The organism is Citrobacter sp. Cpo089 (assembly GCF_030332695.1).
Taxonomy (GTDB): Bacteria; Pseudomonadota; Gammaproteobacteria; order Enterobacterales; family Enterobacteriaceae; genus Citrobacter; species Citrobacter portucalensis.
Genome location: NZ_JAOWHJ010000066.1, coordinates 1 through 57538 on the forward strand (window position 1 = coordinate 1; position 57538 = coordinate 57538).

Annotated in this window: 56 protein-coding genes and 5 tRNA genes (1 of these 61 cut by a window edge); 30 read left to right on the forward strand and 31 right to left on the reverse strand. The window is 51.0% G+C overall.

The window, feature by feature from the left end:
- The first annotated feature begins 215 nt into the window (after positions 1–215).
- The gene (locus OGX92_RS15255) at positions 216–1154 is read left to right on the forward strand and encodes a glucosamine inositolphosphorylceramide transferase family protein (protein WP_286586787.1); all 939 of its coding nucleotides are present in this window, start codon (positions 216–218) and stop codon (positions 1152–1154) included.
- Between the two features lie 52 nt (positions 1155–1206).
- On the forward strand, positions 1207–2223 hold the full coding sequence (gene galE / locus OGX92_RS15260) for a UDP-glucose 4-epimerase GalE (RefSeq protein WP_149385068.1): 1017 nt from the start codon (positions 1207–1209) through the stop codon (positions 2221–2223).
- 46 nt (positions 2224–2269) lie between these two features.
- Here the strand turns inward: galE and OGX92_RS15265 are convergent, their stop codons facing one another.
- The 13 genes from OGX92_RS15265 to tctD all read right to left on the reverse strand — a co-directional run bounded on the left by OGX92_RS15265 (position 2270) and on the right by tctD (position 17922).
- The gene (locus OGX92_RS15265; RefSeq protein ID WP_191222242.1) at positions 2270–3661 is read right to left on the reverse strand and encodes a DUF4832 domain-containing protein; all 1392 of its coding nucleotides are present in this window, start codon (positions 3659–3661) and stop codon (positions 2270–2272) included.
- A 31-nt stretch (positions 3662–3692) separates the two neighbouring features.
- Positions 3693–4100: a hypothetical protein gene (locus tag OGX92_RS15270; RefSeq protein WP_003826052.1), complete on the reverse strand. Its 408-nt coding sequence runs from the start codon at positions 4098–4100 to the stop codon at positions 3693–3695.
- A 2-nt stretch (positions 4101–4102) separates the two neighbouring features.
- The gene (locus OGX92_RS15275) at positions 4103–5215 is read right to left on the reverse strand and encodes a glycosyltransferase family 4 protein (RefSeq protein ID WP_063940998.1); all 1113 of its coding nucleotides are present in this window, start codon (positions 5213–5215) and stop codon (positions 4103–4105) included.
- A 1-nt stretch (position 5216) separates the two neighbouring features.
- Entirely contained in the window at positions 5217–6428 is a 1212-nt protein-coding gene (locus OGX92_RS15280) for a glycosyltransferase family 4 protein (RefSeq protein ID WP_063940997.1), read from the reverse strand.
- A 14-nt stretch (positions 6429–6442) separates the two neighbouring features.
- Positions 6443–7432, reverse strand: coding sequence for a glycosyltransferase family 2 protein (locus tag OGX92_RS15285; RefSeq protein WP_063940996.1), 990 nt, complete (start codon positions 7430–7432; stop codon positions 6443–6445).
- Between the two features lie 4 nt (positions 7433–7436).
- Positions 7437–8807, reverse strand: coding sequence for a hypothetical protein (locus tag OGX92_RS15290; RefSeq protein ID WP_003826045.1), 1371 nt, complete (start codon positions 8805–8807; stop codon positions 7437–7439).
- A complete protein-coding gene (locus OGX92_RS15295) occupies positions 8804–10015 on the reverse strand; it encodes a lipopolysaccharide biosynthesis protein (RefSeq protein ID WP_003826042.1) in 1212 nt (403 codons plus the stop codon). The genes OGX92_RS15290 and OGX92_RS15295 overlap by 4 nt, the downstream gene beginning before the upstream one ends.
- Positions 10012–12141, reverse strand: a complete 2130-nt coding sequence (locus tag OGX92_RS15300; protein ID WP_286586747.1) for a GumC family protein — start codon at positions 12139–12141, stop codon at positions 10012–10014. The genes OGX92_RS15295 and OGX92_RS15300 overlap by 4 nt, the downstream gene beginning before the upstream one ends.
- A 2-nt stretch (positions 12142–12143) precedes the next feature.
- Positions 12144–12701: a polysaccharide biosynthesis/export family protein gene (locus OGX92_RS15305; RefSeq protein ID WP_003826038.1), complete on the reverse strand. Its 558-nt coding sequence runs from the start codon at positions 12699–12701 to the stop codon at positions 12144–12146.
- 1 nt (position 12702) lies between these two features.
- Entirely contained in the window at positions 12703–13989 is a 1287-nt protein-coding gene (locus tag OGX92_RS15310; protein WP_003826036.1) for an outer membrane beta-barrel protein, read from the reverse strand.
- On the reverse strand, positions 13979–15394 hold the full coding sequence (locus OGX92_RS15315) for an undecaprenyl-phosphate glucose phosphotransferase (protein WP_003826035.1): 1416 nt from the start codon (positions 15392–15394) through the stop codon (positions 13979–13981). The genes OGX92_RS15310 and OGX92_RS15315 overlap by 11 nt, the downstream gene beginning before the upstream one ends.
- Before the next feature lie 454 nt (positions 15395–15848).
- A complete protein-coding gene (locus OGX92_RS15320; RefSeq protein ID WP_286586748.1) occupies positions 15849–17261 on the reverse strand; it encodes a sensor histidine kinase in 1413 nt (470 codons plus the stop codon).
- Complete coding sequence (tctD, locus tag OGX92_RS15325) at positions 17248–17922, reverse strand: transcriptional regulator TctD (protein ID WP_003826032.1); 675 nt, start codon at positions 17920–17922, stop codon at positions 17248–17250. The genes OGX92_RS15320 and tctD overlap by 14 nt, the downstream gene beginning before the upstream one ends.
- A gap of 153 nt (positions 17923–18075) precedes the next feature.
- On the opposite strand from tctD, the gene OGX92_RS15330 reads away from it, so the two are divergent.
- Genes OGX92_RS15330 through OGX92_RS15340 form a run of 3 tightly spaced genes read left to right on the forward strand, consistent with a single transcriptional unit; the run spans position 18076 to position 21027 of the window.
- On the forward strand, positions 18076–19053 hold the full coding sequence (locus tag OGX92_RS15330; RefSeq protein WP_003826029.1) for a Bug family tripartite tricarboxylate transporter substrate binding protein: 978 nt from the start codon (positions 18076–18078) through the stop codon (positions 19051–19053).
- A 14-nt stretch (positions 19054–19067) separates the two neighbouring features.
- Positions 19068–19502 carry a tripartite tricarboxylate transporter TctB family protein gene (locus OGX92_RS15335; protein WP_100247225.1) on the forward strand — a complete coding sequence of 145 codons (435 nt, stop codon included), beginning with the start codon at positions 19068–19070 and terminating at the stop codon, positions 19500–19502.
- Between the two features lie 10 nt (positions 19503–19512).
- Entirely contained in the window at positions 19513–21027 is a 1515-nt protein-coding gene (locus OGX92_RS15340) for a tripartite tricarboxylate transporter permease (RefSeq protein ID WP_003826025.1), read from the forward strand.
- A 97-nt stretch (positions 21028–21124) separates the two neighbouring features.
- Here the strand turns inward: OGX92_RS15340 and OGX92_RS15345 are convergent, their stop codons facing one another.
- Complete coding sequence (locus OGX92_RS15345; RefSeq protein WP_286586750.1) at positions 21125–22015, reverse strand: LysR substrate-binding domain-containing protein; 891 nt, start codon at positions 22013–22015, stop codon at positions 21125–21127.
- A gap of 98 nt (positions 22016–22113) precedes the next feature.
- Here OGX92_RS15345 and OGX92_RS15350 point away from each other — a divergent pair, with 98 nt between their 5' ends.
- The 7 genes from OGX92_RS15350 (at position 22114) to csiR (ending at position 30289) form a co-directional block, all read left to right on the forward strand.
- Positions 22114–22716 (forward strand): short chain dehydrogenase, encoded by a 603-nt coding sequence (locus OGX92_RS15350; protein ID WP_003826021.1) that lies wholly within the window; start codon positions 22114–22116, stop codon positions 22714–22716.
- Positions 22717–22964: 248 nt separating this feature from the next.
- Positions 22965–23942, forward strand: a complete 978-nt coding sequence (gene glaH, locus OGX92_RS15355; protein ID WP_003826020.1) for a glutarate dioxygenase GlaH — start codon at positions 22965–22967, stop codon at positions 23940–23942.
- A gap of 17 nt (positions 23943–23959) precedes the next feature.
- The gene (gene lhgD / locus OGX92_RS15360) at positions 23960–25228 is read left to right on the forward strand and encodes an L-2-hydroxyglutarate dehydrogenase (RefSeq protein ID WP_003826017.1); all 1269 of its coding nucleotides are present in this window, start codon (positions 23960–23962) and stop codon (positions 25226–25228) included.
- A gap of 23 nt (positions 25229–25251) precedes the next feature.
- Positions 25252–26700 carry an NADP-dependent succinate-semialdehyde dehydrogenase gene (gabD, locus tag OGX92_RS15365; RefSeq protein ID WP_267385957.1) on the forward strand — a complete coding sequence of 483 codons (1449 nt, stop codon included), beginning with the start codon at positions 25252–25254 and terminating at the stop codon, positions 26698–26700.
- Positions 26701–26725: 25 nt separating this feature from the next.
- Positions 26726–28009, forward strand: coding sequence for a 4-aminobutyrate--2-oxoglutarate transaminase (gene gabT, locus OGX92_RS15370; protein WP_063940988.1), 1284 nt, complete (start codon positions 26726–26728; stop codon positions 28007–28009).
- A 147-nt stretch (positions 28010–28156) separates the two neighbouring features.
- Entirely contained in the window at positions 28157–29557 is a 1401-nt protein-coding gene (gene gabP / locus OGX92_RS15375; protein ID WP_032944690.1) for a GABA permease, read from the forward strand.
- Between the two features lie 45 nt (positions 29558–29602).
- A complete protein-coding gene (csiR, locus tag OGX92_RS15380) occupies positions 29603–30289 on the forward strand; it encodes a DNA-binding transcriptional regulator CsiR (RefSeq protein ID WP_020996289.1) in 687 nt (228 codons plus the stop codon).
- 12 nt (positions 30290–30301) lie between these two features.
- On the opposite strand, the gene lysM is transcribed toward csiR, so the two are convergent.
- Both lysM and OGX92_RS15390 read right to left on the reverse strand, forming a co-directional pair.
- On the reverse strand, positions 30302–30751 hold the full coding sequence (gene lysM / locus OGX92_RS15385; RefSeq protein WP_063940987.1) for a peptidoglycan-binding protein LysM: 450 nt from the start codon (positions 30749–30751) through the stop codon (positions 30302–30304).
- A 95-nt stretch (positions 30752–30846) separates the two neighbouring features.
- On the reverse strand, positions 30847–31005 hold the full coding sequence (locus tag OGX92_RS15390; protein ID WP_003037242.1) for a YqaE/Pmp3 family membrane protein: 159 nt from the start codon (positions 31003–31005) through the stop codon (positions 30847–30849).
- 183 nt (positions 31006–31188) lie between these two features.
- Between OGX92_RS15390 and OGX92_RS15395 the strand changes: the two genes are divergently transcribed.
- The 3 genes from OGX92_RS15395 (at position 31189) to OGX92_RS15405 (ending at position 32295) form a co-directional block, all read left to right on the forward strand.
- Positions 31189–31488 (forward strand): ArsR/SmtB family transcription factor, encoded by a 300-nt coding sequence (locus tag OGX92_RS15395; protein ID WP_193134564.1) that lies wholly within the window; start codon positions 31189–31191, stop codon positions 31486–31488.
- Positions 31489–31497: 9 nt separating this feature from the next.
- On the forward strand, positions 31498–32025 hold the full coding sequence (locus tag OGX92_RS15400; protein WP_286586752.1) for a rhodanese family protein: 528 nt from the start codon (positions 31498–31500) through the stop codon (positions 32023–32025).
- A gap of 90 nt (positions 32026–32115) precedes the next feature.
- The gene (locus OGX92_RS15405; protein ID WP_003825999.1) at positions 32116–32295 is read left to right on the forward strand and encodes a GDFGVC terminal motif YodC-like protein; all 180 of its coding nucleotides are present in this window, start codon (positions 32116–32118) and stop codon (positions 32293–32295) included.
- A gap of 36 nt (positions 32296–32331) precedes the next feature.
- Here the strand turns inward: OGX92_RS15405 and stpA are convergent, their stop codons facing one another.
- Positions 32332–32733: a DNA-binding protein StpA gene (gene stpA / locus OGX92_RS15410; RefSeq protein WP_008785604.1), complete on the reverse strand. Its 402-nt coding sequence runs from the start codon at positions 32731–32733 to the stop codon at positions 32332–32334.
- A gap of 557 nt (positions 32734–33290) precedes the next feature.
- On the opposite strand from stpA, the gene alaE reads away from it, so the two are divergent.
- The gene (gene alaE, locus OGX92_RS15415; protein ID WP_003037259.1) at positions 33291–33740 is read left to right on the forward strand and encodes an L-alanine exporter AlaE; all 450 of its coding nucleotides are present in this window, start codon (positions 33291–33293) and stop codon (positions 33738–33740) included.
- 36 nt (positions 33741–33776) lie between these two features.
- Here alaE and OGX92_RS15420 read toward each other — a convergent pair whose 3' ends face one another.
- Together OGX92_RS15420 and pdxR are read right to left on the reverse strand one after the other, a co-directional pair.
- Positions 33777–34127 carry a DUF2002 family protein gene (locus tag OGX92_RS15420; protein ID WP_003037262.1) on the reverse strand — a complete coding sequence of 117 codons (351 nt, stop codon included), beginning with the start codon at positions 34125–34127 and terminating at the stop codon, positions 33777–33779.
- Between the two features lie 123 nt (positions 34128–34250).
- Entirely contained in the window at positions 34251–35585 is a 1335-nt protein-coding gene (pdxR, locus tag OGX92_RS15425; protein ID WP_267441197.1) for a MocR-like pyridoxine biosynthesis transcription factor PdxR, read from the reverse strand.
- Between the two features lie 90 nt (positions 35586–35675).
- On the opposite strand from pdxR, the gene OGX92_RS15430 reads away from it, so the two are divergent.
- The 14 genes from OGX92_RS15430 (at position 35676) to emrB (ending at position 49871) form a co-directional block, all read left to right on the forward strand.
- Entirely contained in the window at positions 35676–36110 is a 435-nt protein-coding gene (locus tag OGX92_RS15430) for a carboxymuconolactone decarboxylase family protein (protein WP_286586754.1), read from the forward strand.
- A 280-nt stretch (positions 36111–36390) separates the two neighbouring features.
- A complete protein-coding gene (gene nrdH / locus OGX92_RS15435) occupies positions 36391–36636 on the forward strand; it encodes a glutaredoxin-like protein NrdH (protein WP_048236625.1) in 246 nt (81 codons plus the stop codon).
- Positions 36633–37043, forward strand: coding sequence for a class Ib ribonucleoside-diphosphate reductase assembly flavoprotein NrdI (nrdI, locus tag OGX92_RS15440; RefSeq protein ID WP_003825987.1), 411 nt, complete (start codon positions 36633–36635; stop codon positions 37041–37043). Before nrdH ends, nrdI begins: the two co-directional genes overlap by 4 nt.
- Positions 37016–39160 (forward strand): class 1b ribonucleoside-diphosphate reductase subunit alpha, encoded by a 2145-nt coding sequence (nrdE, locus tag OGX92_RS15445; protein ID WP_193134568.1) that lies wholly within the window; start codon positions 37016–37018, stop codon positions 39158–39160. Before nrdI ends, nrdE begins: the two co-directional genes overlap by 28 nt.
- A gap of 10 nt (positions 39161–39170) precedes the next feature.
- A complete protein-coding gene (gene nrdF, locus OGX92_RS15450) occupies positions 39171–40130 on the forward strand; it encodes a class 1b ribonucleoside-diphosphate reductase subunit beta (RefSeq protein ID WP_048215699.1) in 960 nt (319 codons plus the stop codon).
- 354 nt (positions 40131–40484) lie between these two features.
- Positions 40485–41687: a glycine betaine/L-proline ABC transporter ATP-binding protein ProV gene (gene proV, locus OGX92_RS15455; protein ID WP_286586755.1), complete on the forward strand. Its 1203-nt coding sequence runs from the start codon at positions 40485–40487 to the stop codon at positions 41685–41687.
- The gene (gene proW, locus OGX92_RS15460) at positions 41680–42744 is read left to right on the forward strand and encodes a glycine betaine/L-proline ABC transporter permease ProW (protein WP_008785611.1); all 1065 of its coding nucleotides are present in this window, start codon (positions 41680–41682) and stop codon (positions 42742–42744) included. Before proV ends, proW begins: the two co-directional genes overlap by 8 nt.
- Positions 42745–42837: 93 nt before the next feature.
- Positions 42838–43833 (forward strand): glycine betaine/L-proline ABC transporter substrate-binding protein ProX, encoded by a 996-nt coding sequence (proX, locus tag OGX92_RS15465; protein WP_286586757.1) that lies wholly within the window; start codon positions 42838–42840, stop codon positions 43831–43833.
- A 190-nt stretch (positions 43834–44023) separates the two neighbouring features.
- Complete coding sequence (locus OGX92_RS15470; RefSeq protein WP_191222233.1) at positions 44024–45208, forward strand: MFS transporter; 1185 nt, start codon at positions 44024–44026, stop codon at positions 45206–45208.
- A 122-nt stretch (positions 45209–45330) separates the two neighbouring features.
- Positions 45331–46068 carry an AzlC family ABC transporter permease gene (locus OGX92_RS15475; RefSeq protein WP_003825971.1) on the forward strand — a complete coding sequence of 246 codons (738 nt, stop codon included), beginning with the start codon at positions 45331–45333 and terminating at the stop codon, positions 46066–46068.
- Positions 46058–46393, forward strand: coding sequence for an L-valine transporter subunit YgaH (gene ygaH, locus OGX92_RS15480; protein ID WP_003825969.1), 336 nt, complete (start codon positions 46058–46060; stop codon positions 46391–46393). Before OGX92_RS15475 ends, ygaH begins: the two co-directional genes overlap by 11 nt.
- Positions 46394–46483: 90 nt before the next feature.
- Positions 46484–47014 (forward strand): multidrug efflux transporter EmrAB transcriptional repressor EmrR, encoded by a 531-nt coding sequence (emrR, locus tag OGX92_RS15485; RefSeq protein ID WP_003037300.1) that lies wholly within the window; start codon positions 46484–46486, stop codon positions 47012–47014.
- A gap of 129 nt (positions 47015–47143) precedes the next feature.
- Positions 47144–48316 (forward strand): multidrug efflux MFS transporter periplasmic adaptor subunit EmrA, encoded by a 1173-nt coding sequence (gene emrA / locus OGX92_RS15490; RefSeq protein ID WP_003825968.1) that lies wholly within the window; start codon positions 47144–47146, stop codon positions 48314–48316.
- A gap of 16 nt (positions 48317–48332) precedes the next feature.
- Entirely contained in the window at positions 48333–49871 is a 1539-nt protein-coding gene (gene emrB / locus OGX92_RS15495; protein WP_003825966.1) for a multidrug efflux MFS transporter permease subunit EmrB, read from the forward strand.
- Positions 49872–49919: 48 nt separating this feature from the next.
- On the opposite strand, the gene OGX92_RS15500 is transcribed toward emrB, so the two are convergent.
- The 12 genes from OGX92_RS15500 to alaS form a co-directional block, all read right to left on the reverse strand.
- On the reverse strand, positions 49920–51290 hold the full coding sequence (locus tag OGX92_RS15500; protein ID WP_286586760.1) for a carbohydrate porin: 1371 nt from the start codon (positions 51288–51290) through the stop codon (positions 49920–49922).
- Between the two features lie 345 nt (positions 51291–51635).
- Positions 51636–52151 carry an S-ribosylhomocysteine lyase gene (gene luxS, locus OGX92_RS15505; protein WP_003037312.1) on the reverse strand — a complete coding sequence of 172 codons (516 nt, stop codon included), beginning with the start codon at positions 52149–52151 and terminating at the stop codon, positions 51636–51638.
- Between the two features lie 149 nt (positions 52152–52300).
- Positions 52301–53857: a glutamate--cysteine ligase gene (gene gshA / locus OGX92_RS15510; RefSeq protein WP_008785615.1), complete on the reverse strand. Its 1557-nt coding sequence runs from the start codon at positions 53855–53857 to the stop codon at positions 52301–52303.
- Positions 53858–53934: 77 nt separating this feature from the next.
- Entirely contained in the window at positions 53935–54363 is a 429-nt protein-coding gene (locus OGX92_RS15515) for a YqaA family protein (protein ID WP_003825961.1), read from the reverse strand.
- Complete coding sequence (yqaB, locus tag OGX92_RS15520; RefSeq protein WP_003825960.1) at positions 54360–54926, reverse strand: fructose-1-phosphate/6-phosphogluconate phosphatase; 567 nt, start codon at positions 54924–54926, stop codon at positions 54360–54362. Before yqaB ends, OGX92_RS15515 begins: the two co-directional genes overlap by 4 nt.
- A 252-nt stretch (positions 54927–55178) precedes the next feature.
- Positions 55179–55255 (reverse strand) — tRNA-Arg (locus OGX92_RS15525).
- A 60-nt stretch (positions 55256–55315) separates the two neighbouring features.
- Positions 55316–55392 (reverse strand) — tRNA-Arg (locus OGX92_RS15530).
- Between the two features lie 60 nt (positions 55393–55452).
- Positions 55453–55529: transfer RNA gene (locus tag OGX92_RS15535), tRNA-Arg, on the reverse strand.
- A 60-nt stretch (positions 55530–55589) separates the two neighbouring features.
- Positions 55590–55666, reverse strand: a tRNA-Arg gene (locus OGX92_RS15540).
- A 3-nt stretch (positions 55667–55669) separates the two neighbouring features.
- Positions 55670–55762: transfer RNA gene (locus OGX92_RS15545), tRNA-Ser, on the reverse strand.
- A gap of 336 nt (positions 55763–56098) precedes the next feature.
- Positions 56099–56284: a carbon storage regulator CsrA gene (gene csrA, locus OGX92_RS15550; protein WP_110216693.1), complete on the reverse strand. Its 186-nt coding sequence runs from the start codon at positions 56282–56284 to the stop codon at positions 56099–56101.
- A 238-nt stretch (positions 56285–56522) separates the two neighbouring features.
- Positions 56523–57538, reverse strand: the 3' end of a protein-coding gene (gene alaS, locus OGX92_RS15555; protein ID WP_286586762.1) for an alanine--tRNA ligase. 1612 nt of this gene lie beyond the right edge of the window; the window shows 1016 of its 2628 coding nt (coding positions 1613–2628); its start codon lies off the right edge, out of view; it ends in the stop codon at positions 56523–56525.

Consider the following 57538-nt stretch of genomic DNA (forward strand, 5'->3'; position numbering starts at 1 on the left):
CTGATAGAAACAGAAGCCACTGGAGCACCTCAAAAACACCATCATACACTAAATCAGTAAGTTGGCAGCATCACCGGCTTGCGACTAGTTTTAAAGTAGCCACTGGTGTTCCACATCGGTTTTCGCACATTTATACAACATTGCGACAGGCTCATTCACTGAGTCGCAAACAGCTGTTCATACATGGTGCTGGCGATAAAAAGGATCAGGTGCAAATGCAAACAAAAATAAAAAGAATAATGGATAAGTTATTTTATCATGAGTCGTGGGACATCATGCTTATTAAGGATAATGGTACACACTCATTCCCCGACAACACTCTGGAGATATTAAGCAAATCCACTGCGCAGCAGTTAAAAAAGAAATATACATTTCAGGCCGATCCTTTTCTGATTGAAAAAGACGATAAACTGTATGTTTTCTATGAAGCTCTTAGCTTTCGCAACTCAAAAGGCACGCTACGATGTCGCGTTCTTGACCGTGAACTGGTTGAACTTGAAGATATTAGGCTTGAAGGCTTTGACGACTTACAGTGTCATTTGTCATTCCCTTATCTGATACATATCAACGATCAACTGTTCATGATCCCCGAGTCTTCAGAAAGAAAAGAGGTAATACTGTTTCAGTCAATTGAGTTCCCTGCACGCTGGAAGCAAGTTAAAGTTTTAATCTCTGATACCCAATTAACCGACAACGTATTTATCTCAATTAATGAAACCTGTTATCTGTTGTCCACCACGATGGATAACGAAATAATTATTCATTCAGCAGATCATATTTATGGACAATGGCAGCGGATTACCCCCTCATTGAAGGTGAGCAATCCCCATCATCGAGGTGCAGGTGCCTCCTATCAGGTCGAAAATAAAATGTACTTCCTTACACAGGAGTGCACGCCTGAAACTTATGGAAAATCAATCTATATCAAAGAATTAGTGACACTAAACGACACTAATTTTGCTGAAAATCTGATCGAACAAATCAATTCGTCGATCAACCACAGTGACGGCGTCCACACGCTGAACTTCTCAAATAACTATATTGTTTATGATACAAAAATAAACAAATTCAGCTTTTTATCTATACTTAAAAAAATTTCTTATAAATGCATGGTGAGGTATCGCAATTATTACCTTACCAAACGTTACCAATAACGCGTTCTCTATGGTACTGGCGTGAATCAATCCCCGTTTATCTGGAGTCTGTATGGCAATTCTTGTCACTGGTGGTGCAGGTTATATTGGTTCACATACTGTGTTAACGCTACTGGAAAGAGGCGATGATGTCGTAGTCATCGATAATCTGGCGAACGCCAGCAGAATCTCGCTGGACAGGGTTGCGGAACTCACCGGAAGAGAGCCCATTGTCTATATCGCCGATGTTCTCGACAGGCAGGCATTAAAAAACATTTTCGCCGACCATAACATCACCGATGTCATTCATTTTGCGGGACTCAAATCGGTTTCAGAGTCGATAAAAGAGCCCCTCGCCTACTATGAAAACAACGTTACCGGAACGCTGGTTTTACTGGATGAGATGCTGGCCGCTGGCGTTAATCGTTTCATTTTTAGCTCATCTGCCACGGTATATGGTAATCCAGAAAGCGTACCGCTGAGCGAGCAATCGCGCACGGGTGGTACCACTAATCCGTACGGCACGTCTAAGTTGATGGTCGAACAAATTCTGGCCGATTTCTCACGTGCACAACCCGATTTTCGCATTACCTGTCTGCGCTATTTCAACCCGGTTGGCGCCCATCCATCAGGTCGGATTGGTGAAGATCCTAACGGTATCCCTAATAACCTGGTTCCGTATATCTCCCAGGTCGCGATTGGTAAGCTGGAAACCGTGTCTGTGTACGGTAATGATTATCCAACCCCTGATGGTACCGGTGTGCGAGATTATATTCACGTCATGGATCTGGCGACCGGTCATTTAGCCGCGCTGGATTGCCAGAACAAAGGCGCGGCTTACAAAGTGATTAATCTCGGTACCGGTGTCGGTTATTCCGTAATTAATCTGATTGAGGCGTTTGAAAAAGCGGCGCAGACAAAAATAAACTATCAGTTTGTCGCCAGAAGACCCGGAGATATTGCCGAATGTTGGTCTGACCCATCGCTGGCATACAAAGAGCTAGGTTGGAAGGCCATCTACAACCTTGATGAAATGATGCGTGACACCTGGAACTGGCAAAAAAATAACCCGAATGGGTATCGAATTTAATGTTCTCAGCAGCGAGCCTGACCGTCAGGCTCGCTGCTGTGTCTGACTAGCGTACCGTTATTGTTGACACCCGGTACCAGCCGCTGCTCTGCTTCCCTTCATTGGCAAAGTTAATTCTCGCCGCCCCCGACTTATCCAGCATCGCAACCTCAATCGCGTATTGCCCTTTCGCCAGTCGGCCTGGCATAGATAACGCGTAACTGACCTGATACTTACCGGGGAGCCAGCGGCGAATATCCTCCGCGGAATTCCCCTGTGCCACCACCTTATTGGCGCTGTCTACGACCCGGAATGCCAGCATGTAAGGCAGATAAATCGGTGCGATACCCTCATTGTACCAGGTACTGTTTAATGTCAGCGTTTGTCCGCTGTCCCACACGGACTCATGACTCAGGGACGCAAGGCGAAATCGATAGCCCAATTTGGTCAGCGCATCGTCGACAATCGGTCGATAGTCGCTGGGTATCGTTCTCGATTTCAGGTTAATGGTACTGGCGTGCTGCTTGACCGCCCAGTCAAAAATCCCCTGCACTTCAGCACGTGTATAGTGAAAGGTGTTCTTCCAGTCCTGCATATACGAGCAGATCTCCAGACTCACCGGCGCACGTTTCCAGGCGTCGTTGAACCCTGAATAACTCTGCTGCGCAGCCAGCAATCGCTGGGGGTAATCATCAGCCATATGGTTCCAGGTGTCCGAAAATACGCGCAGGTCCCCCCAACAGTCCGCACGCCACCCAGCCCCACGCGCCACGGCATTCGCCAGACTTTGACCGCCGCTTATCAGCATGGTTTTTGGTGTCACCGGAAAAGCAGAAAAGTGCATCGCGACGTAGCGATCCAGTTGCGCCGTGGTGTATCGCTCCAGTAATGGCTTCAGGTTCGGGAAGTTGCTGTTATGCCATTCTCCCCACGATCCCACCATGCCAATATCAACAAACGCGAGATTCTCATTACCATCGTAGCGCTTACCAAATGCGTTCAACAGACGCTGACTGTATTGAATAAACAGAGGATCGTCTAAATCCGGGGCAAATGTCTTTTTATCCGGCGTCCAGGTTCCTTTCACGCCTTTTTTAATCAGCCAGTCAGGAATTTGCGAACCGCTTTCCGGCTCTGCCAGAGCCATAAAGCGTAGCCCGACATTCATCGCAGGGCGATGTGCCGCCGCGTATTTAAAGGCATCATCCACCAACGCAAAATTGTACTGGCCTTCGACTGGCTCCAGATCCCGCCAGTAAAAACGCTCGTATTCAAATCCGGTATTGGGATAGTCCGCCAGCCCCAGCGTTTCACCGTATCCCTGATGAAAACTTGCCACGCCAATCCCCGGATTGGTTAACGGGCCCGTCAATGCTTTGGGGGTAACGGTCGTCAATGCGGCCATAACCGTCAGCGGGAAAAACATGCACAACAACGCACAAACCCATTTACGCTTCATCGCAAAGACGTCCTCCACCAATTTGTTAACGCTAGCGGTCTTTCAGACTTAACCACCAGTCCCAGATACCTACGTGAAAATTTTGGAACACATCAATACCTAACGCGGATTTGATCATATACAGCGTCAGCAATATGCAGCAGGTGACGAATAGCACGGCAATCAGCAGCAAAAAAGTGAGCAACATTCTCGACAGGGTTGATTCCTGGCGATGCTGGCGGCGTAAATCTCTGCCAAACAAAAAAACCAGATAATAACGCTTGCTGAAAAAAGGAAAGCTTCTGCGAATATCGATCTGATGCCGCGAAGTCAGGGTTGTAGCAAGGAGCGCTTTTTCCACCCCTTCTTTTTGTTCAGGGGTCAATTCCTCCGCTATCCGCTCATCAAGGTGAGCGTAAAACCGTTCGATGGCAGGAGGACGATTTTGAGGACTGGTCAAAATTAACCTATATCTTTATCAATGGAGTGGTAGACGTTAACCGTCTTTTTGGCGATTTCATGCCAATTGTAGTTTTGCAAATATACACCATAGTCCACGCTATTTGCTGTTGCCCCTTGGCCTAATTTTTCAGCCAGACCGGTTACATCTCCCACCTTAAAATAGGCCTCGGCGGGCAGTTGAACTTCAAGGTTAGCCGGAATATCACTGACGACGGCCGGAAGAGAAAATGACATTGCCTCCAGCAGCGCAATGGGCAATCCTTCATGGTATGAGGGCATCACAAACAATTTAGCCTGCGAAAACACCGCCTGAAGTTCGTCACCACGTAAAAAACCAGTCATCACAACACCTGGCGTGTCGGCGGCAAGCTTTTTGAGGCGCACGCTGTATTCGGTCGGATGATCCGCATCGCCAATTAGTACTAACGGTATGGTCAAACCACTGTGTTGATAAGCGGCGATGGCATCATGCATCCCTTTTTCTTCCACAAACCGCCCAACCACCACGAGGTAGTTTTTCGGCTGTAGCCCAAAGCGGGAGAGCGTATTGTCGATGGTGAGCTGTGATAATAACCGCGGCTTGTTCACGCCATTGTGAATTAAATGCGCATCATAGCGACCGTGTTTTTTCTGGATCAGTTGATTAATAACTTCAGAAATCACAATCACCTCGTTGGCATATCTCACCGCCCAACGCTCACCCAGCAACAATATTTTTTTGGCTACATATCCCCATTTCTGGCGATCGTAATCGGGCCCGTGATGGGTAAAAACTACCTTTTTACCCATCACGCGTAAGAGTGGGATCACAAGGCCAGGGCCGATAGCATGGACATGCACAATATCCGAATGGTCGATACGTGTCCTAAACGCCGCTATAACGGAATGGACAATAGCTTCCAGCGAACGCTTTTTAGGTGCCCACAGCGCGTAAGTTTCGACTTTTTTATATACCGATCGTTTGTAATTTACATATGGCGAGCGAGCGATCACGCAAACATCCACGTCGAACTGCTGTTTAATGGCAGGATAAAGATTCTGACAGTGTGTCTCCACACCGCCTAATACATCGGGAATACCACGCGTTCCAAAAACCGTTATTTTTTTACTCATACTATGGCCTGCTCAGCAGTTCTTTATACAGCGCCTGTAGGGTATCCATATGTTTACTCAGCGCATATTTTTCACTCAACCGTGCACGACCTTGTAAGCCCATATTCCTCGCCTTCTCAGGCGAGTCGGCCAGAGCGTCCATCGCATTGGCTAACTCATGCACATTACCCGGTTCGAATAAAATCCCTTCGACACCGTCACGAATTTGTTCCGGTATACCGCCGATGCGCGACCCGATAACCGGTTTGCCTAAGGACATCGCTTCTAATATCGCCATAGAACAGTTTTCATAGCATTCTGAAGGCAGGATCACCGCTCGCGCATGCTTAATAAGCTTATCGAGCGCCTCCCCTTGTTGCACATAACCTAAAAACTCAACATCAGGGTATTTGGCGGCTAATTCATCATGCAACGGACCGTGCCCCACAACTTTCAGCGGCGCGCTGTTCTGCATTTTTTTATGCGCTGCCAACAACGTTGCCACGCCCTTTTCACGGCTCAGACGACCGAAGTACAGCATATAGCCTTCATCGCTTACTTCGGCCAGGGGACGGCTATCATCAACGCCATTGACGATGACATCAATGCGCGAATTTGGCAGCGTGCGCAGCAAAACACCGCGTAAAAAAACGCTTGGTGAAACAATCACATCCAGTGCCTGATAGTTTTGTGCAATGTACTGCCAGGTTGCCTCCAGGGAGAGCAGTAAACTTTTTGAGGCTGAACCTTCCTGACAACGATACCTGAAGGCGTTGAAAACCGTTCCGGTAATACAGGAATCGCACACTTTGCCGTCGCGCAGCATGGAATACGCGGGGCACACAATCTTATAGTCATGCGCAGTCAGCACCGTTTTGCAGCCAAAATTGCGCGCAACTTTAATCAATGCCGGTGTTAACTGATGGTAGATGTTGTGAAAGTGGACAATATCCGGGCGCTCTTTTTCTAATAGCGCCAGCATTTTTTTGCAGGCCTGCGAATTATGAATAAAGTTAACCGCCGTTTTGATACCGCCCAGCAGATTGCTCGCTTTGTGGTAGTCCACATTACTGACAAAATAATCCGCATAGTCCGAGGGGAAATTATTCTCATGATGCATAGAGAAATCAATAACCTGCACTCCGGCCTGTTTCAGCATATCGCGCTCTTGAAAATAAACCGTTTCCGCGCCGCCTTTAATGAAAAAAAACTTATTCACTAATAAAACTTTCATTGCGCCAGCCTTAGTTATTCATGAATGATTTTACTGTCAGGCGGAGTCAACGGATCGCGTACTGGATAAAAAATACCTTTGATCAGCCCCGCTGAGCGTACGATTAAATTAATAACGCTTTGCAGCCCATCTGTTAACGAGCGGTTTTGCACAATCTTCAACAAAGCAAACGCCAGTAATGGTAGAAGCGCAACGGCAAACACATTGATATTTAAACTGAGCAGCGCCACAAATAAGAGAATAAGGTAAAGCGCAAATACCGCCTCATTCTTCACGATATTGAATGACTGGGAAAACCAGGGCTTCCCCCAACTACAACGCAAAAGCTCACCCGGTGCCTGGTAATAACCGCTGGTCCAGCGCCGCGCCAGCATCTTAAACGTCGGCAGCGTATGTGACGTATGGCTGAAGTAAGGAATATCCAGACGCCGCAGTTTATAGCCTGCTTCGATTAAACGCAGGCCCAGTTCAGCCTCTTCATACGCGTGCAAATTACGGTTAGTCAGATAACCAATTTTTTCAATTGCCGACCGACGATACAGCCCACCGCCACCCAGATGATCGCTATCCCCGAGTGGATAGATTTTATTAATGCGTTGCTTACGCGATTTAAATTCATAGTTAACGGCATCGTCCATTTCAACGGTTCCCGCAACGCCTGCATATTCTGGTTCGGCCTGCAAAAACGCGACCGCCTGATCCACAAAGCCCTCTTCCAGTTCCATGTCGCCGTCCATCAGCAGCAGATAATCCCCTTCACTATACAGATAACCTAACTGGTGCCCGACGCCACAGCAGCGATCGCCAGGGTCAGTTAAGGACACTACGGTCACCCCTTTATCGATCGCAAGCTGTTGGGTGTTATCCGTTGACAGACTATCTGCCACAATAATTTTGTGTGGATAATCAATAAGCTGCTTACGGATACTGTCAATCGTCTTCTCAATACATTTAGATTCATTGAGTGTTTTAATACTCACTGAAATAAACGGTTTTTGGTCCATACAATTACCCTACGCAGCGAAGGACGGTTCGACGAATCACTAAACTTGATCCTAGTGATAAATAGAACAGGAATTGTAACATCGGTGTAATCATCAGTATCTGGCTATAAGGTAAGCTAATTAAGCAACTAATCGCAAAAGCGTTAAACGCCGGTGCAAAGCTCAACAACTGAAGATCCTGCTGGTCCAGTTGCTCAAGCATCAGTAATGGCTTTGGCTGACAAACCTTCAGGATATAAATGAATAAGCTAATAAAGAGCAACGTGCCGATCACCCCCACTTCCCACAGCAGCATACTCAGGGAAGTCGAGTCAAGAATTAAGTTGTAGATAATATTCAAAAAGCCCGGCGACACCGTACTACCACTGTTAGTTGCATTGAGTCCGTAGCCAAATAACGTTCCTGAAAGCCCCCACAGATCGTTATTTTTCAACCAGAACAGGAACGTCGTAAAGCGCCCTAACTCACCGGTAGACATAATGTAGTTCGGATCAAAGATATAGCTTAAGGAGTCGATAAAAATACTTAACGAGCTTTTCGATGGATCGCCACCGAACGCCGTAGAATAATAGTACGCGAGGATCACAATCGACAGGCTAATAAGCAACAGCATTCCCGCCACAATAACCAATAACGTCTTCAGATTGACCTTACTAACGTCTTTGACGTAGCTCGGTGAAAGCCACACCCACGCCAGGAATATAGGCGATAGCAGAATGACAAACTTTACTTCACCAATGATGCATAACCCGATACCGAGAACAATATGCAGCGCCATGGATTTGAACGTGGTGAGTCCATGCTTATATTCTGAGACTTTTAACAACATAATTAACAGGCAAAACAGGCCCATTGCGGCAGTATTCCCGCCCCCCATGGGGTCACCGCCAAACGTGCCAACCACGGAGTCCCATTTCTCATCTTCACCACGCACCGCGACGCGCTGGGGAACGACCAGTAACACCTGATAAATCATTACCGGAATCTGCGCGTAAAACACCCAATACAGATAGCGCGTTGCGCGGTAAATCTGTGACTCCCGGCAAAAGCCCAGCAGCAAACAGATCATCACCAGCGACAGCGCAATTTCGTTTTTAAATGCCACAATCGCGACGGTGATCCCGCCCTGAATCAGCGTCGATGCTCCAGCCAGCACCAGAAACGAAAAGTACAATGCCAGGACAATCGTCTCCTGGGCATCCAGATGTAAGGAGCCATCACGTGTCTGCATCACCAATAATCCCACCATCAATAAGGTGAGGAAAAAAGGTATCCACAGCACTGACTGCATGCCGGTAAAGTATTGCACCAAGCCACACAGGATCAGCGTGACAAAGGTATAAACCTGTAAATAGTATCCGGTATTAAGCGTCATAGTATCACCGGCTTGTCTTTCAGGAGATTGGCTCGCTTATTCATTTTTAGATAAATGAAGGCGTAGCGAATAAATGTCAGTGAAGAAAACAAGATGACCGACGTTGCATAATCTTTATAAAAATAGGGCGTCACAACAAAAGCGAAGAGTACAATTGCCAGCTGTTCCAGTTGGATGCGCAGAAAATAGCGATGGGAACCAAAAATAAGCTCTATCACCGTCAGAGGGCTTATCGCGAGCGCAGGGAATAAATAGGGCAACATGTAGCGTGACGTCTCAATGGAGTTAATCCAGTCTTCGCTAAAACCGAGGCGCATCACAATCGGATAGAAAATAAAAACCCCAAGGGTACAGATAACCCCTAATACCAGCAATAGCATACGTACCTTGGTATACTCCTGATAGTTAAAGGTATTATTTCTGAAGTCGATAGACCATTTGGAAAAAATAGTATTGCGCACCGCATTCCCGATGATCACCACCGGAGCCAGGCAAAAGCGGCTAACCACGGAAAAATAACCCGCCGTCAGCGCCGAGAACCAAAAGTTAATCAGCATAATAGGCAAATTGCTGCTGGCCATCGCCAACACTTCCGCGCTGCCCACTTTGGTAATGTGATGAATATTCTGTTTGAAAAAATGCCAATTACTGGCGGGTCGCAGATGTCTGGCCGCCACCGAACGAATATCAAACGAATGCAAAATACAGCTTATGGTCAGCACCATCGTCGCGCAGGCCCACGACCAATAAAATAGTTGTACATGGTGCGTAAGAAGGACGGAAAGTACAACGACCACAGAAACAGAAATACGCTGGAAAATCAGAAAACGAAAGTTGGCCGTGCGTAGCGACAGGTTTTCCGAGATTAAAACCCACGCCGTTGCCAGCGTTAGCAAATAGAGAAACAGGATGTTCTGGTGAAACAGCCACGCGGTAAGCACGGCGTAAGGTAAGGCAATGATCGTGCTTTGGATCAGGCAAAACACAACATTCTGTACCAGTTCGTCATCCTGCTGCTTAGGAATTAACAGTTGTGATGCAAAGGTACACACCTGAGCGCCCACCACGGCGATGCTGTAGTTGAGCGCATAAAGCCCCACTTCAGCCATATCGTACTTGTGTGAAATCAACCAAATAGACAGTGCACCAATCAACTGCGAGATGACTGATGAACCGGCTATTGTGGAAGCGCTCTTCAGTAGACTCATACGCGGCCTGGCGTTGCCATCAGTTGATCGGTACTGAAGTTCAGTGAACGCAGACCTTCTTGCGTCTCAAGATCCTTTTCTTCAACTGCATTGAGCACCGCACCAATCACCACGCCGTTATTTTCCTCGATCTTATCCAGCGCGTTGGCGATTTGTCCCGCCGACCCCACCCCGGCTTTCACAATGAAAACAACGCCATCGACGGCACGTTTGATCAGTTGAACATCCTGACTCTGATTCACAGCAGCAACATCAATAATGATGCGCTGATAATGCGATTTCAACTCGCGCATTAAGAGTTCAACATGCTCCGAAGACAGCATCAGTAAAGATGAGATGGTGCTCTTACCGTGAGGAATAAAGTCGAGATTATCACTGAGTTTGATCCGCGCCTGTTCAAGCTCTGTCTCCCCGCGTAACAGTTCCGCTAAGCCTGCAGATGTAGCTGACGCCAGCTCGGATGTGAGCCCACCAGTGTTAAAGAAATCCGCATCAATAAGCAGTGTTTTCTGGTCGAAACTAAAAGAGTTAGCTAACAGATTCGCCAACAAAGAACGCCCATCGCCGTGCTCCGTTGACGCCACGGCGAGCGTCTGTAAAGGTCGATTATCCAGCATAATCCGGGTACGGATACCGTGCACGATATCGGCATTAAGCGGGTTCTTCATGATCATGTCCCGCACCTGTGCGCGCCCTGAGATTCCGCTAAAACGACGAATTTCACCCAACGGAACAACATTGAGCCGTTTTTTCATGCGACTGAGGGTACCGATTGAGTTATCCATTGCCGCTTTGACAATGAAATACATGATGCTGAACACCACCACCAGCATGACCACCATCAGCAATAATAAAGATTTATTCGGTTTCGCCGGTTTTAACGCGGGTACTGCAGGGTCGTATAACACCGCATCGGCATTCACGCCGGACAGCGACAGCTCCTGAGTACGTTGATAAAGCGATTTATACAGGTCTTCCATTTTATCTAACGACAGCTTTTGACTGTTCCAGACATCCCGTTTTGACGCCATTTTCTGGAAGATCTCTTTCTGCTCAGCCACCTGCTGTTGATAGTTTTTTTCGTCCGCCAGCGCTGCCAGATATTGCTGACGTAAACCGACCTTCAGCTCACCCAACACTCGTCCGGTCTGGCTTTGGATCGACTGAACATCGGCTTCTGCTTTTAAAATGGCAGGATTTTTTGGCCCATAGACTTTACGCTGTTCGGACAACGTTCGTTGCGCCTGAATCAACGCAATGCGCAAATCCTGGATCTGAGCGTGGTTAGAGACCGAAGGCAGCGAGATAACGCTCTCAATGGACTTACCTCCCCCGTTCACCTCGTTATAGACGGATTCAGCGGCAACCCGACGCTGGGTCGCATCGGCCAGGCGATTGGTTACGATACTTAACTGCTCGGTTTCAAAACCATCGATACCGCGGAAGGTCAGCAGCCCGGCATTTTTCAGATAGCTGTCCATCTCGTCTTTTTGCTTAGCTATCGACTTCTGAATCTCTTCCATTTTTTCAAAATTCAGTTCGCGAGCTTTCTCCACCTTCAGGCGTTTCTGCTCCACCGTGTAGTTGATGAAAGCCTGCGCGACGCCATTCGCAATGTCAGCCGCAACCTGAGGGGACGTTGATTCATAGGTAATAGACGCCAGGTTCGTCGTACGAATACCAATGACATTCAGATTTTTCGCCAGCGTTTTCAGCGCTTGCTCCATTCTCAGTTGTCGACTTTCATTGCTATCAGCCCTCTGAGCACCGGCTTTTTCCCCGGTAAACTCCGGGTTTTCATCCAGCTTCATATCACGTACGGCTTGCTCCAGCACAATACGTGAATGCATCAACGCATATTGTGTTTCGTAGTAACCACTGCGCGTTGAATCGAAACCATCAACCTGTGGAAACGGAGAAACGTTATCAGCCTGCGCCTTAATCAGCACCGTCGCCGTTGAAACATACTTTGAAGACATCATGCTGATTAACGGATACGCGACGACCCCGGCAACGATACCGACCAGCGCGATTTTCCAGGCGTTCTTTTTCAGCTCTTTGGCAAAGCGGGAGAATTCGACACTGCTTTCTCGTTTTTTGCCGTTTTCCACTATTGATAGTTTCATCGTCAGAAGAACCCCATGCCAATAATCACGACATCCCCAGGATGAACAGAGTGCGTTAAATCGACATTCTCAAGCAGCTGATTGCTCCCTGACAGGCGAATGTTGATATCTTTTCGGTCAGCACGATCTGTAAATCCACCCGCCTGCGCAATAGATTTCTCGACGGTAAGCCCTGGCTCATAGGCGAAGCCATTTGGACTTTTTACCTCACCTGAAACATAGTATTTGCGGAACTCGGCAATACTCACCGTCACCATCGGAGATGTAAAATAATCTCCGGTCAGGCGTTGAGTTAATTCTTTAGTCACTTGATCAACGGTTTTATCTTGTAATTTAAGAGCACCAACAAACGGGAAATTAATTTCCCCGCTCTTATCCAAAATAAACCGCATCGTCATATCGGGTTGACCATGAACAGCGATATTGACCGTATCCCCCGCCCCAAGCCGATAATCCTGCTGAACAGTAGCAGGATCGTCCATTAATCGCGGGCTGGACGCTGTGCATCCGACCAACAGGATACTGAATAGCAAAACCGCGCACAGTTCTATTATTTTCATTTTAGATCTGAACCTTAGCTTTAAGCATAATCATAGAATTATCATAACCCAACGTTCTAATGACTTCCTGATTGTCGTTGGGACCGATATAAAACGAGTCAGTATCCTTATTCGAATTTAATGTATCTATCTGATATTTAATCTCAAAATTAACCGACGGCGTGTAGTCATAGCTCATGGTGACGCTAAACACGCCATCTTTATCATGCCGATCCTTGTTCTGTTTTTTATAGTCTTCCGAAGTGAATGAGTAGTCCAATAAAGTAGAAAAACGAGTACCTAACCAGAAATGCTGGTAAGAAAGGCCATACTGGGTCACTAAAATATATCCCCCAACTTCCGATGGGTCTTTAATGCTTTGCGCAGAATGGGCCGTGAAAACAGACTGCTGTAACGGCTTCCACTCCGCTTTTATGTCCCAGTTTAGACCATTAAAATCATGCGAGTTTGCGTTGTTTTCAAATGTTTTATACAGCCATGAAATATTCATGTCGACATTGGTTTTCCCCGTCAACTGCGACTTCAGGCCATACAGCAAATAATACTCATTAGTGTCTTTATCTGAGTTGTTATCATAGCGACGCTGGTTAGTAATAAAGCTATAGCGAAAGCGCGTTCTGGATGAGTATTGGTCAAAAACTTCCGCTATCAGGCTATTTTCATGCCATTCCTGTTCCTGAATATAATTGTAGAAGTCCTCACTGCTGTCCCGAACATCAGAGGTGTTACCGAAAGTCAGTTTTTTGTATAACAATGCCAGTTCCGCTTTGCCGCGACCATCAGGCGCACCGTAGCTGTAACGCAATTCACTATTGATAAAATTCGTCGTCAGCGGAGATTTAATCCCATACTGCTCAAACTGACTCGGTAGAAAACCCTCGGTGATATCACGGCCGCGGGATTCATGCCCAAGCGAATCCTCCAGATTGAGGGTTAAGCCATGCATGAGCCCATAACGCCAGGCACCGTTAAAACGGAAAAAATGATCGTTGTAGTTATCAGCAGAATCGCTTGAGTAGTTACGATAATCCCCAGAGTACATCAGCAAATACTTATCCTGACCACGCTCTCCAATCATACTCAGAACGGGCGCAGCACTCTGAAACGAGGAACCGATAGCATCGCTGCTATGTGGCTGATAAGACACGTTATCATTATAACCATAGTCCACAGAGACCTTGCCCTGGAAGTCTATCCCCGCAAAGCCAATGTGTGATTTCGGTGTTAAATCAGCCCATGCGGACTGCGATATCACGATTCCGGTAATAACGAGTAATTTAGTATGCATTCTTACCGACAAATCCTTTGAAAATAGTTTTAATAATAATTTTTATATCCAGCCATAACGACCAGTTTTGAATGTACTCAATATCGTACTGAACCCTTTTTTCCATCTTATAAAGCGCATCGATTTCCCCACGGAACCCGTTGATCTGCGCAAGCCCAGTGATCCCTGGCTTAACTTTATGGCGAATCATGTAATTTTCGACCTGTTTGCGGTACTGCTCATTATGCGTAACCGCATGAGGTCTGGGACCGACAATCGACATACTTCCCTGCAAAACATTAATAAATTGCGGAAGTTCATCCAGCGAAGTGCGGCGCAAAAAGCTCCCGAATTTGGTTACCCGTGGATCGTTTTTAGTGGCCTGAATAACCGTATCGGAATTCTCCATGACGCGCATAGAACGAAACTTCCAGACCTTAATTTTTTGCCCGCTCAAGCCATAGCGGTCCTGTTTGAAAAAAACAGGCCCACGGGACGTGAGTTTGATACCAATGGCAATCGCCAGCATCAGGGAGGAAATCATCACCATAATGACGCTGCCAAGAACCAAATCTTCCGCCCGCTTAATAAACGAGCCAGCCCCCTCAAAAGGTGAACTAAAGATACCGATAGTTTGCAGATTGTGGATGGATCGTAACTTGGACATGTTGTTACTGTAGGTATAAAAGTCAGGGACAATATAGGTATCTACGGTGGTGTCTGACATCATGGCCAAAAAGTGACGAATGCGATGTAAAGCAACCATCGGTAAAGCAATATAGATTTCGTCTATGTTTCCCTTCTTGGCTTCCTCGACCAGATTGATAACCGGACCACGAAAGGGACTTTTAACCTTATCAACGACATCGCCACAACGAGATAAGGCGCGCTCATCATAAAAGGCCAGATCTAATGTGATATTGGCGTATTCATTCATTAGCGCGGTTTCTGCGGCCAGACCATTGTCGGTCAGACCAATAATCGCCACCCGTATACTCTTTTTCGTTGAATACTTAAAAATAAAAAAACGAATGTAGTAAAGAAAAGGTAATGGAATGAAGTACCAGTAAATAATGGCTGAATAAAAAGGGGAAGGCAGTCTGTCTAAGTAGCCCAGTGACTCAGGTTCAGCCACCGTCATACTGACCAGTTCGTTAAAAAAAATCGCCAGCAGCGTACAAAAAACCAAGCGCTTTTGATTACGTAAACCGATCGTCTTAATCTTTTGCTGGTACATTTTAATGTATTCAGCAAACAGCAAGAAAAAGATGGAGAAGAGAAGACTCAAAATGGCAATGGTGTTAAAGGGCACCAAACCCAGCAAATGGGCGCTAAAAATTAACGTCACATTGATAACAATGAAATCGACCAGTTTTAAAAAGACTGGATATCCCTGGCTGCTAATCTTTAGCGATTTTTTAAGCATATCTCAGCCCATTATTTATTGATCTTTAATTGTTTTTTTCTCATTTCATGTTGCTAATTATATCACAAGTCTAAAAAACGCAATGGCACATTGTCAGTAAATGTAAAAAATAATACTCATTACTGTGACAACCCTCTCCAGTGAAATCGTATCTATATGATTTTAATGCGGTTGATATCAATAGAAGTTTTATCTACCTCAGCAAAAAAGATAACCTTTAACAACATTATCGCTATTGACAGATAACATCTCATGGTCTATGAAAGAGTGTTTTATGTATGATAAATTGCACAAAAGTATTGTTTCAGTGACGTTGAATCACTTTAGCGTTACTGTTTAATACAGTAATTAAAATAAAAACAGCTGCCTTAAGACAACATTTCAAATGATATTAATAATACAATTAATTACTTTTTATTATAATTAAACAACAAATATCATCACCATGAATACCTCATACGGTAACGCTTAAAAAGCGTACCTGAACCCTCAGCCCACCTAATGTCTCACTACGCGTTAGCTGAGGATGCGTGCGATGCAGGCGAGCAATATCATTGACCAGCGCCAGGCCGATCCCGGCGCCTGGGACATTGCCTACGTTATCAAGACGATGAAACGGTAGCAGAGCCTGATGAACCATCTGCTCATCTATGCCCGGTCCGCTATCTTCGACCACCAGCACCACGGCCTCTCCTTCTCGTTGCAGTCGGGCGGTCACCATCCCCTGTGACGGCGTGTATTTCAGTGCGTTATCCAGCAGATTCCCACACAGTTCACCGAGCAGCACTTCATCTCCCTCGACCCACACCGCGTCCTGTTCCCCTTCATAGCCCAGATCGATCCCTTTACTACGCGACTGCGCCAGTCGGGTAAAACAGCTGCTTTGCACCACCTCATACAGATTAACCGGCGAGAAATGCCTTTCCCCCTGCTCCTTGCGCTTCACCGCAGACAACTGCAACAGCCTCTCCGTCAGTTGAATGGTATTATCGAGCGTGCTACTCATGGCTTGTAAACTCTCATACCATTGCCGCGGTTCGGCGCTGGCGAGAGCCACCGATGCCTGAGTTTTCAGTACCGCCAACGGCGTTTTGAGCTGATGGGAAGCATCCGCGCTGAAGCGCTCCTGACGAGAGATCAGACCGCGAAGTCGGTCCAGATAACGGTTGAAAGCCACAATCAGCAGACGGGTTTCCGACCATGGCAGCAGTTCCGGCAGCGGTGTCAGCAAGCCTGGCTCACGACGCACCATCAGCGATGACAGCTGGCGCATCGGGCGCAGCACCCGGCGCAGCAGCCAGCCAACCAGCACCAGCGTCAGCAGCACCAGTAGCCCTTGCGAAACCCACGAGGAAAACAGCAGCTGTCGCGCCAGATAGCGCCGCGATTGCAGCGTTTCGGCAACATAAATCTCCGCCATGCCGACAATGCCGCCTTCGTTGACGGGCTGCAGCAGACGCGCCACACGGATTGCCTCACCGCGATATTCAGTGTGATAAAACCATGCCAGCGCCGGATAAAGCCGCGTGCGCGAGGTAGCTGGCGGCATCGCCGGTAAATCGTCATAACCAGAGATAACCTTCCCCGCCGGATCAACCACTTTGTAGTACAGTCGGTCATTCATATTCAATTCAAAGCTGTCCAGCACCACCCATGGCACGTTCACTTCCAGCTGTTTATTGCGCACCACCAGCCGCTCGGAAACGGTCCTGGCGGATGAAAGGAGCGTGCGGTCATACGCCTGGGTCGCCGCCTGTAGCGCACTGACATAGCTGTTAAATGCCGACAGCCCCCACAGCAACATTAGCGGCAAGCCCAGAAACATCAGCAGTTGCAGGTACAACGATTGGGGTTTAACCCACTTCATCGCTACGCTCCAGCACATAGCCCAGACCGCGCAGCGTAGCAATACGCACATCGCTTCCCTGTAGCTTTTTGCGCAAACGATGGATATACAGCTCAATGCTTTCGGGACTAACCTCATCACTCAGGCTGAAGACCTGCTCAAACAACTGCTGACGTGAAACCGGCCGCAACCGACGGTACATCAGCACCGTCAACAGCGCCTGTTCACGTGGCGTGAGCGCCAACGGCTGCCCCTGCAACAGAAAATAGCCTTCATCGTGAAACGCCAGCTCCCCCAGTTGCTGTATGCCTTGCACCTGTCCCGCACTGCGACGCAGCAAGGCCCGCAGCCGGGCATCCAGTTCCTCGATTTCAAACGGCTTTGCCAGATAATCATCGGCTCCGACGTTCAACCCTTTCACCCTATCGGCCACCGCGCTACGCGCCGTCAGCAGCAGGACAGGAAGCGTCTGCCCGCGTTTGCGCAGCCGCTGAACGACTTCCAGACCATCCAGCCCCGGCATATTGATGTCCAGCACCGCCAGCGCATACGTTTCGCTATGTAAAAGATGGTCGGCTGCCAGGCCATCAAACACGCAGTCAACGGCAAAACCGTTTTGCACCAGCGCTTTCTCCAGCCAGTGAGCTAACTCACGGTTATCTTCCGCTAATAAGAGACGCATATCACATCCTGTAAAGTTTCTGCCGCATTGAAAGGGAATTGAAAGGTTAATGTTTTAACAATCACGCAACCGAACTGCTACACATCGGCTCACATAATCACAAAAATCTTCTTCCGTACCCGAAAATCCGGTTTTCCGGCGTGAGGATAAACAATGAAAAAACAGTTACTTCGTACCCTTACTGCAAGCATTTTATTGATGAGTACCTCTGTACTGGCGGAACAAGCGCCATCGCGCACTGAATGTATCGCCCCTGCTAAACCCGGCGGCGGTTTCGATCTCACCTGTAAGTTGATTCAGGTGAGCATGATGGAAACCGGCGCTATCGAAAAACCGATGCGCGTCACCTACATGCCCGGTGGCGTTGGTGCCGTGGCCTATAACGCGATCGTCGCTCAACGCCCGGCTGAAGCGGGAACCGTAGTGGCCTTCTCCGGCGGCTCACTGCTGAACCTGTCACAGGGCAAGTTTGGTCGCTACGGCGTGGATGATGTCCGCTGGCTGGCAAGTGTGGGTACCGACTACGGCATGATTGCCGTGCGCCAGGACTCACCGTGGAAAACGCTGAAAGATCTGCTGACGGCAATGGAAAAAGACCCTAACAGCGTGGTCATTGGTGCAGGTGCCTCTATCGGTAGCCAGGACTGGATGAAGTCGGCGCTGCTGGCGCAAAAAGCCAATGTCGATCCACACAAGATGCGCTATGTGGCCTTTGAAGGCGGTGGCGAGCCGGTTACCGCACTGATGGGCAATCACGTGCAGGTGGTTTCCGGCGATCTCAGTGAGATGGTGCCTTACCTCAGCGGCGACAAAATCCGCGTGCTCGCGGTGTTCTCTGATGAACGCCTGCCGGGACAGTTAGCCAACGTGCCAACCGCCAAAGAGCAGGGTTATGACCTCGTGTGGCCTATCATTCGTGGCTTCTACGTTGGGCCAAAAGTCAGCGACGCCGAGTATCAGTGGTGGGTTGATGCCTTTAACAAACTCCAGCAGACCGATGAGTTTAAAAAGCAGCGCGATCTGCGCGGCCTGTTTGAATTCAACATGAGTGGCAAACAGCTCGACGACTACGTGAAAAAGCAGGTCACGGATTATCGTGAGCAGGCGAAAGCCTTCGGTCTGGCGAAGTAAACGCAGAGGCAAAGATGATGAGCGATCGTATTTTCGCAGGTATCTGGCTGTTGCTCTGCATAGCCGGGCTGTTCGTGGCCTGGCAAATCAGCAGCGAATACAGCTATGAACCCGTAGGGCCGCGTCCCTTCCCGCTTGGCATTATCGGTCTGATGTTGGTCTGTGCCGTGGCGCTGCTGTTGCGCCATCCGGACACCATCAGTTGGCCCCGTCGCCACGTGCTGCAAAAGCTGCTGACGATGGTCATTGTTCTGTTGATGTACGCCTGGGGTTTTGAGTGGCTCGGTTTTCCCATCGCCACCGCCATTCTCACCGTGGTGATTGGCATGCTGTTCGGTGCAACCATCCCGGCTGCGGGTATTTCCGGCGCGGTGCTCGGCATTCTGCTGTGGTATGCCTTTGACCGACTGCTTGACGTCACCTTACCACTCGGCGCCTGGCTGGGTTAACGGAGAAACGATGGATACCTGGATTTATCTTTCTCAGGGTTTCGCGGTGGCAATGACACCGGAAAACCTGGTCATCGCCTTGATAGGCTGTTTTGTCGGCACCATTGTGGGTTTGCTGCCCGGCCTTGGGCCGATCAACGGCGTGGCGATCCTGCTGCCGCTGGCCTTTGCTTTGCATCTGCCCGCAGAATCCGCGCTGATCCTGCTGGCTACAGTCTACATAGGCTGTGAATATGGCGGGCGCATCTCCTCCATCCTGTTGAATGTTCCCGGCGATGCGGCGGCGATTATGACCGCGCTGGATGGTTACCCTATGGCGCAGCAAGGACGCGGTGGCGTGGCGCTCTCTATCTCGGCGGTCAGCTCTTTCTTTGGTTCGCTTATCGCCATCGGCGGCATCATTCTGTTTGCCCCGGCGTTAGCCCAATGGTCGCTGGCCTTCGGTCCAGCGGAATACTTTGCCTTAATGGTTTTCGCCATTGCCTGTCTCGGCAGCATGATGGCGCAAAATCCGCTGAAATCATTTCTGGCAGCGCTTATCGGTCTCGGACTTGCGACCGTCGGCGTAGACGCCAACACCGGGGTTTATCGCTTTACTTTTGACAGTGTCCATCTCTCTGACGGTGTGCAGTTTATCGTGGTGGTGATTGGGCTGTTCTCTGTCTCTGAAATATTGTTAATGCTGGAACATACCAGCAGTGGCCAGACGCTGGTGCGTAAAACGGGCCGCATGTTGTTCAACGCCAAAGAAGGCGCACAGTGCGTAGGGGCCACCCTGCGTTCATCAGTGATTGGCTTTTTCGTCGGCGTTCTGCCTGGCGCTGGCGCCACCATTGCCAGTGCCATCACCTACATGACCGAGAAAAAGCTCAGCGGCAACAGCGACAGCTTTGGCAAGGGGGATATTCGCGGCGTTGCGGCGCCAGAAGCCGCCAACAACGCCTCGGCCTGCGGCTCTTTTATTCCGATGCTGACGCTCGGCGTGCCGGGCTCCGGTACCACGGCGGTGATGATGGGCGCGCTAACGCTGTACAACATCACCCCGGGTCCAGCCATGTTTACCGAGCAGCCGGATATCGTTTGGGGGCTGATTGCAGCGCTGCTGATTGCTAACGTAATGCTGCTGGTGATGAACATTCCACTGATCGGTCTGTTTACCCGCATGCTGACCATCCCGCTGTGGTTTTTGGTACCGGCTATCGCGGCAGTTTCCGCGGTTGGCGTGTACGCCGTTCACAGCACCACCTTCGATTTGGTATTGATGGTCGCCCTCGGCGTGCTGGGCTACATCCTGCGTAAAATGCACTTCCCAATGTCGCCATTGATTCTGGGCTTCGTTCTCGGGGAAATGCTGGAGCAGAACCTGCGCCGGGCGTTGTCTATCAGTAACGGCAGTATGGATATTCTGTGGGCCAGCGGCGTGGCGAAAGTGCTGCTGGTGATGGCGGTACTGGTTATCGTGGTCCCGCCGGTGCTGCGCATGATCCGTAAACGCAACAGCAAACCGCAGGTGGATATCGGCTAACAAATTGCCGGATGGCGGCGCTATTGCGCCCTATCCGGCCTACAATTTGGCTCGGTTGTAGGCCGGATAAGCGCAACGTCATCCGGCATTTTCATCTTCAGCGCAAACTTCGCGTTCCTTCCAGCAGGTGCTCAACAAACCGTGTCAGCTTAGGCAACGGACGCAAATCCTGTCGCCACAGCAAATGAATTGGCCGCGGCTGCGGCGTAAACCCTTCCAGGATCCGAATCAATTTCCCCGTAGCCAGTTCTTGCGCCAGCAGCACCTCAGGTTGCAATAACAGCCCAGCCCCCGCTACCGCCGCCATACGCAGGCCATGACCATCGTTACAACGCAGGATCGCATCGCGCTTCCATCTGACCTCCCCCGTCACGCCAGGCAGTATCCACTCGTTGCGAGCCGTCCACACGGTATGGGACAGGCACAGATGATCCACCAGATCCGCGGGCGTCCGGGGGGTGCCATGGCGGGCAAGATAATCTGGCGAAGCACAAATTGCCATACGGTAGGGACACAGGTATTTCGCCACCACGTCTGTCTGATGGATATCGCCAATGCGGATCGCCAGATCGACACCTTCATTCACCAGATCAACCATCCGGTTGGTGAGATCCAGTTCAATGCGCACCTCTGGCCAGGTCTGTAAAAACGCAGCGGCCAGCGGCGAGATCACGCAAGCGCCAAAAGAAGTGGGCGCGCTAATGCGCAGCGTCCCCGCAGGTGCCAGCCGCAGACGCTCTACCGAACGTTCGGCTATCAATACCTGCTCCAGCACACGACGGGCTTCTTCAAAATAGACGCGTCCGGCATCGGTCAGACTCTGGCGGCGCGTATTGCGCTCCAGCAAACGCGTGCCGAGCTGCGCTTCCAGTTGGGTGATATATTTTCCCACCATCACCGCAGACATCTCTAGCCTCGTCGCCGCAGAAGTAAAGCTCCCACTCTCCACCACGGCGACAAACGTTTCCATGCCGCGCAGTTTATCCATATTACAAACCCCTGGTTAGTAATCATCTAACTTTTAGCCAGTTTATCTGATTTCATTTTCATTAAAGAATAGCGGCTCACACTATTGCGGAGGTGGTTATGAAAATCGTCATTATTGGTGCCAGTGGTACAGTGGGTCGCGCAGTTACAGAAGCATTGAGCCGTAAACATGAGGTGGTCCGCGTGGGTCGCACTCAGGGGGATTACCAGGTCGATATCACCTCGCAGGAGAGTGTCGAGGCCTTGTTTGAAAAAGTCGGTCGGGTAGATGCGATCGTTTCCGCCACCGGTAATCTGTTCTTTGGGCCGCTGTCGACAATGACCGACCAGGACTTTAATCAGGGGCTTCAGGATAAGCTATTAGGCCAGATACGCCTGGCATTAACCGGGCAGCATTTTCTGAATGCTGGCGGATCGATAACGTTAATTAGCGGCATTATCGCCCACGAGCCCATCGCACAGGGGACAAACGCCGCAACGATTAATGCCGGGCTGGAAGGATTTGTTCGCGCCGCGGCCTGTGAACTAGGCCATGGTCAACGCATTAACCTGATAAGTCCGACCGTGCTGAGTGAATCCGCCGAAGCTTACGACAGTTTCTTCCCGGGCTTTGAAAGCGTGCCCGCCACCACCGTCGCCAACGCCTACCGCCGCAGTGTGGAAGGCATCCAAACCGGGCGTATTTATAAAGTCGGTTACTGACTTTGCCGCTGCCGTTGACTCATCACCAACGGCAGCGTGATTAACCCACTGTTTTAAAATACTTTATCTTTTCCCTCGCATTAACCCACACCCTTCACAATGTTAAATAATTGTTGCTTTTGATCACAAATAATAAACAAACAAGTTCATTCTGTGCGCGTTTTTCAAAAATGTAGATATTTTTAATTTATGGCTATGAAACGAGCTGCGCCATATCTCCCTGACAATCTACTGAGAGGAACGATTTGATGAACGCACTGACTGCCGTAAAACCGAACGCTGAAGATCCAGCCCAGCACTACAGCGGTTTCACGCTGAAACCGTCAGCCCAATCCCCACGCCTGCTGGAGCTGACTTTTTCTGCTGAGACCACTGAGCAATTTCTGCAGGCCGTCGCGCAGTGGCCGGTTCAGGCGCTGGAATACAAATCCTTCTTGCGCTTCAAAGTGGGCAAAATCCTCGACGACCTGTGCGGCAATCAGTTACAGCCCCTGCTGCTGAAAACCCTGCTCGATCGTGCCGAAGGCGCACTGCTAATCAATGCCGTTGGCGTAGACGACGTGGCGCAGGCGGAAGAGATGGTCAAGCTGGCAACGGCGGTAGCGCACCTCATCGGACGCTCTAATTTTGATGCGATGAGCGGTCAATATTACGCTCGTTTTGTGGTGAAAAACGTCGATAACTCAGACAGCTATCTGCGCCAGCCTCACCGAGTGATGGAATTGCACAACGACGGAACCTACCTCGAAGAAATCACCGATTACGTGCTGATGATGAAGATCGACGAGCAGAACATGACCGGCGGTAACTCGCTGCTACTGCACCTCGACGACTGGGAGCATCTGGAGCAGTACTTTACCCATCCTCTGGCGCGTCGCGCCATGCGCTTTGCCGCACCGCCAAGCAAAAACGTCAGTCAGGAAGTGTTCCATCCGGTATTTGACGTTGACCAGCAGGGCCGCCCGGTAATGCGCTACATCGACCAGTTCGTCCAGCCAAAAGACTATGAAGAAGGCGTCTGGCTGAGTGACCTGTCCGATGCGCTGGAAACCAGCAAGAGCATTATTTCCGTTCCGGTTTCAGTAGGTAAATTCCTGCTGATCAACAACCTGTTCTGGCTGCACGGGCGCGATCGTTTCACTTCGCATCCGGACTTGCGCCGCGAACTGATGCGCCAGCGTGGTTATTTTGCGTACGCGACAAACCACTACCAGACCCATCAGTAAGCGCGAAGGAAAAGCGGATGTATGATTTTGTGATTATTGGCGGCGGCATTATCGGCATGTCGACCGCCATGCAATTGATTGATGTCTATCCGGACGCCAAAATCGCGCTACTGGAAAAAGAGCCCGGCCCGGCCTGCCACCAGACGGGCCATAACAGCGGCGTCATTCACGCCGGGGTCTATTACACCCCCGGCAGCCTGAAGGCTCAGTTTTGCCTGGCCGGAAATCGCGCCACAAAAGCCTTTTGCGACCAAAACGGTATCCGCTACGACGTCTGCGGAAAAATGCTGGTTGCCACCTCCGCTCTGGAAATGGAGCGCATGCGCGCGCTTTGGGATCGTACCGCCGCTAACGGTCTGGAGCGCGAATGGCTGAATGCGCAGGAACTTCGCGAGCGTGAACCCAATATCACCGGACTGGGCGGCATTTTTGTCCCGTCGAGCGGGATTGTCAGCTACCGCGAAGTCACCGCCGCGATGGCGAAAATTTTCCAGGCCAAAGGCGGTGAGATTATTTACAACGCCGAGGTCAGCGCGCTGAAAGAGCATGCTGCGGGCGTGATTGTCCGTACCCGTCAGGGCCAGGAATATGAAGGCGCGACGTTGATTAGCTGTTCTGGCCTGATGGCGGACCGACTTGTAAAAATGCTCGGCGTTGAACCTGGCTTTATCATCTGTCCGTTCCGGGGCGAATATTTCCGCCTGGCGCCAGAACATAATCAGATAGTTAACCATTTGATCTACCCCATCCCCGACCCGGCGATGCCGTTTCTCGGCGTTCATCTGACCCGGATGATTGACGGCAGCGTCACCGTCGGCCCCAACGCGGTACTGGCATTTAAACGTGAAGGCTACCGTAAACGTGACTTCTCGCTCAGCGATACGCTGGAGATCCTCGGCTCTTCTGGTATTCGCCGCGTGCTGCAAAACAACCTGCGCTCAGGGCTTGGCGAAATGAAGAATTCGCTGTGCAAAAGCGGTTATCTGCGGCTGGTACAAAAGTACTGCCCGAGCCTGACGCTCAAGGATCTGCAACCGTGGCCTGCGGGCGTACGGGCACAGGCGGTATCACCTGATGGCAAGCTTATCGACGATTTTCTGTTTGTCACCACGCCACGCTCAATTCACACCTGTAACGCCCCTTCTCCGGCGGCAACGTCGGCGATCCCTATCGGCGCACATATTGTCAGCAAAGTTCATGCGCTGCTGGAGAACCAGAGTAATCCCGGACGCACGCTGCGTGCGGCACGTAGCGTGGAGACATTACACGCCGCATTTACCCGTTAAACCGATTAAGACAGGAAGCAATCATGCAACTTAACGATCCAACCTTATTTCGCCAGCAGGCACTGATCGACGGCAACTGGCGTGACGCCAACAGCGGCGAGACCATCGCGGTAACCAATCCCGCCAACGGTCAGCAATTGGGTAGCGTACCTAAAATGGGGGCAGATGAAACCCGCGAAGCGATTAACGCCGCTAACCGCGCCTTACCGGCCTGGCGTGCGCTGACCGCCAAAGAGCGAGCCAATATCCTGCGCCGCTGGTTCAACCTGATGATTGAGCATCAGGACGATCTCGCCCACCTGATGACCCTGGAACAGGGTAAACCGCTGGCGGAGGCCAAAGGCGAAATCACCTATGCCGCCTCATTTATTGAGTGGTTTGCCGAAGAGGGCAAACGCATCTATGGCGATACGATCCCTGGTCATCAGGCCGATAAGCGTCTGATCGTCATCAAGCAGCCGATCGGCGTTACCGCCGCGATTACGCCGTGGAACTTCCCCTCAGCGATGATCACCCGTAAAGCCGGTCCGGCGCTGGCAGCTGGCTGTACGATGGTGCTTAAACCCGCCAGCCAGACCCCTTACTCCGCACTGGCGCTGGCAGAACTGGCTAATCGCGCCGGGATCCCGGCAGGCGTTTTCAGCGTAGTGACCGGTTCTGCAAGCGAGGTTGGTAACGAGCTGACCGGCAACCCGCTGGTGCGCAAGCTGTCATTTACCGGCTCGACCGAAATCGGCCGTCAGTTAATGCAGCAGTGCGCCAAAGACATCAAAAAAGTATCGCTGGAGCTGGGCGGCAATGCGCCGTTTATCGTCTTTGACGATGCCGATCTTGATAAAGCCGTGGAGGGCGCGCTGGCATCGAAGTTCCGTAACGCTGGTCAAACCTGCGTCTGCGCCAACCGCCTGTACGTGCAGGACGGCGTGTATGAGCGCTTTGCTGAAAAACTCCAGCAGGCGGTGAGCAAGCTGCATCTCGGCGATGGTCTGCAACCTGACGTCACCACCGGACCGCTGATCGACGAGAAAGCGGTTGCCAAAGTGCAGGAACACATCGCCGATGCTCTGGATAAAGGCGCGCGCATTATCACGGGCGGCAAGCCTCACGCGCTGGGCGGTAACTTCTTCCAGCCCACCATCCTGGTGGATGTGCCAGATAACGCGAAGGTCGCCAAAGAAGAAACGTTCGGACCACTGGCTCCGCTGTTTCGTTTTAAAGACGAAGCTGACGTCATCGCTCAGGCCAACGACACTGAGTTTGGTCTGGCCGCCTATTTCTACGCCCGTGATTTAAGCCGCGTCTTCCGCGTTGGCGAAGCGCTGGAGTACGGCATCGTCGGGATTAACACCGGCATTATCTCCAACGAAGTCGCCCCGTTTGGGGGGATAAAAGCCTCCGGTCTTGGCCGTGAAGGATCGAAATACGGCATCGAAGACTACTTAGAAATCAAATATATGTGCATCGGCCTTTAATAAAACAAATACTGGAGAACACCTGATGAGCACCAACAAAGAACTTATGCAACGTCGCAGCAACGCCGTTCCCCGTGGCGTAGGCCAGATCCACCCTATTTTTGCCGAGCGGGCAGAAAACTGTCGGGTTTGGGACGTTGAAGGCCGTGAATTCCTCGACTTTGCTGGCGGTATTGCGGTGCTGAACACCGGTCACCTGCATCCGCAGATCGTCTCTGCGGTAGAAGCGCAGTTGAAAAAGCTGTCTCATACCTGTTTCCAGGTGCTGGCCTATGAGCCGTACCTGGAGCTGTGTGAAATCATGAATAAGAAAGTGCCGGGTGATTTCGCCAAGAAAACCCTGCTGGTGACCACCGGCTCTGAAGCGGTGGAAAACGCGGTGAAAATCGCCCGCGCCGCCACCAAGCGTACGGGGACTATCGCCTTTAGCGGCGCTTACCACGGTCGTACCCACTACACCCTGTCACTGACCGGGAAAGTCAATCCGTACTCCGCCGGAATGGGGCTGATGCCGGGCCACGTGTATCGTGCGCTTTATCCTTGCCCGCTGCACGGCATCAGTGAAGATGATGCTATCGCCAGCATTCACCGCATTTTCAAAAACGATGCCGCGCCAGAAGACGTCGCCGCCATCGTGATTGAACCCGTTCAAGGCGAAGGCGGTTTTTACGCGGCCTCTCCTTCCTTTATGCAACGGCTGCGCGCCATTTGTGACGAACACGGGATCATGCTGATTGCCGATGAAGTACAGAGCGGTGCGGGTCGCACCGGTACGCTGTTTGCCATGGAGCAGATGGGCGTTGCACCCGATCTCACCACCTTCGCCAAATCCATCGCCGGAGGCTTCCCGCTGGCGGGCGTGACCGGACGCGCCGAAGTCATGGACGCAATCCCACCGGGCGGTCTGGGCGGCACCTATGCCGGTAACCCAATTGCCTGTGCCGCCGCGCTGGCGGTACTGAACATTTTCGAACAGGAAAATCTGCTGCAAAAAGCCAACGAGCTGGGGCAAACCCTGCGCGAAGGCCTGCTGGCTATCGCGGAAACCCATCGCGAGATTGGCGACGTACGCGGGCTGGGCGCGATGATTGCTATCGAACTGTTCGAAAACGGCGATCGCACGAAACCAGACGCCAAACTGACTGCGGAAGTGGTGGCGCGTGCACGCGAGAAAGGACTGATCCTGCTCTCCTGCGGACCTTACTACAACGTGCTGCGCATTCTTGTCCCGCTGACCATTGAAGATGCGCAAATCCGCCAGGGGCTGGACATTATCGCCCAGTGTTTTGCCGAGGCAAAGCAGGGTTAACCCCCCGAATAAAAACGTGAAATTGTAGGCCGGATAAAGCGCAAGCGCTGCCATCCGGCAATGTTGTGATGCCCGGTGGCGCTACGCTTACCGGGCCTACGGGTAAGGTGCAGGAAGCGACGTCAATAACAATAACGAGGTTTAAAGATGGGGCAAGTGTCACAATCACATGATTTAGGGGGCGGGCTGAAATCACGCCACGTCACCATGCTGTCTATTGCCGGGGTAATCGGCGCAAGTTTGTTCGTCGGTTCAAGCGTGGCGATTGCAGAAGCCGGTCCCGCAGTATTATTAGCCTATCTGTTCGCCGGATTGCTGGTGGTGATGATTATGCGCATGCTGGCCGAAATGGCCGTTGCCACCCCGGATACCGGTTCTTTTTCCACTTACGCCGATAAGGCCATCGGGCCGTGGGCAGGTTATACCATCGGCTGGTTGTACTGGTGGTTCTGGGTGTTAGTTATCCCTCTGGAAGCGAATATTGCCGCCATCATTCTGCACTCCTGGGTACCGGGCATTCCTATCTGGCTGTTTTCTCTGGTTATCACGCTGGCGTTAACCGGCAGTAACTTGCTGAGCGTTAAAAATTACGGTGAATTCGAGTTCTGGCTGGCGCTGTGCAAAGTGGTTGCCATTCTGGCGTTTATTACCCTCGGTGCGGCGGCGATTAGCGGTTTCTACCCTTATGCCGAAGTTAGCGGAGTTTCACGCCTGTGGGATCAGGGCGGCTTTATGCCCAACGGTTTTGGCGCCGTGATCAGCGCGATGTTAATCACCATGTTCTCCTTTATGGGCGCGGAGATAGTTACCATCGCCGCCGCCGAATCCGATACCCCGGATAAACATATCGTTCGCGCCACCAACTCGGTTATCTGGCGTATCTCTATCTTCTATCTGTGCTCTATTTTTGTGGTGGTGGCGCTGATCCCGTGGAATATGCCGGGCCTGAAAGAAGTCGGTTCTTACCGCTCGGTGCTGGAGCTACTGCATATCCCGCACGCGAAATTGATCATGGACTGCGTCATTTTACTGTCGGTGACCAGCTGTCTTAACTCCGCGCTGTATACGTCATCGCGTATGCTCTACTCCCTGAGCCGCCGTGGCGATGCCCCCGCCTTTATGGGTAAAACGAACCGCAGCAAAACGCCTTATGTGGCGGTGTTACTGTCGACAGGTGCCGCGTTCCTCACCGTCATCGTCAATTATTACGCCCCGGCCAAGGTATTTAAATTCCTGATCGACAGCTCCGGTGCCATCGCGCTGCTGGTGTATCTGGTCATTGCCGTTTCTCAACTGCGGATGCGCAAAATCCTGCTGGCGCGAGGCGGTGAAATTAAACTGAAAATGTGGCTCTATCCGTGGCTTACCTGGCTGGTCATCGCGTTTATTATCTTTGTGCTGGTGGTCATGCTGTTTCGCCCGGCACAACAGCTGGAAGTTATCTCTACCGGGTTGTTAGCCATAGGAATTATTTGCACCGTGCCCATTATGTCACGCTGGAAAAAACTGCTATCGTGGCAAAAAGCACCATTGCAAAATACGCATTAAACCTGTTCCCGGCTCAGGCCGGGAAATCCTTTCAGGAGTATGACCATGACCGCCATTCCCCAACCGACGGCCATTGATGGATACCGCTGGCTGAAGAACGACATCATCCGCGGTGTGTATCAGCCTGATGAAAAACTGCGTATGAGCCTGCTAACCTCACGCTATGAGCTAGGTGTGGGACCGCTGCGCGAAGCGCTTTCGCAGTTAGTTGCTGAGCGGTTAGTGACGGTGGTTAATCAGAAAGGGTATCGTGTCGCCCCGATGTCAGAGCAGGAGTTGCTCGATATTTTCGATGCCCGCGCCAATATGGAAGCCATGCTGGTCGCGCTGGCCATTGAACGCGGCGACGACGCCTGGGAAGCTGAAATTCTGGCGCGCGCACATATGCTCAGTAAGCTTGAGGCCATTGACGCCAGCGAACAGATGCTCGACGAGTGGGATCAGCGCCACCAGGCGTTTCACTCGGCGATTGTCGCCGGCTGTGGTTCACAATATCTGCTGCAAATGCGTGAACGGCTGTTTTCTCTGGCGGCGCGCTACCGGTTTATCTGGCTGCGTAAAACGGTACTGTCGGTTGAAATGCTGGAAGACAAACACGATCAGCACAAGACGCTGACCGAAGCGATTCTGGCACGTGATGCCGCGCGCGCCAGCGAATTAATGCGCCAGCACTTGCTGACGCCGATTCCGATAATTCAACAGGCTATGTCCGGTAAATTGCTGACGCAATAAGCCTGAATAATATTACTGTTCCGGAATACGTAAAACCTGCCCAGGATAGATTTTATCCGGGCTTTTCAGCATTGGTTTATTCGCTTCAAATATCTGGTTATACAGGTTGGCATTACCGTAAACCTGTTTGGCAATAGCGCTCAGGGTATCCCCAGATTTCACGGTATAAAACTGGCTTTCGCTCGCGGGAGCAGAGGTTTTAACCTGATCGTCTACGCTGGCGATACCGGAGATATTACCAATCGCGATCAGAATTTTTTCTTTCGCTTCCTGACTTAATCCCTCACCAGAAACAGTGGCTTTGCCTTCGTTAATTTGCACGTCCACTTTATCCGCATCAGGGATGCCGGTTTTGTTCAGGTGTTCCTGCACTTTTTTTGCCAGATCGGCTGTGTCATGGTTTCCAGTGACCGCATCCCACAGTTTTTCACCTGCATCTTTTACAAAATTGAAGAGTCCCATATCCACCTCGGTAATTTACAATCAACACCCAAAAGTGTAGCAGAGGAGAAAGGGGCACAAAGAAAACGGCGCCAAAGCGCCGTAGTAGAAAGGAATTAGTTACGCGTCTGTATCCAGAAGGCATGGATCAAACCAGGAATGTAGCCCAGCAGCGTCAGAACGATATTGAGGATAAATGCCCAGCCGAATCCCTTCCCCAGCAGCACGCCAAGCGGGGGCAGAATAATAGTAAAAACGATTCTCCAGAAACCCATACACACTCCCTACAAGCAAAAGTTAATCATTGTTTAAAAAGAGATTTTATCTCTAAGAGTAGCCATTCTACCCAACTCTGCCAGCATTCCGCGGCTGTTTTACCCTCCTTTACGCTCTTTACGCTGGCGTACGTTGGTTACTTATTTTAGAATACGCTTAATTTAGATCATGCTTAAATACATATGACTGAACTTGAACAACTCCAGGCCAGCGCTGAACAGGCTGCCGCCCTGCTAAAAGCGATGAGTAACCCGAAACGGTTGCTGATTTTGTGCATGCTCTGTGGTTCACCCGGTACCAGCGCGGGTGAGTTAGCCCGTGTTACCGGCCTTAGCCCTTCCGCCACATCCCAGCATCTGTCGCGTATGCGTGAAGAAGGTCTGATAGAAAGCCAGCGCGATGCTCAGCGCATCCTCTACTCCATTAAAAATGCGGCTGTGAATTCGTTGATCGCCACATTAAAAACACTGTATTGCCCATAAGGAGCCATCATGACTATTGGGATGATTTCCCCACGCGGGGCGCAGACACTGGTCGCGCAGGGTGCAAAACTGATTGATATCCGCGATGCTGACGAGTATCTGCACGAGCATATTCCTGAGGCACATCTGGCGCCGTTACCTACCCTTGAGCAGGGATCGCTGCCTGCGAATTTACGCGCCGAGCAGGTGATTTTTCACTGCCAGTCAGGCAAACGTACACAAAATGCGGCAACAAAACTGAGCGCCATCGCCGCACCCGCGCAGGTCTGGTTGCTGGAAGGTGGAATTGACGGCTGGAAAGCCGCAGGGTTGCCGGTGGCGAAAGACAGTTCACAACCGTTACCGCTGATGCGTCAGGTGCAGATAGCCGCAGGTAGCCTTGCCCTACTCGGCGTTATTCTGGGCTATAGCGTTAGCAGCGCCTTCTTCCTGCTGAGCGGTTTTGTAGGCGCCGGGCTGATTCTCGCTGGCATGACCGGCTTTTGCGGTATGGCGCGATTACTGGACATCATGCCCTGGAACCGACGTACTCATTAAGCGGTAATCATTGAAACAGCACTGTACCCGCCGGTTGACGTGATCTATGGTGAGTTCTGCGATAAATGATAAATAAAGGAGCGCAACAATATGTTTAAACCTGGCGATCTGGTTCAACCGCGTATGGGCGGTCCAAAACTGAAGGTTGTTGAAGTCAATGACGATCAAATTGTGGCGGTACAAGCCAGTAATGAAAGCGGTGATAAATTTACGCTGAAAGCAGCTGATGTCACGCGATATACCGAAGAGGGTGATTTCGGCGTTTGCTGAAAATAAGCGGTGAGGATCTCCTCACCGCCTTCGCAATTAGATCAAAAAGTCATCAAGAGATTTACCGGCAGCCAGCGCCTGGGCAATTGGCTTCGGTGTGCGACCTTGTCCGGTCCATGTTTTCGTTTCACCATTGAGATCGATAAAACGATATTTCGCCGGGCGCGGTTGGCGTTTTTTAACTGAACGTGCCGTCGCAGGTGTTATGCTCAGCAGCTCCTCTGGGCTGATCCCGTCTGCCTGCATCTGCGCCAGCAAGGCATTAATTTTTGCCTGCTGTTCTGCACGTTGGCGCTGTAGCTGTTCTTCTTCATCGCGCCGTTCTTTGGTCACTACCCTGAATTTTTCAAGCATATCTTCCAGTACATCAACGGAAAATTCACGAGCCATTGCACGCAGCGAGCGGATATTATTTAAGTTTTTTAACATTGAACTCATATTAACAAAACCTCTTTAACGTAAAACATAAAAACGGTATTACGCTAAATATTGTATGCAACTGATTATTATATTTCCAGTCTAATTTATTCGTTTATCATTAAACAAATAGCCAACTATGATATTTATAGCATCCATTCTGCTATCGCCCAGACAATATATTCTATTACCCTGATTGCAGCTTTGAATATACCTGCAAGGTATCTCAGCGCGTCACTTAAGAAACAAGCCACAGCATCTCGTGGAACCAACGAGTATACATATTGCACATCAGTCAACATTCAGAAAAGGAGCGCAAAAAATCCAGAAAAACAAGCAACAATAACTCTTTGATCTAAAAAGACTTTAATTAACGCAGCAACGAAAACACCAAAACGAACAAAAAACAAACCATTGCAGAGCATTTTATCGACAAAAAGACAATAAATAAAAATTTTCAGCTAGTTGCTAGTTATTATCCAGGCAGATATCCTATTAAAACGCGAAAGCAGCAAGACAAATCACTAGCAGTTAAGGTATTCAAAACCTTTTTTCCCCTTTCTACAAGGAGCATTAACATGTTCTCTCCGCAGTCACGCTTGCGTCATGCAGTAGCAGACACGTTCGCGATGGTTGTTTATTGTTCTGTCGTGAACATGTTGATCGAAATATTCCTTTCTGGAATGAGCTTCGAACAGTCGCTGTATTCCAGATTAGTCGCTATCCCTGTCAACATACTGATCGCGTGGCCATACGGCATGTATCGTGATTTGTTCATGCGCGCGGCCCGTAAAGCCACGCAGGCAGGATGGGCAAAAAATCTGGCGGATGTGCTGGCTTATGTCACCTTCCAGTCGCCGGTGTATGTGATTATTCTGCTGACGGTTGGCGCAGACTGGCATCAGATTACAGCTGCAGTAAGTTCGAACATCGTGGTGTCAATGCTGATGGGCGCTGTCTATGGCTACTTTCTTGATTATTGCCGCCGCTTGTTTAAGGTCAGCAGTTATCATCAGGCTAAAGCCTGACACGCTTCTTCGCGACTGGCACTGCCAGTCGCGTTATTAGTTAGAATTAACGTCGCCAAACAGCCCGCTCAGATAACGTTCAAGCGCAATACGCGAGCTAAAGCCGTGCGGAATACCATAATGCTCATGAGTCTCTCCGGCTAAATACAGCGGGAATTGCTGGTAATGATCGCAAGTTTTAATATCCGTTGCCGGTTCCGCCAGCGAAGAGCTACGTTCTTTCAACGTGGGATGGATAATTAATGCGGTACGCCCCATGCGAGCTTCACGATTAACATACACATAATTTTCGCCACGCCGATAGCCGTACGTTTTCTGCGTCACTACATCAACGGTAAAGCCCACTTTTTCAAGTACGCGCGCCACCTCATCAGGTCGTAAATACATATTATTTTCCTCGTTATCTTTTACTGCGGGCTTACCTTACCTGATTCAGCATTAACAACGCTTTCAGAAAAGTCCATAAACGAGTGAACACGATGAGATGAATATCTTAAGAACCGTACAGATTTATGTCAGCGCCAACCTCAGTTGGTAGGCCGCCTGTTGCGCCATTTCCGCCGAGCTGATATTGGTAAATGACAGCAATATTCCACCCTTTCCTTCTGACGTTATTCGCCAGCGGCTTAGCGCCTGAACCGCTAACCCGGCCTGATTCGCTTTGCGCACCAGCGCAATATCATCTCCGTCTACACTCATCACCAGTTGAATCCCACCTTCCTGAGGAATGACGCTAAACCCTTGTTTAGTCAGGGCGTTTTCCATCCATTGTCGTCGCTGAGCATAATGCTGGCGCATACGTTTTAAGTGCCGCCAGAAGTGGCCGTCTTGCATAAAATCTGCCAGCGTTTGCTGCCATAAAACCGGAACGCTACAGGCCGTTAGCGCCGCCTGCTGACGAAAATAATCGACCTGAGTCGGAGGCACCACCAGCCATGCCGTACGCAAAGCCGGAAACATCGATTTGCTGAACGTTCCGGCATAAATCACCCGCTGAGGCGCATCCAGACTTTTTAGCGGCGGCAACGGCTTACCGTGGTAACGAAATTCACTGTCATAGTCATCTTCGATTACCCACGCCTGCACGCGAGTCGCCCACTCCAGCAACTGGTGGCGACGGTCCAAAGACAGTGCTACCCCCAGTGGGCTTTGATGTGCGGGAGTGAGCAGTACAAAACGCGCCTGCGGGTAGTCACGGATCCCGGCGCTGACATCCAGACCATCGGCATCCACCGCTACCGGCATCAACTCAATGCGTTCCTGAGCCACCACGGGCCGGATCAGCGGAAAACCGGGATCTTCGACCCACATTCCCTCACCGGGATGCGCCAGAGCGCGCAGGATTAACGTCATTGATGCCGCATAGCCTGAAGTGATAAAAATCTGTTCTGGCTGGCATTCAATACTGCGTGAAACGCGCAGGTAATCAACAATTGCCTGGCGTAACACCCTTTCGCCACATACATCGCCCACCGCCAGATCAAAACGCGTTTGGGTGCGTAAACGCCGTCCCATCACCCGTGCCCAGACTTCACGCGGAAAAAGATCGAGTGCGGGTAATCCCATCTGAAAAGGTTGCGGTCTGGGATTTTCTCCGGCGAAGATGGCAGGCGATGCAGGCGCCCTTTCTGGTCGCAGTTGCTCACTGACAAACGTTCCTGCCTGCCCACGCCGCGCGAGCCAGCCCTGCGCCACCAGCTCTGCATAGGCATTTTCCACCGTCGAGCGTGATACTCCCAGCTCCTGGGCCCAGGTCCGGCTGGAGGGCAATCTGGTGCCAGGCTTGAGTTCGCCTTTCTCAATTGCGTTTTTTAACTGACGGGCGATTTGCTGATAACGTGGCATTTATGGTCTGCTTTTTTGGCAACAATATGGCTCTCTGTTGCAGTCCATTATAGTGCTACATTGCGGGTCATCCAAACGAGGAGAAATACCATGACGACAATGTTACGCCAGCCCTATTACGAACTCAGTCCTGAAATCTATAACGCTCTGGTTCAGGCAAGCCAAGCGCTGGAAAACTGCGCGCTGGAACCTACGTTGACGGAACTGATTTACCTGCGGGTCTCGCAAATCAACGGCTGCGCCTTTTGTCTGGAAATGCACAGTAAAGCACTGCGCAAATCCGGTGTTGCGCAGGCCAAACTGGACGCACTGGCAGGCTGGCGGGTGAGTCACCACTTCAGCGAGCAGGAACGTGCGGCGCTGGCGTGGGCCGAATCGGTCACCCAGATTGCCACTACTCACGCCGAAGATGACGTTTATCTGCCGCTGCTAGACCATTTCAGCGCGAAAGAAATTAGCGACCTGACATTTGCCATTAGCCTGATGAACTGCTTTAACCGTCTGGCGGTGGGGATGCGCATGTGATTCTGCGCTGCCGGATGGCGACATAAATGCCTTATCCGGCCCGGGAAGTACTTTCCTGTAGGCCGGATTAGACGCGACGCGTCGCCATCCGGCAACCTGCGATGGTACATATCACTTCCCCCGCCACGCTCATCACCCAGCTCATCATCAATCTAAAATTCCCATATCTTGTATGGTTGAATCTTTTTAAAACTACATCTAGTATCTCTCCTATCAGGACACACACAACCCGACGCCCTCTATCGCGCCGATCCTTTATTTTTAAATGGAAACACGAATCATGCGCATTATTATTTACACTCGCAATAACTGTGTTCAGTGCCACGCCACCAAACGGGCAATGGAAAGCCGTGGTTTTGACTTTGAGATGGTAAACGTCGATTTACAACCCGATTTGGCTGATAGCCTGCGCGATCAAGGGTTTCGCCAGCTACCGGTCGTGGTCGCGGGTGAAACCAGTTGGTCAGGGTTTCGCCCGGACATGATCAACCGTCTGCATCCGGAACACCGTGTGGCCAGCGCATGAGTCAGCTCGTCTACTTCTCCAGCAGCTCCGAAAATACGCACCGCTTTATGCAGCGTCTGGGGCTGCCAGCCATCCGCATTCCGCTTAACGAACGCGAGCGGATCCGGGTAGACGAACCTTACATATTAATCGTGCCGTCCTACGGTGGCGGCGGCACTGCTGGCGCGGTCCCAAGACAGGTGATCCGCTTTTTAAACGATACGCACAACCGGGCGTTAATCCGTGGAGTGATCGCCTCCGGCAATCGTAATTTCGGTGACGCCTACGGTCGCGCGGGTGATGTCATCTCACAAAAATGCGGTGTGCCGTGGCTCTATCGCTTTGAGCTGATGGGCACCCAAAGCGATATCGACAACGTTCGAAAAGGAGTGAGCGAATTTTGGCAACGACAACCGCAGAACGTGTAATGCAGCCAACGCTGGATTATCACGCCCTGAACGCCATGCTGAATCTGTACGATAAAGCCGGGCGCATTCAGTTCGACAAAGACCATCAGGCGGTGGAGGCTTTCTTTGCCTCCCACGTCCGCCCAAACTCGATGGCGTTTGCCAGCCAGCAGGAGCGCCTGGAAACGTTGGTGGATGAAGGCTATTACGATGCCAGCGTGTTAGCCCGCTACGATCGCGCGTTCGTGCTGAAGCTATTCAACCACGCCCACGCCAGCGGATTCCGTTTCCAGACGTTCCTCGGCGCATGGAAGTTCTACACCAGCTATACGCTGAAAACGTTCGACGGTAAGCGCTATCTCGAAGACTTTGAGGATCGGGTCACAATGGTGGCGCTCACGCTGGCGCAGGGCGATGAAACGCTCGCGATGCAGCTGACCGATGAAATGCTTTCCGGGCGCTTTCAGCCCGCCACACCAACCTTTTTAAACTGCGGAAAACAGCAACGCGGTGAGCTGGTCTCCTGCTTCCTGTTGCGTATTGAAGACAACATGGAGTCTATTGGTCGGGCGGTCAACTCCGCACTTCAGCTCTCCAAACGCGGCGGCGGCGTGGCATTTTTACTCTCCAACCTGCGCGAGGCAGGAGCGCCCATAAAGCGCATTGAGAACCAGTCATCTGGGGTGATCCCAGTAATGAAAATGCTGGAAGATGCGTTTTCTTATGCGAATCAACTCGGGGCACGTCAGGGTGCGGGGGCGGTGTATCTGCACGCACACCATCCGGATATTTTACGTTTTCTCGATACCAAGCGCGAAAACGCCGACGAGAAAATCCGCATCAAAACGCTCTCGCTTGGCGTGGTGATCCCGGATGTTACCTTTCAACTGGCGAAAGAAAATGCCCGAATGGCGCTGTTCTCACCGTATGACGTGGAACGGATTTACGGCAAACCGTTCGGTGATATCGCCGTGAGTGAGCGGTATGACGAACTGGTTGCCGACGAACGTGTGCGCAAAAAATTCATTAACGCCCGCGATTTCTTCCAGCGGCTGGCCGAGATCCAGTTTGAGTCTGGCTATCCTTACATCATGTTTGAAGATACGGTGAATCGCGCCAATCCGATTGCCGGTCGGATCAATATGAGCAACCTGTGCTCGGAGATTTTGCAGGTTAACAGTGCCTCTACCTACGATGAAAATCTCAATTACGCACAGACCGGGCACGATATTTCCTGCAATCTCGGCTCGTTAAACATTGCCCATACCATGGATTCACCCGACTTTGGTCGTACCGTGGAAACGGCGGTTCGTGGCTTAACCGCCGTTTCGGACATGAGCCATATCCGCAGCGTGCCCTCGATTGAGACCGGAAACAGCGCGTCGCACGCAATTGGTCTTGGGCAGATGAATCTGCACGGGTATCTGGCGCGGGAGGGGATCGCCTACGGTTCGCCGGAAGGGCTGGATTTCACCAATCTCTATTTCTACACCATCACCTGGCATGCGCTGAATACGTCAATGAAGATCGCCCGCGAGCGCGGTCAAACCTTTGCCGGATTCAAACAGTCGCGCTACGCCAGCGGCGAATATTTTAACCAGTATCTGCAGGGCGACTGGCAGCCAAAAACCGACAAGGTTCGCACGCTGTTTGCCGCCAGCGGCATTACGCTGCCGACGCGCGAGATGTGGTCACAGCTGCGTGAAGATGTGATGCGCTACGGCATTTATAACCAGAATTTACAGGCGGTTCCCCCCACCGGTTCTATCTCCTACATCAATCATGCCACGTCAAGCATTCACCCGATCGTGTCGAAAGTGGAGATTCGCAAAGAGGGCAAAACCGGGCGCGTTTACTACCCTGCCCCGTTTATGACCAATGAGAATCTGGCCTTGTATCAGGATGCCTACGAGATCGGTCCACAAAAAATCATTGATACCTACGCAGAAGCAACACGCCATGTCGATCAGGGGCTTTCACTGACGCTCTTTTTCCCCGATACCGCCACCACGCGTGATATCAATAAAGCGCAGATTTACGCCTGGCGTAAGGGCATCAAATCCCTGTACTACATCCGACTACGCCAGTTGGCGCTGGAAGGCACCGAAATAGAAGGCTGCGTGTCATGCGCGCTGTAAGGAGGAGAAAATGACATTATCCCGCGTGAGCGCCATCAACTGGAACAAGATTGAGGATGATAAAGATCTTGAGGTATGGAACCGTCTGACCAGTAACTTCTGGCTCCCGGAAAAGGTCCCGCTCTCCAATGACATTCCGGCCTGGCAAACGTTGAACGCCGCCGAACAGCAGTTAACAATCCGCGTTTTTACCGGGCTGACGTTGCTCGACACCATTCAGAATGTTGCCGGAGCACCAGCGTTAATGGCTGATTCGTTAACACCGCATGAAGAGGCGGTGCTGTCGAATATCAGCTTTATGGAGGCGGTGCACGCCCGTTCATACAGCTCAATTTTCTCCACCCTTTGCCAGACCAAAGATGTGGATGCAGCCTACGCCTGGAGTGAAGAAAATACCCCACTCCAGCGCAAAGCGCAGATCGTTTTGACACATTACGCCAGCGACGAACCGTTGAAGAAAAAAATAGCCAGCGTGTTTCTGGAATCCTTCCTGTTCTATTCCGGCTTCTGGTTACCGATGTATTTTTCCAGCCGCGGAAAATTGACCAATACAGCCGATCTTATTCGCCTGATTATTCGTGATGAGGCCGTTCATGGGTATTACATTGGTTATAAATATCAAAAAGGTCTGGAGCATATTTCCGAGTCCGCACGCGAGGAGTTAAAGAACTTTGCCTTCGATCTGCTGATGGAATTGTATGATAACGAAGCGCGCTATACGGAAGAATTGTATGCAGAAACAGGCTGGGTGGATGACGTCAAAGCCTTCCTTTGCTACAACGCCAATAAGGCATTGATGAATTTGGGGTATGAGGCGCTATTTCCACCTGAAATGGCGGAGGTTAACCCGGCAATCCTTGCCGCGCTGTCGCCCAACGCTGACGAAAACCACGATTTCTTCTCGGGTTCTGGCTCATCCTATGTGATGGGAAAAGCGGTCGAAACCGAAGACGACGACTGGAATTTCTAGCAATCAATTCTGCGGGAAATACCGTACATTTTTCGCGGAAATATTTTAACAGGATCACACTTTTGTCGTGCAAATATAATTGTGTGATCTACACTCAATATCAGCCGCATTATTCGCCTGCATTCCAGCAATTCAGGCGATTTTTCATTGGCATTTACAAAAAATATTAACCCGCCCGCATTCGCGCTCAGCCCTTATATCACGGGAAGTCCCGCCGCCTGGCCTTCGGCAATATTCATGCCACAACCAAATTCAGGGTTGTCTCAGATTCTCAGTATGTTAGGGTAGAAAAAGGTCACTATTTCCATCAGGTAATATATCGATATAAACAAATAACAGGAATCATTCTATTGCATGGCAATTAAATTAGAAGTTAAAAATCTCTATAAGATATTTGGAGAGCATCCCCAGAGAGCCTTCAAATATATTGAAAAAGGACTTTCAAAAGGGCAGATTCTGGATAAAACGGGGCTATCGCTTGGCGTTAAGAACGCCAGTCTGGCCATTGAAGAAGGCGAGATATTTGTCATCATGGGATTATCCGGTTCGGGTAAATCCACAATGGTACGCCTTCTCAATCGCCTGATTGAACCCACCCGCGGACAGGTATTGATTGACGGCGTAGACATCGCCCGGATATCCGATGCTGAGCTTCGCGAGGTGCGCAGAAAAAAGATTGCGATGGTGTTCCAGTCCTTTGCCCTGATGCCGCACATGACGGTTCTCGACAATACGGCATTCGGTATGGAATTAGCCGGCGTAGGTGCGGATGAACGTCGTGAAAAAGCGTTAGATGCGCTGCGTCAGGTTGGTCTGGAGAATTATGCTCACGGTTACCCGGATGAACTTTCCGGGGGGATGCGCCAGCGTGTGGGCCTCGCCCGCGCATTAGCCATTAACCCTGACATCTTATTAATGGATGAGGCCTTCTCAGCCCTCGACCCATTAATTCGTACTGAGATGCAGGATGAGCTGGTAAAACTACAGGCGAAGCATCAACGCACCGTGGTCTTTATATCGCATGACCTCGACGAAGCTATGCGTATTGGCGACAGAATTGCCATTATGCAAAACGGTGAAGTGGTCCAGGTCGGCACGCCGGATGAAATCCTGAATAATCCAGCCAATGATTATGTACGCACCTTCTTCCGCGGCGTTGATATTAGCCAGGTCTTCAGTGCGAAAGATATTTCACGCCGTAGCCCCGAGGGTTTAATTCGTAAAACGCCCGGGGTGGGTCCACGTTCAGCGCTGCAATTATTGCAGGACAAAGATCGCGAATATGGTTACGTGATCGAACGCGGCAATAAATTCGTTGGCGTTGTCTCTATCGACTCATTAAAAACAGCGTTAAGTCAGGCGCAAGGTATTGAAGCGGCATTGATCGATGAGCCGTTAGCCGTAGATGCACAAACCCCTCTCAGCGAGTTGCTTTCTCATGTCGGTCAGGCCCCGTGCGCGGTGCCGGTTGTAGATGAGGAACAGCAGTATGTGGGCGTCATTTCAAAACGCATGCTGTTACAGGCTTTAGATCGTGAGGGGGTAAACAATGGCTGATCAAACTAATCCGTGGGACACCACACCAGCGGCCGACAGTGCCGCACAAAATGCCGATGCATGGAGTACGCCATCAGGCGCGCCCACTGACGGCGGTGGCGCGGACTGGCTGACCAGTGCACCCGCGCCGGCACCAGAGCATTTCAATATTATGGATCCGTTCCATAAAACGCTGATCCCGCTGGACAGTTGGGTCACAGAGGGGATCGACTGGGTCGTTACCCATTTCCGTCCGGTCTTCCAGGGCATTCGTGTCCCGGTGGATTACATTCTCAACGGCTTTCAACAGCTGCTGTTAGGTATGCCAGCCCCGGTAGCGATTATCCTGTTCGCGCTGATTGCCTGGCAGATTTCCGGCGTGGGGATGGGCGTTGCTACGCTGATTTCCTTAATTGCCATCGGTGCCATCGGCGCGTGGTCGCAGGCCATGATAACCCTGGCGCTGGTGTTGACCGCATTGCTGTTCTGCGTGGTTATCGGTCTGCCGATGGGAATCTGGTTGGCGCGCAGTCCACGGGCAGCAAAAATTGTTCGCCCGCTGCTGGACGCCATGCAAACCACACCCGCGTTTGTCTATCTGGTGCCGATTGTCATGCTGTTCGGTATTGGTAACGTCCCGGGCGTAGTGGTGACGATTATCTTCGCCCTGCCGCCAATCGTGCGTCTGACTATTCTGGGGATTAACCAGGTGCCAGCCGATCTGATTGAAGCCTCGCGCTCGTTTGGCGCCAGCCCGCGTCAGATGCTGTTTAAAGTGCAGCTCCCGCTGGCAATGCCCACCATTATGGCTGGGGTTAACCAGACGCTGATGCTGGCGCTCTCAATGGTCGTCATCGCGTCGATGATTGCCGTCGGCGGACTGGGCCAGATGGTTCTGCGCGGAATCGGTCGTCTGGATATGGGGCTTGCCACCGTCGGCGGGGTTGGGATTGTGATCCTCGCCATCATCCTGGATCGCCTGACGCAGGCCGTTGGTCGCGACTCGCGTAGTCGTGGCAACCGTCGCTGGTACACCACCGGTCCCATTGGGCTTATCACTCGCCCATTCACGAAGTAATTCACCCGTTGCCCGGTGGCGCATTGCTTACCGGGCCTACAATTCATTAACTTGCACAAAATCATTCAGGATGAAGTGTAATAAGGAACAACGATGCGACAGAAAGTAATTATTGCCACAGCGTTTGCCACCCTTGTCTCCACCAGCACTTTCGCTGCCGACCTGCCGGGCAAAGGCATCACCGTACAGCCAATCCAGAGCACTATCTCTGAAGAATCCTTCCAGACGCAATTAGTCGCCCGTGCGCTGGAGAAACTGGGTTACACCGTTAACAAAACCAGCGAAGTTGACTACAACGTCGGCTATACCTCCATTGCCTCTGGCGATGCAACTTTTACCGCCGTGAACTGGCAGCCGCTGCATGATGATATGTACGCCGCTGCGGGCGGAGACAAAAAGTTTTATCGCGAGGGGGTATTCGTTACAGGTGCCGCACAGGGTTATCTGATCGACAAGAAAACCGCTGAGCAGTATAAAATCACCAATATCGCCCAGTTAAAAGATCCGAAGATCGCCAAAATCTTTGACACCAACGGCGACGGAAAAGCCGATATGATGGGCTGTTCACCGGGCTGGGGCTGTGAAGCAGTAATCAACCACCAGAACAAAGCTTTCGATCTGGAAAAAACCGTCGAGGTCAGCCACGGTAACTATGCGGCGATGATGGCCGACACCATTACCCGCTTCAAAGAAGGTAAACCCATTATTTACTACACCTGGACACCGTACTGGGTCAGCGACGTAATGAAGCCGGGTAAAGATGTGGTCTGGCTGCAGGTACCGTTCTCTTCCCTGCCAGGCGAGCAGAAAGATATTGATACCAAACTGCCAAACGGTGCCAACTACGGCTTCCCGGTGAACACTATGCATATTGTCGCCAATAAAGCCTGGGCGGAGAAAAACCCGGCTGCGGCGAAACTGTTTGCCATCATGAAGCTGCCGCTGGCGGATATCAACGCACAGAACGCAATGATGCACGACGGGAAAGCGTCTGAAGCCGACGTGCAGGGTCACGTTGACGGCTGGATCAAAGCCCACCAGCAGCAGTTTGACGGCTGGGTGAACGAAGCGCTGGCCGCGCAGAAATAATCCACTCACAGGCCTGATGAGTGTAGCGCCATCAGGCCTGTAACCGCATAAATGCCGGATGGTGGCGAGATGCACCTAATCCGGCCTATCCTCCTTCCCCCAATCGCACAATCCATCACTCAACAAATCAGCAACATTTAATCACTTCCGTTATGATTGTTTTCTGCAACCCATTACTCAGTTGAAAACAATGACGAAAACCACTCAGGGACTTAGCCCTTCGCTGATCCTGTTAATGTCTATCGCCACCGGCCTTGCCGTCGCCAGTAACTATTATGCGCAACCGCTACTTGATACCATTGCGCGTAACTTTTCGCTATCTGCCAGTACTGCCGGGTTTATCGTCACCGCGGCCCAACTCGGCTACGCCGCTGGTCTGCTGTTTTTAGTCCCGCTTGGCGATATGTTCGAACGTCGGATGCTGATCGTCTCCATGACGTTGCTCGCGGCTGGTGGCATGCTGATTACCGCCAGCAGTCAGTCACTGAGTATGCTGATCCTCGGCACCGCTCTGACCGGACTGTTCTCGGTAGTCGCACAGATTTTAGTTCCGCTGGCGGCGACACTTGCCACGCCAGACAAGCGCGGTAAAGTTGTCGGCACGATTATGAGCGGCCTGCTGTTGGGCATTCTGCTGGCACGCACCGTAGCGGGATTACTGGCCAATTTGGGCGGCTGGCGCACCGTGTTTTGGGTGGCATCGGTATTAATGGCGCTGATGGCGATTGCGCTGTGGCGCGGTCTGCCGAAGATGAAATCAGAAACGCATCTTAACTACCCGCAACTTCTGGGTTCGGTATTCAGCCTGTTTATCCACGATAAACTGCTGCGTACCCGCGCGATGCTGGGCTGTCTGACCTTTGCCAATTTCAGTATCCTATGGACATCAATGGCGTTTTTGCTCGCCGCACCGCCGTTTAACTATTCAGAAGGCATGATTGGTCTGTTCGGTCTGGCGGGTGCCGCAGGTGCATTAGGCGCACGTCCGGCAGGCGGTTTTGCCGATAAGGGTAAATCCCACCTGACCACAACTATGGGGCTGCTATTACTGCTGCTCTCCTGGCTTGCTATTTGGCTTGGGCACACTTCCGTCCCCATGCTGATTATCGGCATTCTGGTGCTGGATCTCACCGTTCAGGGCGTACACATCACCAACCAGACGGTTATCTATCGCATTCATCCTGACGCGCGTAATCGCCTGACCGCCGGATACATGACCAGCTATTTTATTGGCGGAGCGGCGGGTTCGCTGATTTCAGCCTCCGCCTGGCAGCATGCCGGGTGGGCTGGAGTTTGTCTGGCAGGTACGACCGTTGCCATACTCAACCTGGTGGTCTGGTGGCGAGGTTTTCACCGTCAGGAAGCCGTAAATTAAGCGTATAGTGCATGTTTACCGCTGATTGGGCTCCACAGGGTGTTAAGGAGCCCATCAGTCTGCTAAGGTTATAACTCATTGAACCAAGTTATATTAATTTCGGTAATGAAACCTATAACCCTATGGAAAGCCCTGTACCCCAGTCTGAATCCTGTTCGGCAACGTTAACAGAAGGATTCAAAGACAGCCTGCCAATAGTCATCAGCTATATTCCGGTCGCTTTTGCATTTGGTCTCAATGCCACTCGCCTTGGCTTTACGCCGGTTGAAAGCGTCTTTTTCTCCTGCATTATCTATGCGGGAGCCAGCCAGTTTGTCATTACCACCATGCTCGCTGCGGGCAGTTCGCTGTGGGTCGCCGCCCTTACCGTCATGGCCATGGATGTCCGCCATGTTTTGTACGGCCCTTCCCTGCGCAGCCGAATAGCCCAGCGACTGAGTAAACCCAAAAGTGCACTGTGGGCTTTTGGCCTTACCGATGAAGTCTTTGCCGCCGCAACGGCAAAACTGGTCCGGGATAATCGGCGCTGGAGTGAAAACTGGATGATCGGCATCGCACTGTGCTCCTGGGCCTCCTGGGTGTTTGGTACGGTGATCGGCGCGTTTTCCGGCAGTGGTTTACTTAAGGATTACCCGGCGGTTGAAGCGGCACTGGGATTCATGCTCCCGGCGCTGTTTATGAGCTTCCTGCTCGCGTCATTCCAACGTAAACAAGCGCTCTGCGTGACTGCCTCCCTGGCCGGGGCGCTGGCTGGCGTCATGCTGTTTTCCATACCTGCCGCTATCCTTGCAGGTATTGTCTGCGGATGCCTGACGGCGCTCATCCAGTCATTTTGGCAGGGAGGTCCTGATGAGCTATGAGGTTCTGCTACTTGGCCTGTTGGTCGGCTGCGTTAATTACTGTTTTCGCTATTTGCCACTCCGTCTTGGGGTGGGCAATGTTCGCCCGACGAAGCGCGGCGCGACAGGCATATTACTCGACACTATTGGCATTGCATCTATTTGCGCCCTGCTGGTGGTGTCTACCGCGCCAGAAGTGATGCACGACGCTCGTCGGTTCGTGCCTACGCTGGTGGGGTTTGTCATACTGGGCGCAAGCTTCTATAAGACCCGCAGCATCATCATTCCAACGTTACTGAGTGCTCTGGGCTATGGATTAGCCTGGAAAATGCTTGTTGGCTTATAGATAAAAACAATCATTTTAAAGAAATAATACATTTACTTTATTTGTCACTGTCGTTACTATATCGGCTGAAATTAATGAGGTTATACCCAAATGGATAGTTCGTTTACGCCCATTGAACAAATGCTAAAATTTCGCGCCAGCCGCTACGAAGAGTTCCCTTATCAGGAAGTGCTTCTGACTCGCCTATGCATGCACATGCAGGGCAAGCTGCTGGAAAACCGCAATAAGATGCTGAAAGCTCAAGGGATTAACGAGACGTTGTTTATGGCGTTGATTACGCTGGAGTCTCAGGAAAACCACAGTATTCAGCCTTCTGAACTGAGTTGCGCGCTTGGCTCGTCACGCACTAACGCTACCCGCATTGCGGATGAGTTAGAAAAACGTGGCTGGATCGAACGTCGTGAAAGCGATAACGATCGCCGCTGTCTGCATCTGCAATTGACCGAGAAAGGCCATGCTTTTTTGCAAGAGGTGTTACCGCCTCAGCATAACTGCCTGCATCAGCTCTGGTCGTCTCTTAGCACCACCGAAAAAGATCAGCTTGAGCAAATTACCCGTAAACTTCTGACCCGTCTTGATCAGATGGAGCAGGATGGCGCGGTGTTAGAAGCGCTGCGCTAACGCGCCGACTCGCTCAGAAATCCAGATTTATAAATGAAAAAACCGACAGGCCAGCACGCATACTGCTGGCCTGTCTGATAAACAGGTCGGCTCAGCCGATGTGAAAAAAATAAGATCGTGGAGAACAACATGAGCGCAAATGCGGAGACTCAAACCCCGCAGCAACCGGTCAAGAAGAATGGCAAACGTAAAAGTATGCTGCTCCTTCTGACCTTGCTCTTTATTATCATTGCCGTGGCATATGGGATTTATTGGTTTTTAGTACTTCGTCATGTCGAAGAGACAGACGATGCGTACGTGGCAGGGAACCAGGTTCAAATCATGGCTCAGGTATCAGGCAGCGTGACGAAAGTCTGGGCTGATAACACTGACTTTGTAAAACAAGGCGATGTGCTGGTCACCCTCGACCAGACAGACGCAAAGCAGGCATTTGAAAAAGCCAAAACTGCGCTGGCTTCCAGCGTGCGTCAGACGCACCAGTTGATGATCAACAGCAAGCAGTTACAGGCAAGCATTGAAGTGCAGAAAACCGCACTGGCGCAGGCACAAAGCGACTTTAATCGCCGAGTTCCGCTGGGCAATGCCAACCTGATTGGCCGCGAAGAGCTGCAACACGCTCGTGATGCCGTCGCCAGCGCTCAGGCCCAGCTTGATGTCGCGATCCAACAATATAATGCTAACCAGGCGATGATTCTGGGTAGCAAGCTGGAAGATCAACCCGCTGTGCAACAGGCTGCTACCGAAGTGCGCAATGCCTGGCTGGCGCTGGAACGTACCAGAATTGTCAGCCCAATGACCGGTTATGTATCCCGTCGCGCCGTACAGCCTGGTGCACAAATTAGCCCAACCACGCCGCTGATGGCGGTTGTTCCGGCCACTAACCTGTGGGTAGATGCCAACTTCAAAGAAACACAGCTCGCGCACATGCGTATCGGCCAACCGGCGACCGTTATCAGCGATATTTACGGCGATGACGTAAAATATACCGGTAAAGTTGTCGGTCTCGATATGGGTACGGGCAGCGCCTTCTCCCTGCTGCCAGCGCAGAACGCAACCGGCAACTGGATCAAAGTCGTCCAGCGTCTGCCGGTACGTATCGAACTGGATGCACAGCAACTGGCACAGCATCCATTACGTATTGGTTTGTCTACGCTGGTTACGGTAGATACCTCAAATCGTGACGGACAAATTCTGGCAAGCCAGGTTCGTACCACGCCGGTATCAGAAAGTAATGCACGTGAAATCAACCTTGCTCCGGTCAATAAGATGATCGAAGAGATCGTGCGGGCCAACGCGGGCTAATTCAAAGGTGCGTGTGATGCAACAGCAAAAACCGCTGGAAGGCGCGCAGCTCGTCATTATGACGATCGCGCTGTCCCTGGCGACATTCATGCAGGTGCTGGACTCCACCATTGCTAACGTGGCGATCCCCACTATCGCCGGGAACCTCGGCTCTTCACTGAGCCAGGGAACCTGGGTGATCACCTCATTCGGGGTGGCGAACGCTATCTCTATTCCGATCACCGGCTGGCTGGCAAAACGCTTTGGCGAAGTAAGACTCTTTATGTGGTCAACTATCGCCTTCGTCATTGCGTCATGGGCATGCGGGATGTCCACCAGCCTGAACATGCTGATTTTCTTCCGCGTAATCCAGGGTATTGTTGCCGGTCCATTAATTCCGCTTTCACAGAGCCTGTTACTGAATAACTATCCACCCGCCAAGCGTTCCATCGCCCTCGCGCTATGGTCGATGACGGTGATTGTTGCCCCGATATGTGGTCCTATTCTTGGGGGCTATATCAGCGACAACTATCACTGGGGCTGGATATTTTTTATCAACGTGCCAATCGGGGCTGTGGTGGTATTGATGACCCTGCAAACCCTGCGCGGTCGGGAAACCAAAACCGAGCAGCGGCGCATTGACGCCATTGGTCTGGCACTGCTGGTCATCGGTATCGGCAGTTTGCAGATTATGCTCGACCGCGGCAAAGAGCTGGACTGGTTCGCCTCGCAGGAGATTATCATCCTGACGGTGGTCGCCGTTGTCGCTATCAGCTTCCTGATCGTCTGGGAGCTTACCGACGAGCACCCCATTGTCGATCTCTCGCTGTTTAAGTCGCGCAACTTTACCATCGGCTGTCTGTGTATCAGTCTGGCCTATATGCTCTACTTCGGCGCAATCGTCCTGCTGCCGCAGCTGCTGCAGGAGGTATACGGCTATACGGCAACCTGGGCTGGTCTGGCGTCAGCGCCGGTTGGGGTGATTCCGGTGATCCTGTCGCCGATTATCGGCCGCTTCGCGCACAAGCTGGATATGCGTCGGCTGGTGACGTTTAGTTTTATTATGTACGCCGTCTGTTTCTACTGGCGTGCGTGGACGTTCGAGCCGGGTATGGACTTTGGCGCATCGGCCTGGCCGCAGTTTATTCAGGGGTTCGCGGTAGCCTGCTTCTTTATGCCGCTAACCACCATTACGCTGTCCGGTTTACCGCCTGAACGTCTGGCAGCGGCATCCAGCTTGTCGAACTTTACGCGAACGCTGGCAGGTTCCATCGGTACATCGATTACGACGACAATGTGGACGAACCGCGAGTCGCTGCACCATGCTCAGCTAACGGAATCTGTTAACCCCTACAACCCAAATGCACAGGCTATGTACGATAAGCTGCAGGATTTAGGGATGACGCACCAGCAGGCTTCAGGTTGGATAGCTCAGCAGATCACCAATCAGGGGCTGATTATTTCCGCTAACGAAATCTTCTGGATGTCGGCGGGGATATTCCTGGTCCTGCTTGGCCTGGTGTGGTTCGCCAAACCGCCCTTCGGTGCGGGCGGCGGCGGCGGTGGCGCACACTAACTATCTGATAAAAGGGATCTGCGGATCCCTTTTTTATTAGACCTACAATCAGAAGTAATATTTGAATCTCAGACGCCCGCCGTAACGCGCATCTTCGCTGTTATCACCATTATTCGGATTGGCCTCTACCCATGAAGCATAGGCGCCGAGGTAGATGTTAAAGTTTTTCATATCCATCACATTGGGGAATAAATATGAGGCATGAATAGTGTGAATGTCATAATTGCCGTGATCGGTGATCCAGCAATCATCCTCACAAACGGCATCGATATTGGTAGCATTGAAGGCTTCGATTTTGTTATGCGCATAGATATAACCCAGTTCAAATCGATGCCACAACGCATTCACCCCAGCGGTAAAATCTGTCTCATCGGTCGCATCCATATAGGCGGTATTCAGGTTAATCACTGCGCCATCTTCCGGGTCCGTTTTTTGACCATTCCAGGTCATGGTAAAACCATAGCCCGTACGATCTGACTGATCGATCCACGTCCCATTTTGGTAATAGCCGTAGGCGTTGTTAACGACGTTACTTTCCATCGCTATCGCCGTTGAAAAACGCCCGTTTTGCCAGGCGATAACCGGACGGACGTAAGCCACGTTTTTATCGTTGGTTAAATCCATTCCGTGGTACTGCTTCTCGGTATATAACGTACTGCCATTTTCCAGCAATGTGTTAACTTCGAAATACCAGTTGTCGATGGTTTTGCTCAGCAGGAAGTTACCCCCGCTGTCGCTACGTCCCCGTCCTTCTTTCATCATATAGATATAGCCGTAACCGTCACTGTAGAGATCGTTCGCTGTATTCCCCGAATATTCAACAAACGTATCCTGATTCAGCGGGAACATATCGTAGGCTTCAAAACGACCAACCTTAATTTTCCAGTCATTCTCACGACCAAAGAAGAAAACGGCATCATCGAGGTTCATTTTTCCGGTCAAGTCCGCCAGAGGCTGTACCGAGAACCCTGCAAAATTACCGTTGTCCTTCCGCTGGTAGCCGTCAAAGCCCAGCAACAGGCGTCCGTTAATATCCCAGCGTTCATTGGTTCCTGGTGCCCAATCTTTATTCGCTGACGTTCTCGTCGATGTCAGGCTACCGGAACGGCTTGCCGCATCCATATTAAATTCGACATCGCCATAGAACTTAATATCGCTGAAGCCGGATAATGTCAGCTTAGGCGGAGTTTCACCTGCTGCAATCGGCTCGGCAGACTGGACATTCACCGTCGGCGTAGCGGTGACCTGCTGCTGCTTCAGCGAGCGAATTTGCGCCTCAGCATCGGATGCCCGTTTTTCGGCATTAACAACACGTTGCTCCAGTTCAGCCAGACGCTGCTCAATAGTGATATTATTTGCTGCCCAAAGGTTATGAGAAAAGCAAGCACCGATCATCAGCGCCAAATATTTAGCCTTCATTTTCATCCCTAAAGTTTAATGTATACCAGATAAGATTTGATAAAAAACCTATCTACCGGCTATTAAAAGAGTCTTGTTATTACCCGGATATCTGGCGTATTCCATTATGTTTTTCTATTAATTATTTATGTTTTTTAGTTTATGTGATCAATACACTCTGGCATCGTTAATTATCCGCCTCATTCTGTTTGCCAGATCACATTTTATTATTTAACAGGTCAGGTATCACTTAAATTATAATATATTCCCACCGCAAATATAATAAACACACATTATATTAAGCAATAAAAAACCCCGGACATAAACCGGGGTTAATATAAATACTGGAACAGCTAATCAATAAGACTAAATATGCAGTTCCTGCAGTTTCTCTTTCGGTAGCGCCAGCTCTTCATTGCTGTTCACGCGTACATCACGCTCCAGAATATGACGCGCGATATCCTGTGCTTCGCTAAGAGAGTGCATCTGATACGTACCGCACTGGTAAACGTTCAGCTCCGGGATCTGGTTCTGATCCTGTACTTTCAGCACGTCCGCCATTGCCGCTTTCCACGCGTCGGCTACACGCTGTTCGTCCGGCGTACCAATCAGGCTCATGTAGAAGCCGGTACGGCATCCCATCGGAGAGATATCGATAATCTCAACGCCGTTACCGTTAAGGTGGTTACGCATAAAACCTGCAAACAGGTGTTCCAGCGTATGGATACCTTTCTCAGGCATCACTTCTTTGTTCGGAATGCAGAAACGCAGATCAAACACGGTGATTGCGTCGCCATGCGGGGTGTTCATCGTTTTTGCAACCCGGACCGCGGGAGCTTCCATCCGGGTGTGATCGACAGTAAAACTATCTAACAACGGCATTTAGCCACCTCCGATAAATTTTTTAAAAATAATCTGAACTCTTTGTTCCGGGGCGAGTCTGAGTATATGAAAGACGCGCATTTGTTATCATCATCCCTGTTTTCAGAGATGAAATTTTGGCCACTCCCGAGTGGCCTTTTTCTTTTGTATCAAGCGTGCTTTTCCAGCCACACGCTAAACGGCTCAGTATCAGCCGCTTCGATCTCCTGCTGACGACGCTTTGAAGCCTCGGTTTCAGCAATAAATTCAGCTTCCTGCACTATTTCTAACGGCTCTTCACGCAGCAGATTTCGGTAAGCCTCACCCAGCGCTTTGCCCGTGCCGCCAATGCCTTCATCAATCATAGACCGTAGGATCCGGGCAGAGAAAGTCAGTTCAGGATTGTCAAAACAGGCAACCAGTTCATCACAGACCTTCTGATACTCCTCTCCTCCATCGATGCTGTCCAGCGTTTGTGCCACGCGTTTCAGATCGCGGAACAAATCTTTCCCAACCTTAGGCAGCGGGAACTGGGCTGTTTCACAGCCAATACCTAACGTCAGCCCAGGCTTACGCCCTTCGAGAATCACGCGATTCCAGTTTTTACGCGTACACAGCAATTCATCGCTACTCATTTCCGGGGCATCAGCCAGCGCACACCAGACCATAAACAGATCGAGGAAGCGCACCTGCTGCTCGTCCACGCCGATAGGCGAGAACGGATTGATATCCAGCGAGCGTACTTCGATGTACTCGATACCGCCACGCAGAAGCGCATCTGATGGCGTTTCTCCACGACGAGTGACGCGTTTCGGGCGAATAGGCGCATACAGCTCATTTTCAATCTGCAGAACGTTGCTGTTGATTTGCAGACGCTTACCGTCTTTCTCCAGACCGATCGCCGCGTACTCCTCGGAAGGCGTCTTAATCGCGCGCTTTAATCCTGCCACATACTCATGCAAATCGTTAAACGTAATTCCGAGATTGCTTTGCGACTTATTGGTATAGCCCAAGTCACTCAGGCGCAGCGACGTTGCGTACGGCAGGTAATACATCCCACAGTCGGTTTTTTCAAACGGCAGAGTTGTTGGTTTTCCTTGCAGGAATGAGGAACAAATGGCCGGAGAGGCACCAAACAAATACGGGATCACCCAACCAAAACGGTAGTAGTTGCGGATCAGACGGAAGTAGCCCGCGGAGATCTTCTCTTTAGCATCCTCACCTTCGGTTACACCGCATTTCGCCTGCCAGAAAGCCATAGGCAGCGAGAAGTTGTAGTGGACGCCCGAGATTGTCTGCATCAACGCGCCATAGCGGTTTTTGAGGCCTTCACGGTACAGCGTCTTCAGGCGACCGGTATTCGACGAACCATACTGCGCCAGTTCGATATCCTGACCTTCGGCAATATAGCAAGGCATGCTCAACGGCCACATACGCTCGTCGCCAAGGTTTCTGGCGGTATAACGATGTAAGTCGCGCATGAACGTGAGCATTTTCTCAATGTCGTCACCGGGTGGAGTAATGAACTCCAGCAATGCTTCGGCAAAGTCAGTGGTTATCCACTTATGCGTTAGCGCTGAGCCTAACACCTCAGGATGGCCTGTCGTTGCTAATGACCCATCTGCATTAACACGCAGCGTTTCGCGCTCCAGACCACGTTGAATCCCCTTTAATGCCTGAGGATGGTTTTCCAGCCAGGCCAGCGCCTGTGATACGTCCGGGATCAAATTGACCTCCCGCCTGTCAAAATCGTTTTAATTAGCATAATGGTATTGGTTACCCTGAAGGCTATCCCACAACACAATTAGTGCCACCACATAATGCCTTGTGTCGTAACCGCTGCGACAACAACATAGCGCAGCGCCTTGCCAAGGCATAAGAAAAAGAGAACTGGGCCCCACGAGATGCGCATCCACCCGGCTAACAGGCACAGCAAATCCCCCACAACCGGCATCCAGCTTAATAATAGTGTGACAGCGCCATAGCGCCGCAGCCAGCCAGTGGCTTTTTCTTGCCAGCGCGATGTTTTACGCAATGGAAAGAAACGCCCAAGGATAACGTTAGTTAACCCTCCAAGGCTATTACCCATTGTTGCTGTTAAGACTAAGACCCAGGGATGACTGACCCCGGAGACCAACAAAGCAACCAGAACAACTTCAGAATTACCGGGTAATAGCGTGGCACTGAGAAAACTGCTGGCAAACAGTGACAGGAGCGACAGTCCATCACTCACAATAACCGGACATCCACGGCATCCATTCCCGCGGCATGCGCCGCCTGTATTCCAAAATCGGCATCTTCAAACACGACGCAACGAGCCGGAACAACCCCCATACGTTCGGCACAAAGCAAAAACGTATCAGGAGCCGGTTTATGGTGCTGTACGTGATCGGCTGCGACTACAGCATCAAAATAGCGACGCAGACCAAGGTGAGCGAGCAGCGCTTCTGCAATTGCGCTTTCACTACCCGTACCTACCGACATAGGACGACGACCATGCCAGGCTTTCACGACATCAACCAACGGCAAAGGCTGGACGCTATCCAGCAGCATGCTTCTCACCTTGTCGGTTTTTTCACGTGCCAGTGCATGAGGATCAAGATCGGCATGGTTCAATTCAATTACCGACTGCGCAATACGCCACGTTGGGGAGCCATTGAGGGCGACCATGGCATGTTCATCAAACCGTAGTCCATAATGCCCCAATACCTCATGCCACGCCTTACGATGCGTAGGCTCGGTATCCAGGATGGTACCATCCATATCAAAAATCAAACCCGCATAACGTTCGTACATCGTCTTCTCACAAGCCGAGTGACCAGACGTTATTTTATCGTAATTGATTGATTTTGTCGCTGACAGCGAATTGAGGGGTGTTCAGAGAGTATGTGGAAATGATTTAGAGGGAGGGAGAAGATGGTGCATCCGGGAGGATTACTCACTCGTGTTCGCCCTGCGGGCCGTTGCTGAAGCAACGTTATCCTCCCTGGTGTTCGCGATTATCTCGCAGACCATGAAACAACAGTTTCGCTGTTATTTAGGAGAAGATGGTGCATCCGGGAGGATTCGAACCTCCGACCGCTCGGTTCGTAGCCGAGTACTCTATCCAGCTGAGCTACGGATGCATCGGGAAACTTGCTTTACTGCCGATACTGATACCGTGATAAGCGATATCAAGTAAGAGATGGTGCATCCGGGAGGATTCGAACCTCCGACCGCTCGGTTCGTAGCCGAGTACTCTATCCAGCTGAGCTACGGATGCATCGGGAAACTTGCTTTACTGCCGATACTGATACCGTGATAAGCGATATCAAGTAAGAGATGGTGCATCCGGGAGGATTCGAACCTCCGACCGCTCGGTTCGTAGCCGAGTACTCTATCCAGCTGAGCTACGGATGCATCAGGGAAACTTACTTTACTGCAGATTTGATATCGCTGCTAAAGCGATATCAAGTAATATGGTGCATCCGGGAGGATTCGAACCTCCGACCGCTCGGTTCGTAGCCGAGTACTCTATCCAGCTGAGCTACGGATGCAAATGGCGGTGAGGCGGGGATTCGAACCCCGGATGCAGCTTTTGACCGCATACTCCCTTAGCAGGGGAGCGCCTTCAGCCTCTCGGCCACCTCACCAACACGCCTCTTGCGAGTGCTTCGAAGAACTTGTTTCTGCTCATCGTCGCTGCGTGGCGCACATATTACTTTCTGGGACTTATAAGTCAAACAATTTTTCCAGAGCTTTTATCGTTTGCACATTTCACGCGCAATTAGTCTGCAAAAACGGCAAAAAGAGTGTTTTATCAACAGATAAATTGGCAATTTCCTGAAGGAGTGAGCAAACGGAAACTTCGCAGGAAAAGGCATTACGCGCAGTGGAATCGAAAAAATGGGGAAGACGAAGAAGAAAAGAGAAGAAAAAGGGTCACTCAATCAGGTTGCGCCTCACCAGAGAGGTGAGACGCGAAAACCTTAGTAACTGGACTGCTGGGATTTTTCAGCCTGGATACGCTGGTAGATCTCTTCACGATGGACAGAAACTTCTTTCGGGGCGTTTACGCCAATGCGCACCAGGTTGCCCTTCACCCCTAAAACTGTCACGGTGACCTCATCGCCTATCATGAGGGTCTCACCAACTCGACGAGTCAGAATCAGCATTCTTTGCTCCTTGAAAGATTAAAAGAGTCGGGTCTCTCTGTATCCCGGCATTATCCATCATATAACGCCAAAAAGTAAGCGATGACAAACACCTAAGTGTAAGCAGTCACGGCATCACATTCTGTTAAACCTAAGTTTAGCCGATATACACAACTTCAACCTGACTTTATCGTTGTCGATAGCGTTGATACAAACGCTGCGGATTGAAGTCCGCAGCGTCGACTTACGCTTATAATTATTACAGTTTTGCGCTGACCCAGCCTTTCACACTGGCTAACGCTGCAGGCAGAGCCGCTGCATCCGTACCACCGGCTTGCGCCATGTCCGGACGACCGCCACCCTTGCCGCCGACCTGCTGAGCGACCATTCCAACCAGTTCCCCTGCTTTCACGCGATCTGTCACGTCCTTAGACACACCCGCAATCAGAGAAACCTTACCTTCCACTACCGTTGCCAGAACGATAACGGTAGACCCCAGTTGATTTTTCAGATCATCAACCATGGTACGCAACATTTTCGGCTCAACGTCCGCGAGTTCGCTGACCAGCAGCTTCACGCCGTTGATATCAACCGCTTTGCTGGAAAGATTTGCACTCTCCTGCGCCGCAGCCTGTTCCTTCAATTGCTGCAATTCTTTTTCCAGTTGACGTGTACGCTCCAGCACGGAACGAACTTTGTCACCGATATTCTGGCTATCGCCTTTCAGCAGCTGCGCAATATCGCTTAAGCGATCGCTCTCAGCATGCACGGTTTGGATAGCACCTTCACCGGTTACGGCTTCAATACGACGAACGCCTGCCGCAGTACCTGACTCGGACACAATGCGGAACAGACCGATATCACCTGTACGGCTGGCGTGAGTACCGCCACACAGTTCGGTAGAGAAATCACCCATGCTCAGAACGCGCACATGGTCGTCATATTTCTCGCCAAACAGTGCCATTGCGCCTTTGGCTTTTGCCGCTTCGAGATCCATGATGTTCGTTTCAATCGGCAAGTTGCGACGGATTTGCGCGTTCACCAGATCTTCAACGGCACGGATTTCAGCAGGCTTCATTGCTTCGGTATGAGAGAAGTCGAAGCGCAGCAGTTTATCGTTAACCAACGAACCTTTCTGTGCCACATGTGTGCCCAGAACCTGGCGCAGCGCTGCGTGCATCAGGTGCGTTGCGGAGTGGTTCAAACGAATACGCGCACGACGGGCTTCATCCACATCAGCCTGTACCGCATCACCAATTTTCAGAGAACCCGCAG

What these genes read in the sequence shown, in the direction of transcription:
- OGX92_RS15255 (WP_286586787.1), top strand. Translation starts at nt 216, where the DNA reads ATGCAAACAAAAATAAAAAGAATAATGGATAAGTTATTTTATCATGAG.
- galE (WP_149385068.1), top strand. Translation starts at nt 1,207, where the DNA reads ATGGCAATTCTTGTCACTGGTGGTGCAGGTTATATTGGTTCACATACT.
- OGX92_RS15265 (WP_191222242.1), bottom strand. Translation starts at nt 3,661, where the DNA reads ATGAAGCGTAAATGGGTTTGTGCGTTGTTGTGCATGTTTTTCCCGCTG.
- OGX92_RS15275 (WP_063940998.1), bottom strand. Translation starts at nt 5,215, where the DNA reads ATGAGTAAAAAAATAACGGTTTTTGGAACGCGTGGTATTCCCGATGTA.
- OGX92_RS15280 (WP_063940997.1), bottom strand. Translation starts at nt 6,428, where the DNA reads ATGAAAGTTTTATTAGTGAATAAGTTTTTTTTCATTAAAGGCGGCGCG.
- OGX92_RS15285 (WP_063940996.1), bottom strand. Translation starts at nt 7,432, where the DNA reads ATGGACCAAAAACCGTTTATTTCAGTGAGTATTAAAACACTCAATGAA.
- OGX92_RS15290 (WP_003826045.1), bottom strand. Translation starts at nt 8,807, where the DNA reads ATGACGCTTAATACCGGATACTATTTACAGGTTTATACCTTTGTCACG.
- OGX92_RS15295 (WP_003826042.1), bottom strand. Translation starts at nt 10,015, where the DNA reads ATGAGTCTACTGAAGAGCGCTTCCACAATAGCCGGTTCATCAGTCATC.
- OGX92_RS15300 (WP_286586747.1), bottom strand. Translation starts at nt 12,141, where the DNA reads ATGAAACTATCAATAGTGGAAAACGGCAAAAAACGAGAAAGCAGTGTC.
- OGX92_RS15305 (WP_003826038.1), bottom strand. Translation starts at nt 12,701, where the DNA reads ATGAAAATAATAGAACTGTGCGCGGTTTTGCTATTCAGTATCCTGTTG.
- OGX92_RS15310 (WP_003826036.1), bottom strand. Translation starts at nt 13,989, where the DNA reads ATGCATACTAAATTACTCGTTATTACCGGAATCGTGATATCGCAGTCC.
- OGX92_RS15315 (WP_003826035.1), bottom strand. Translation starts at nt 15,394, where the DNA reads ATGCTTAAAAAATCGCTAAAGATTAGCAGCCAGGGATATCCAGTCTTT.
- OGX92_RS15320 (WP_286586748.1), bottom strand. Translation starts at nt 17,261, where the DNA reads ATGAAGTGGGTTAAACCCCAATCGTTGTACCTGCAACTGCTGATGTTT.
- tctD (WP_003826032.1), bottom strand. Translation starts at nt 17,922, where the DNA reads ATGCGTCTCTTATTAGCGGAAGATAACCGTGAGTTAGCTCACTGGCTG.
- OGX92_RS15330 (WP_003826029.1), top strand. Translation starts at nt 18,076, where the DNA reads ATGAAAAAACAGTTACTTCGTACCCTTACTGCAAGCATTTTATTGATG.
- OGX92_RS15335 (WP_100247225.1), top strand. Translation starts at nt 19,068, where the DNA reads ATGATGAGCGATCGTATTTTCGCAGGTATCTGGCTGTTGCTCTGCATA.
- OGX92_RS15340 (WP_003826025.1), top strand. Translation starts at nt 19,513, where the DNA reads ATGGATACCTGGATTTATCTTTCTCAGGGTTTCGCGGTGGCAATGACA.
- OGX92_RS15345 (WP_286586750.1), bottom strand. Translation starts at nt 22,015, where the DNA reads ATGGATAAACTGCGCGGCATGGAAACGTTTGTCGCCGTGGTGGAGAGT.
- OGX92_RS15350 (WP_003826021.1), top strand. Translation starts at nt 22,114, where the DNA reads ATGAAAATCGTCATTATTGGTGCCAGTGGTACAGTGGGTCGCGCAGTT.
- glaH (WP_003826020.1), top strand. Translation starts at nt 22,965, where the DNA reads ATGAACGCACTGACTGCCGTAAAACCGAACGCTGAAGATCCAGCCCAG.
- lhgD (WP_003826017.1), top strand. Translation starts at nt 23,960, where the DNA reads ATGTATGATTTTGTGATTATTGGCGGCGGCATTATCGGCATGTCGACC.
- gabD (WP_267385957.1), top strand. Translation starts at nt 25,252, where the DNA reads ATGCAACTTAACGATCCAACCTTATTTCGCCAGCAGGCACTGATCGAC.
- gabT (WP_063940988.1), top strand. Translation starts at nt 26,726, where the DNA reads ATGAGCACCAACAAAGAACTTATGCAACGTCGCAGCAACGCCGTTCCC.
- gabP (WP_032944690.1), top strand. Translation starts at nt 28,157, where the DNA reads ATGGGGCAAGTGTCACAATCACATGATTTAGGGGGCGGGCTGAAATCA.
- csiR (WP_020996289.1), top strand. Translation starts at nt 29,603, where the DNA reads ATGACCGCCATTCCCCAACCGACGGCCATTGATGGATACCGCTGGCTG.
- lysM (WP_063940987.1), bottom strand. Translation starts at nt 30,751, where the DNA reads ATGGGACTCTTCAATTTTGTAAAAGATGCAGGTGAAAAACTGTGGGAT.
- OGX92_RS15390 (WP_003037242.1), bottom strand. Translation starts at nt 31,005, where the DNA reads ATGGGTTTCTGGAGAATCGTTTTTACTATTATTCTGCCCCCGCTTGGC.
- OGX92_RS15395 (WP_193134564.1), top strand. Translation starts at nt 31,189, where the DNA reads ATGACTGAACTTGAACAACTCCAGGCCAGCGCTGAACAGGCTGCCGCC.
- OGX92_RS15400 (WP_286586752.1), top strand. Translation starts at nt 31,498, where the DNA reads ATGACTATTGGGATGATTTCCCCACGCGGGGCGCAGACACTGGTCGCG.
- OGX92_RS15405 (WP_003825999.1), top strand. Translation starts at nt 32,116, where the DNA reads ATGTTTAAACCTGGCGATCTGGTTCAACCGCGTATGGGCGGTCCAAAA.
- stpA (WP_008785604.1), bottom strand. Translation starts at nt 32,733, where the DNA reads ATGAGTTCAATGTTAAAAAACTTAAATAATATCCGCTCGCTGCGTGCA.
- alaE (WP_003037259.1), top strand. Translation starts at nt 33,291, where the DNA reads ATGTTCTCTCCGCAGTCACGCTTGCGTCATGCAGTAGCAGACACGTTC.
- OGX92_RS15420 (WP_003037262.1), bottom strand. Translation starts at nt 34,127, where the DNA reads ATGTATTTACGACCTGATGAGGTGGCGCGCGTACTTGAAAAAGTGGGC.
- pdxR (WP_267441197.1), bottom strand. Translation starts at nt 35,585, where the DNA reads ATGCCACGTTATCAGCAAATCGCCCGTCAGTTAAAAAACGCAATTGAG.
- OGX92_RS15430 (WP_286586754.1), top strand. Translation starts at nt 35,676, where the DNA reads ATGACGACAATGTTACGCCAGCCCTATTACGAACTCAGTCCTGAAATC.
- nrdH (WP_048236625.1), top strand. Translation starts at nt 36,391, where the DNA reads ATGCGCATTATTATTTACACTCGCAATAACTGTGTTCAGTGCCACGCC.
- nrdI (WP_003825987.1), top strand. Translation starts at nt 36,633, where the DNA reads ATGAGTCAGCTCGTCTACTTCTCCAGCAGCTCCGAAAATACGCACCGC.
- nrdF (WP_048215699.1), top strand. Translation starts at nt 39,171, where the DNA reads ATGACATTATCCCGCGTGAGCGCCATCAACTGGAACAAGATTGAGGAT.
- proV (WP_286586755.1), top strand. Translation starts at nt 40,485, where the DNA reads ATGGCAATTAAATTAGAAGTTAAAAATCTCTATAAGATATTTGGAGAG.
- proW (WP_008785611.1), top strand. Translation starts at nt 41,680, where the DNA reads ATGGCTGATCAAACTAATCCGTGGGACACCACACCAGCGGCCGACAGT.
- proX (WP_286586757.1), top strand. Translation starts at nt 42,838, where the DNA reads ATGCGACAGAAAGTAATTATTGCCACAGCGTTTGCCACCCTTGTCTCC.
- OGX92_RS15470 (WP_191222233.1), top strand. Translation starts at nt 44,024, where the DNA reads ATGACGAAAACCACTCAGGGACTTAGCCCTTCGCTGATCCTGTTAATG.
- OGX92_RS15475 (WP_003825971.1), top strand. Translation starts at nt 45,331, where the DNA reads ATGGAAAGCCCTGTACCCCAGTCTGAATCCTGTTCGGCAACGTTAACA.
- ygaH (WP_003825969.1), top strand. Translation starts at nt 46,058, where the DNA reads ATGAGCTATGAGGTTCTGCTACTTGGCCTGTTGGTCGGCTGCGTTAAT.
- emrR (WP_003037300.1), top strand. Translation starts at nt 46,484, where the DNA reads ATGGATAGTTCGTTTACGCCCATTGAACAAATGCTAAAATTTCGCGCC.
- emrA (WP_003825968.1), top strand. Translation starts at nt 47,144, where the DNA reads ATGAGCGCAAATGCGGAGACTCAAACCCCGCAGCAACCGGTCAAGAAG.
- emrB (WP_003825966.1), top strand. Translation starts at nt 48,333, where the DNA reads ATGCAACAGCAAAAACCGCTGGAAGGCGCGCAGCTCGTCATTATGACG.
- OGX92_RS15500 (WP_286586760.1), bottom strand. Translation starts at nt 51,290, where the DNA reads ATGAAGGCTAAATATTTGGCGCTGATGATCGGTGCTTGCTTTTCTCAT.
- luxS (WP_003037312.1), bottom strand. Translation starts at nt 52,151, where the DNA reads ATGCCGTTGTTAGATAGTTTTACTGTCGATCACACCCGGATGGAAGCT.
- yqaB (WP_003825960.1), bottom strand. Translation starts at nt 54,926, where the DNA reads ATGTACGAACGTTATGCGGGTTTGATTTTTGATATGGATGGTACCATC.
- csrA (WP_110216693.1), bottom strand. Translation starts at nt 56,284, where the DNA reads ATGCTGATTCTGACTCGTCGAGTTGGTGAGACCCTCATGATAGGCGAT.